This is a genomic window from Paenibacillus sp. WLX2291 (genome assembly GCF_046603665.1).
Classification (GTDB): domain Bacteria; phylum Bacillota; class Bacilli; order Paenibacillales; family Paenibacillaceae; genus Saccharibacillus.
In genome coordinates, this window is record NZ_CP176755.1 from 115343 (window position 1) to 173013 (window position 57671).

The window sequence follows — 57671 nt, forward strand, 5'->3', positions numbered from 1 at the left end:
ATATTCAACAAGCCAAGTCAGAGAAATGTCCGAAATGGAGCTGGATGTATGACGGAAGCCAATCAGGTGCGACTTACGCTGCGGAGTGAGCAGGACGGCACAAGCAGCACAACCGAAATGATCGGTCAGGTGTTCATGAAGGGCAGTAGCCTGTATGTTCGTTACACCGAACCGCCGCAGCCACCTCAGCCGGAAATCCGTACCACAGTGAAAATTAGCAGCGACGAAATCAAGATTATGCGTCATGGCGGTGTCGAAGCCGAGCAGACTTTCCGTTCGGGAGAGCAGCTGTCCGGATTTTATCGATCGCCTTTTACCCGTTTTGCATTGGAAACGGATACCCGAACCATTCACAATGAATTGGACGGAACGATGGGCAGCATTGCTTGGGAATACGATCTATACGCATACGATCAGCTAAGCGGCAGTTTCAAAGTCAACTTACACATCGAGTTGCTATAGCTATCCCGGTACATGACCCTCAATCATACATGCACAACCTGCCGTGAGGCAGACCCAAGGCAAGTCCGATCGCATGATCTGGTAGTGCCCTATACAGGAGGAACGTTAAACAATGACAGCTAATCCATTGGAACAAAGCCGTAATCTGGTCAGAGAGGCCGTACACGCTGCCGTGCTATCCGCAGGTATCGTTAACGCTGAAGACCTGCCCGAGGTTACGCTTGAAGTGCCAAAAGACAAAAATCACGGCGATCTGGCGACTAACATCGCTATGCAGCTGACGCGTATCGCGAAGAAGAACCCGCGTCAAATCGCTGAAAGTATTATCGAGAATCTGGATTTGAGCAAAGGCGGCATTGAACACGCTGAGATCGCTGGTCCCGGATTTATTAACTTTACACTGAACAAAAGCTATCTGTACCCGGTGATCGAAGCTGTCCACACACTGGGCGACAACTACGGTCGCATCGAACTGGGCAAAGGCAAACGCATCGAAGTCGAATTCGTCAGCGCGAACCCGACTGGCAGTTTGCATCTTGGTCATGCCCGCGGCGCTGCATTTGGCGACTCGCTGTGCAATCTGCTCGACTTCGCTGGTTATGATATGACTCGCGAATACTACATTAACGACGCCGGCAATCAGGTATCCAATCTGAGCTTGTCGATCGAAGCGCGTTATTTGCAAGAGCTGGGTCAAGATGTGCCGATGCCAGAAGATGGCTATCATGGCGAAGATATCAAAGGCTTCGCGCGTGAACTCGTTGCTGAGAAAGGTGACAGTCTGCTGTCCCTGTCCTCCAGCGAACGTTCTGACTTTTTTCGTGAGTACGGTCTAAGCAAAGAACTGGACAAAATCAAACGTGATCTGCAAGCGTTCCGTGTTGGGTTTGATATCTGGTATAGCGAGACTTCCTTGTACGAGACCGGACGTGTACTGGATGCGCTGGATGAACTGCGCGAGCGCGGTCAGATTTTTGAAGAGGAAGGCGCGACTTGGCTACGTACGATGGACTATGGCGATGACAAGAACCGTGTCCTGATCAAAAATGACGGCACCTACACGTACCTGACTCCGGATATCGCGTATCACAAAGATAAATACAACCGCGGCTACGACCGTATGATCAACATCTGGGGCGCCGATCACCACGGTTATATTCCACGGATGAAAGCAGCCATGCAAGCGCTGGGCAACGACCCGGAAAAACTGACTGTACTCATTGCGCAGATGGTCAGCCTGTTCCAAAATGGCGAAAAAGTCAAAATGTCCAAGCGTACCGGTAAAGCGGTAACGATGGAAGATCTGATGAGTGAAGTGGGCGTTGATGCGGTTCGTTATTTCTTCGCCATGCGCAGTATCGATTCGCATCTGGACTTTGATATGGATCTGGCAGTGTCTACGTCCAACGAAAATCCAGTCTTCTATGTACAGTACGCGCACGCGCGGATTTGCAGTATTTTCCGCCAAGCCGAGGAGCAAGGAATCGTATTGCCAGAGCTGTCGCAAATCGACTTTAGTCAATTGACGACCGAGCACGAATATGACCTGCTGCAAAAGCTAGGTGAGCTGCCGAACGAGATCGCGATTGCTGCCGAGAACTTTGCACCGCATCGTCTGATCCGTTATGTGTACGAGCTGGCATCGCTGATGCACAGTTACTACAAAGCGGAACGCACCCTGACCGAAGATCAACCGAAAACGCTGGCGCGTCTGGCACTGCTGGGCAGTGTTCGTACCGTTATCGTCAACGTACTTCGTCTGGTTGGTGTATCCGCACCAGATCGGATGTAATGAGATTCTAATCGTCGTAGAATGCCGATTATTGGCGTTCTGCGGCGATTTCATGTCCCTAATGCCCTGTTTTTTGTAAAAAACTTGATTTTTATAGGCAAATGGGTTTAACTTATCTCAGCATTTTGTATAATGTATCGTATAGTCTGACAACGCCTGTCTCCGTGGACATGATGCAGGATCATCCCGGAGTGAAATACACAGCCTGAAACTGGATCTGAGAGGAAGTGTCCGTAAGTGAGCACACCGCAAGAACTGAAGATCAACCCGGACAAAGTGCATGAGATTCCAATGGTGGATCTGGCCTTTGCCGTTCTGAAAAAAATGAATACTCCGTTGTACTACCGCGACCTGATGAAGGAAGTAGCAGAACTGCGCGGTTATACCGAAGAGCAGATTACGGAATACATCGCTCAACTTTACACCGAGCTGAACATCGACGGTCGTTTTGCATGCGTCGGTACGAACTTGTGGGGTCTGAAACGCTGGTATCCACTGGAACGTGCAGAAGATCCAATCGCGAACGCGAAGCGTCCACGCATCATCAATGACGATAATGACGATGATGATATCGAAGACGATGAGTTTAACAATGACGATAGCGCCGACAACGCGGACGAAGACGATGAAGTCGAAGAAGATAACTACGACGACGTGGACGAAAACGATGATGACGACGATATCTATTCTGATGATGACGAAGATAACGAAGATCTGGTCATCGAAGATGAAGACGACGATGAGGAAGAAGACGAAGAAGAAGAGGAATACAACGACGCTGAGGAAGAAGAAGACGAGCGTTAATATTCCAAAAGCCTGCCCGGTGATCCGGACAGGCTTTTTCTTTGGGTATGCAGTTTGATATGCAAGTATAATGTATCGTTTGTGCTGTTTTGCAAAATAGTTACAGCAGCAAATTCGCTGATAACGGTTTCAAATGACACCGCGACAATCTTTCTTCGATATGTCTTGACACGCAATATAGAGACAGAGTAAACTATTGCATGGGCTTATGAATTAAACCTATAAACACACATATATCCAGCGTTTCTCAGCTGAATTAATAAAAGTGCCCCGTCGCTACGGGTGTCACTTTTTTTGTTTTTTATGAGTGATTTCCCCTGTGCATTTTGTATAAACAGCGTGCAAAAACGGCGCATCCGGTCATCTTTTCGAGAGGCTGTCCTGATGATTGCTGTGCTTGCAAGCTGCTCTTTATACATCGTGCGGTGTTTGCATTTCTGGATCATAACTAGGAGGTAATATTGTGACAAAGTATATTTTCGTAACAGGTGGCGTCGTATCGTCCCTCGGCAAAGGGATTACGGCTGCATCGCTGGGCAGACTGCTCAAAAACAGAGGTTTGAAAGTAACGATCCAGAAATTCGATCCTTACATCAACGTGGACCCTGGAACGATGAGTCCATACCAGCACGGTGAAGTATTCGTAACCGACGATGGTGCCGAGACGGATCTCGATCTGGGTCACTATGAGCGTTTCATCGATATCAACCTGTCCAAGAACAGCAATGTAACAACAGGTAAAGTGTACTCCTCCGTAATTAGCAAAGAGCGTCGTGGTGAATATCTGGGCGGAACCGTACAGGTAATCCCGCATATTACGAATGAGATCAAAGAACGCGTGTTCCGCGCAGGTCGCGAATCCAACTCCGATGTCGTTATTACTGAGATCGGTGGTACAGTAGGCGATATCGAGAGTCTGCCATTCCTGGAAGCAATTCGTCAGATCAAAAACGATGTCGGTCGCGATAACGTCATGTATATCCACGTTACCCTGATTCCTTACATCAAAGCTGCCGGTGAAGTAAAAACAAAACCGACCCAACATAGTGTAAAAGAATTGCGCAGTATCGGTATTCAGCCAAACGTGATCGTGTGCCGCACCGAATACGAACTGTCGGAAGATATGAAATCCAAAATCGCTATGTTCTGCGATATTGATGCCAATGCTGTTGTGGAATGCCGCGATGCGTCTTCCTTGTACGAAGTTCCGCTGAACCTGCGTGACGAAGGTTTGGACGAAATCGTTGTGAAGCATCTCAAGCTGGACAGCCCTGCGCCAGATATGAGTGAATGGGAGCAATTGCTCGGTCGCATTCAGAATCTGGAGAAAACAGTTGAAATCGCAATTGTTGGTAAATATGTAGCCTTGCATGATGCGTACTTGAGTGTCGTTGAATCATTGTCCCATGCCGGTTACCACGCTAACGCCGATGTGAAACTGCGCTGGGTAGATGCAGAAGAATTAACAGACGAGAACGTAGCTGACAAGCTGAGCGGTCTCGGCGGTATCCTCGTTCCGGGTGGTTTTGGCGATCGCGGTATCGAAGGCAAAATCAGTGCCATCCGTTATGCGCGTGAGCACAATGTTCCTTACTTCGGTATTTGCCTTGGTATGCAAGTAGCTGTGATTGAATATGCGCGTGCACTTGCAAGCCTGGACGGTGCGAACAGCTCTGAGATTAACCCGGCTACACCGTATCCAGTCATCGACCTGCTGCCAGAGCAGAAGGATATCGAAGATCTGGGCGGTACGATGCGTCTGGGACTGTATCCGTGCAAACTGCAACCAGGTTCCCTGGCAATGGAATGCTATGGTGAAGAGCTGGTATACGAGCGTCACCGTCATCGGTATGAGTTCAACAACCAGTACCGCGAGCAAATTGAGAAAGCCGGCATGAAAATCTCCGGTACCTCTCCTGATGGCAGACTGGTGGAGATCGTGGAAGTCCCTAATCATCCATGGTTCTTGGCAGTACAATTCCATCCGGAATTCATTTCTCGTCCGAACCGTCCACAACCGCTGTTCCGTGAGTTTGTGAAAGCTTCTATCGCTCACCAAGGATAACAGCGTCGGGTTTACGATTATACGTTTAAATTGCATTTTGCGCAACCATCCGTTTCCTGTAGTAGGAAATGGGTGGTTTTTTGCATATAAAGACCGTGTAGTATTCATCATGAATACCGTATCATTGGTACATAAATCATTGTATGCTATAGATGTAGAAACACATCAGACATCGATTGTCGAATATACACAATCTGCCTTGTGATACCTAGCGTTTCACCTGTTTTTCGTCTACTCCATCACCGGCAACGAAATGATCGGATTTTTCGACAAGATGCAGGATTTATACGATAAACAGCGAATCCTATAGATTATGTTATTGTAAGAAATGTCTGGTGACTTCTAACGGATAATGTAAGTTTATTACGTTTCGTTTTGGGCACCGGATAACCACCTGTAGTTCGTCATCGTTCTGAATAGCAGCAGTTATGCAAATCGGAATACGTCAGCATAGAAGAAGGGAAAGGTGACAGATGGAACAGAAGAAGATATTGATTGTGGATGATCAGACTGGTATTCGGATTTTGCTGATGGAGTTGTTCGGTAATGAAGGATACGAGATGTTCCAGGCAGCCAATGGCAAAGCGGCGCTGGAAGTCGTAGAGCAAGATTCCCCCGATCTCGTACTGCTGGATATGAAGATTCCCGGCATGGATGGATTGGAGATTTTGCGTCATATCAAGGCGACTCATCCACATATTTATGTGATTATGATGACCGCCTACGGAGAACTGGACATTATCCAGAAAGCCAAAGAACTTGGTGCATTGAGCCATTTCACCAAGCCATTTGATATCGATGAAATGCGTCAAGCTGTTGATCGCTGTTTGCGCGGTAGCAGCGTAGATCAATAAGGAAAGAACGGGCGGCATTTTGCCGTCTGCTTTGTTATGCAAATCGTTGTTATTTCCATGAAAATCGCCATAGATCTGTGCAAATTGTTTGTTTAGTATTTGAAGTGGGTTGTGTTATAATAAGCACGTATGCAGTAGCGGCTTACACATTATGGGACATACCCAACACTTTTGAGGAGGATGTCATTATGCCATTAGTATCTATGACAGACATGTTGAACAAAGCACTTGAAGGAAAGTATGCTGTTGGTCAATACAACATTAACAACCTGGAGTGGACACAAGCGATTCTGGCGGCAGCGGAAGAAGAAAAATCCCCAGTTATTCTCGGTGTGTCTGAAGGCGCAGCACGTCACATGGGCGGATTCACTACTGTTGTCAAAATGGTAGAAGGTTTGTTGCATGACCTGAAAATCACTGTACCTGTTGCTATTCACCTGGACCACGGTTCTAGCTTTGACAAATGTAAAGAAGCAATCGATGCAGGCTTCACTTCCGTTATGATAGACGGTTCCCACCATCCGATCGACGAGAACATCGAAATGACCAAAAAAGTCGTTGAATACGCACACGCTAAAGGCGTTTCCGTAGAGGCTGAAGTAGGTACAGTTGGTGGTCAAGAAGACGACGTAATCGGCGGCATCATGTACGCTGACCTGCAAGAATGTGTACGCATCGTCAAAGAAACAGGTATCGACACACTGGCACCAGCACTTGGTTCCGTACACGGTCCTTACCACGGCGAGCCTAACCTGGGCTTCAAAGAAATGGAAGAAATTCGTGACGCAGTTAGCCTGCCACTCGTACTGCACGGTGGTACTGGTATTCCGAAACACGATATCGACAAAGCCATTTCTCTGGGTACATCCAAAATCAACGTAAACACTGAAAACCAGATCTCTTTCGCCAAAAAAGTTCGTGAAGTACTGGCTGAAAAACCGGATGCTTACGATCCACGTACATTCATCGCTCCAGGTCGTGAAGCGATCAAACAAACCGTTATCGGCAAAATTCGCGAGTTCGGTACAAGCAACAAAGCATAATTCGCTTTTTGGTTAGGCATAGTGTATATTACAGTATGCAGAAGTTAAAACAGCAGCATTTACCGTAATGATCGTAACTTTTATATACAATATGCGTTTAATTGAATAGGTTGAATTTGGGAAGTACACCGCGCTGACGGTGTCTTTCCATTTTAACCGCTAATTTCACTGTAACATGCAAACACAACCGTCGTTTTATCGGCTGCAAAACACGTAGGGGGATACTAAGCTTTATGGAAAAATTGATGATCAGCGGCGGAAGTCCGTTGCAGGGAACTATCACCATCAGTGGTGCAAAAAACAGTGCCATTGCGCTTATTCCTGCGGCATTGCTCGCCGAATCCGAAGTTGTGCTCGATAACCTGCCGCTTCTGAGTGATGTAGCAGTTTATGCAGAGATTCTGGAAAATCTCGGTGCACAGGTAAAATGGAATGAAGCGGATAACGAAATGCGCATTGATCCAAGCAGCGTCAGATCTATTCCGATGCCTAACGGACCTGTCAAAAAATTAAGAGCATCCTACTATATGATGGGTGCATTACTTGGACGTTTTGGAGAAGCCACGATTGGCTTGCCGGGCGGTTGTAACTTTGAACCCCGGCCGATTGATCAACATATCAAAGGCTTTGAAGCGCTTGGCGCTACTGTAACGAACGAACACGGCGCTATTCATCTGTATGCCAAAGAATTGCGCGGTGCCAAAATCTATCTGGACGTAGCCAGTGTCGGTGCGACCATCAACATTATGCTGGCGGCTGCAAGAGCCAAAGGCCATACGATTATCGAAAATGCGGCTAAAGAGCCTGAGATTATAGATGTAGCAACATTACTGAATGCCATGGGCGCCGTCATCAAAGGTGCTGGTACAGAGACGATCCGTATTGAGGGCGTTTCCGAGATGCATGGCTGCAAACATTCCATTATTCCTGACCGTATTCAGGCAGGTACGTATATGATTGCCGCAGCAGCAACACGCGGTGATGTGATTATTGATAATGTAATTCCGAAGCATCTGGAGGCGGTTACTGCCAAGTTACTGGAGATGGGTGTACATGTAGATGAACTAGACGAAGGCATTCGTGTCCTCGGCAAGTCTTCGTATACACATGTAGACGTCAAAGCACTCACCTATCCAGGCTTTGCAACGGATCTGCAATCACCAATGACCAGTTTGCTCACGCAAGCACAGGGTGTCAGCGTATTAAGCGACTTTGTGTACAGTAGCCGATTCAAGCATGTACCCGAACTCGTACGTATGGGCGCTAAGATTAAAGTGGAAGGTCGTTCCGCTATTATCGAAGGTGGAGAACTGAACGCTGCCAAAGTAAAAGCGATGGATCTGCGCGCCGGCGCTGCACTCGTCATTGCTGGTTTGACCGTACCGGAAGGTGTTACCGAAGTATCAGGCGTCGAGTTTATTGACCGCGGATATGACCATCTGGTAGACAACCTGCGTCATTTGGGCGCGAACGTATGGAGAGAGATGCTGTAAATTTGATGTGCAACCCGCAACAATGAATGTCCCTCTTACCCGGGAGGAGAGCTCTTTTGTATTTTCTGGAATACATACCTCTTGAATATCTCCTCCCCACAACGGGTAATGCTATCCTAAATGAATGGATTTGAAATCTGTCCACTCCCTTTGATTCAACCTTCTGAACATTCCCTATATCTTCTTTATGTTCTTTTAATATACCGACTAAAATTGAATAGGTGGTTATTTTATGGATTTACAAATTGCTGATCTGGAAGAAATGAAGCTAACGGATCTATACAAGTTAGCGAAACAATACCAGATTCCTTATTATGGACAGCTCAAGAAAAAAGAGCTTATTTTTGCTATTTTGCGTGCACAAGCAGAGAAGAGCGGACTGATGTTTATGCACGGCGTACTGGAGATTTTACCAGAAGGCTACGGCTTCCTTCGCCCGATCAACTACCTGCCTAGCGCTGAAGATATTTACATTTCCGCATCCCAGATTCGCAAATTCGATCTGCGTACCGGCGATCTTGTATCCGGCAAATGCAGAGCACCCAAAGAGAACGAACGTTACTTCGGTTTGCTTCAGGTCAATGCAGTGAACGGCACTAGCCCGGAACAGGCGGCAGAACGACTGCACTTCCCAGCTCTTACACCCCTCTATCCACAAAAGAAACTCGTACTGGAAACAGCTCCCAACAAACTATCTACTCGGATTATGGATGTATTGGCTCCTGTCGGATTGGGACAGCGCGGTCTGATCGTAGCACCTCCCAAAGCAGGTAAAACCCTGTTACTCAAAGAAATTGCTAACAGCATTTCGACAAACAACCCGGAAATTGACCTGTTTGTGCTGTTGATCGACGAACGCCCGGAAGAAGTAACCGATATGCAGCGCTCCGTCAAAGGCGAAGTGATTGCTTCCACATTTGACGAATTGCCGGAAAATCATATCAAAGTAGCGGAACTTGTACTGGAACGTGCACTACGTCTAGTTGAGCACAAAAAAGACGTCGTTATCCTGCTGGATAGCATCACCCGTCTTGCGCGCGCTTATAATCTCGTAATCCCGCCATCTGGGCGCACACTCAGTGGTGGTATTGATCCCGCAGCGTTCCATCGTCCGAAGCGCTTTTTCGGTTCGGCACGTAATGTGGAAGAGGGCGGAAGTCTGACTATTCTGGCGACTGCATTGATCGATACCGGTTCAAGGATGGACGATATCATTTATGAAGAGTTCAAAGGAACAGGTAATATGGAACTGCATCTGGATCGCAAATTGTCCGAGCGTCGTATTTTCCCGGCAATCGATATTCGCCGCTCCGGTACACGTCGCGAAGAAGATTTGCTAGCAAAAGAAGAGCTGGATACTATCTGGCATATTCGCAAAAATATGAACGAAACGCCTGACTTTGTTGAAGGCTTCCTCAAAAAGCTGCGCAATTCCAAAACAAACGAGGAATTCCTCGCTTCCTTCGATACGACAGAAGATAACCGCAGCAATGGATCAGGCAACAACTCTAACAAAAAATCATCTACCGGTTCCAGTAGTAGCTCCAATAACAACGGTCGCCGTACGACTCGCTCCACAGCAACATCGGCTACCACCAACTGATTTTCCAATCACAGCTGTACGATTCAGATACCGGTTGCAAAGTGAAGTTGCGTAAAGTATAATAATGTAATGCCGTGCTAGATGGGGAGGTAGCGGTGCCCTGTAACTCGCAATCCGCTATAGCGAGATTGAATTCCTGTCATAGGTATTGTCGATGTGAGGCAGGTATCTGAGCGCAGTGTTGACGGATGGGTCCTTCGCAAGGGACACCTGTGAATCTGGTCAGGTCCGGAAGGAAGCAGCCATAAGCAGTTTCGTTCTTGTGCCGAGGGAGCGCCTATCCCGAGCTGTTGCTCAGAAGAACCGTTTGGATCGCAATTATCGAAGACAGGTGCACGGTATATAATACAGCTTATTCAAAACACCTTTTGCATGTAGCAACAGGTGTTTTTTGTATGTAAAATAAGTCGTTGCTGGTTTTGTTGATGGTGGATTTATAGTATAATTGAAGGTAGGATATTTGCTTTTGACCTACATTTTCAGACAACATGAATCCGGTAGAAATCCAGCCGGAATAAAGCAATCCATAGCGAAAGGAAGGTAAGCAAGTGGAACATATCGCACTTTATCGTGCTTGGCGGCCGCAGTCGTTTCAGGACATGGTAGGACAGCAGCATATCATTCAGACACTGCAAAATGCCATTCGGGAAGAGCGTATATCACATGCGTACCTGTTTAATGGACCAAGAGGAACAGGGAAAACGTCAGCTGCCAAAATACTGGCAAAGGCGATCAACTGTGAAAAAGGCCCTTCTGTTGAACCTTGTAATGAGTGTGAAACTTGCAAACGGATCACGTCGGGCAATATTATGGACGTGTTGGAGATCGACGCTGCATCCAACCGAGGCGTAGAAGAGATCCGTGATTTGCGGGAAAAGGTAAAATATGCGCCTACTGAAGTACGGCGTAAAGTATACATTATTGACGAAGTCCACATGCTCACGACGGAAGCGTTCAATGCGCTGCTGAAAACGCTGGAAGAGCCGCCGGGGCATGTGGTCTTTATACTGGCAACAACCGAGCCGCATCGCTTACCGGCAACGATCATTTCACGCTGTCAGCGTTTTGATTTTCGGCGTGTATCGCTTCAAGAACAGACGCAGCGACTGCAACTCATTGCGGGTCAGGAAGGTTTGGAAGCGGATCAGGATGCGCTCGAATATATCGCTCGATTGTCCGATGGTGGGATGCGTGACGCATTGAGCATACTGGATCAGGTATCTGCTTATACGGAAGGCAAGATCACCTATCCTCAGGTACTACAAATGACCGGAGGTATCGCTTCTGAGCAGTTTGCTGAACTAGCTACTGCTTTGCAGCAGGGGGATGTTGGACAAGTATTGCAGATTGTAGAGTCTTTTATGCAAGCAGGCAAAAGCGCTGACAAGTGTATGGAGAATCTACTTTACTATTTCCGTGATGTGCTTATGATCAAGATGATTCCGCAAGCGGCTGATTTGACGGAACGTATGTTGAATCCGGATAACTTCCGCGAAACGGCATCGGCATTCAGTCGGGAGCAATTGTTTGCGATCATTGATACGCTGAACCACTATCAGACCGAGATGAAGTATGCAACCCAGCCACAAATGCTGTTCGAAGTAGCACTGCTCAAATTGAGCGGCATTGCTGATTCCAGTAGTGCGGCAGCAGTTGGGACATCCTCTTCGCCTGCTTCCACCTCTCCAGCAGACGCTGGCGAGATCCGACAGCTCAAACAACAACTGGCTGCACTGGAACAGAAATTGGAAAAGGCGATCAAAGCTGGTGTTGGCAGTGGAGATGCCGGTGGAGGTGCAGCAGCCAATGCTGGACGCCGTGCCCCAACGCCCCGTATTTCTTCCGCTGCCAAAATCCCGTCGCAAATGAATCATTATGTGGCGAACCGCAGCCATGAGAACTTTACCAAAGTCTCTGGCTCATGGAGCAAAGTGCTACAGCGCGTAAAAGAAGTGAAAGTAACCATTCATGCGTGGTTTGTTAACTGTGAGCCAGTATCCATTCATGAAGACGCCATTCTGGTTGCCTTCAAGCATGACATGCACCGCGAGACGATCGAAAAAGCGGCAAACCGCGAAGTAATCGAATCCGTATTGCAGGAAGTATTGGGAGGTTCGTACCGTCTCATTACGATGATGCAAAAAGATTGGATGGATGCGATTGAAGGAACAAGCGAGCAGCCTGGCGAAGAATTGAAGCTGGAACATGAAGAAGAACAGGGTGACGCTCTGATCGATGAAGCAATCCAGCTGTTTGGCGAAGAACTTGTGGTAATCAAAGAATAATCATACACTACAACCAAATAACATTGAGGAGATGATCGTAATGGGTAACATGAACCAGATGATGAAACAGGTAAAAAAAATGCAGGAACAAATGCTGAAAGCGCAGGAAGAACTGGGCGACAAAACCGTTGAAGGTACATCTGGCGGCGGTGTTGTATCTGTTGAAGTCAACGGTCACAAAAAAGTACTGGCAATCAATATCAAACCAGAAGCAGTAGATCCAGACGATGTTGAAATGCTGCAAGATCTGATCATGGCAGCCGTTAACGATGCAATGACCAAAGCCGAAGAACTCGCGAACCAGGATATGGGCAAATTTACAGGCGGAATGAAGATTCCAGGCCTGTTCTAAAATAACAGATCGGCATTCGCCAAGATGACCGGTCTCAAAGGAGATCGCTGTATTGTATTATCCCGAACCGATTGCCAAGTTGATTGATGCTTTTACACACCTGCCGGGAATTGGACCGAAAACAGCAGGGCGACTGGCATTTCACGTGCTACGTATGAAAGAAGATGACGTGATTGATTTTGCCAAAGCTCTGGTGAATGTGAAACGCAATCTTCACTACTGTTCGGTCTGTGGTAATATTACCGATTCCGACCCTTGCCAGATTTGTCAGGACAAAACTCGTGATGCTTCGGTCATCTGTGTCGTGCAGGAGCCGAAGGATCTAGTGGCAATGGAACGAACAAGGGAATTTAGCGGCTATTATCATGTGCTGCATGGCGCGATTTCTCCGATCGAAGGTATCGGACCGGAAGAAATCAAATTAAAAGAACTGCTGAATCGCCTCAGTGATGAGCGCGTACAGGAGTTAATTCTGGCAACCAACCCGAATATTGAGGGCGAAGCAACCGCCATGTACATTTCCAGATTGGTCAAACCGTTTAACTTGAGAGTTACACGTATTGCCCACGGGCTGCCTGTCGGCGGCGATCTGGAATATGCGGACGAAGTTACCCTCTCCAAAGCATTGGAAGGTCGCCGCGAATTATAATGTTCGCTAAGCGCGAATTGTGATGTAATCTAAGCACGAACTACAATGTAATCTAAGGCAGTGACATATTACAGAACAGTTATAATCTAAGCTTCTTTTATAAAATAGTCTGCATGTAATCCGTGCAGACTATTTTTATTGCGGTTACGATCCCAATCTCGTATGAACTATAATACCAAACATCGCACCAACCCCCCCAGTAGACTTCACCAAGTAAGCGCAAATAAATTATGCTACACAGGAACCGCATCAGCCAATCCGCAAAACTATTACATTACAAAAGGCCCAACCACAAAATCGTAAAATGATCACTTTACCATAGAGATGCTTTAGAGATACTTTCACCATACATATTGTTCTAACTTGGCTCCAATTCTATAGATACATGTACAGAATCACAGAGAGCAATACAAGCGTGGAACTATAACAAGAATCCAACCCATAATACAGTCAGTCTTCTATAGGATTAGTATCATAACAGCAGAAACGATACATATAAAAGTTGTTGACTTGGCATTATTCTCCATGCTATATTTAGCAACGGTCGCTGCTAAAATGAGCAGTGAACGTTGTCGCCTTTTCATCTTCAATATAATCTTGAAAAAAGTGTTGACGACAAAAACGTTCCATGATATATTATAAAAGTTGTCACGAACGAGTGATAATGATGTAAGGAACATCATAGATTTCCAAGTTAATCACTTGAAACGAGAAAAACTCCTTAAAAAAGTGCTTGACGAAAGAAACAAAACGTGATAAGATATAAAAGTTGCTGCGAGAGACATCGCGGCACACGAAAGAGCTTGATCTTTGAAAACTGAACAACGAGTGAGTGAAGAACTTAGGTTCTTCAAACAATAGAGAACAGCAATGTTCTCGCCAGCAAGAAATGAGCAAGTCAAACACTTTTATGGAGAGTTTGATCCTGGCTCAGGACGAACGCTGGCGGCGTGCCTAATACATGCAAGTCGAGCGGAATCGATGAGAAGCTTGCTTCTTTGAGATTTAGCGGCGGACGGGTGAGTAACACGTAGGCAACCTGCCCTTTAGCCTGGGATAACTACCGGAAACGGTAGCTAATACCGGATACGTTCGATGTCCGCATGGACGACGAACGAAAGACGGAGCAATCTGTCACTGAAGGATGGGCCTGCGGCGCATTAGCTAGTTGGTGGGGTAACGGCTCACCAAGGCGACGATGCGTAGCCGACCTGAGAGGGTGATCGGCCACACTGGGACTGAGACACGGCCCAGACTCCTACGGGAGGCAGCAGTAGGGAATCTTCCGCAATGGGCGAAAGCCTGACGGAGCAACGCCGCGTGAGTGATGAAGGTTTTCGGATCGTAAAGCTCTGTTGCCAGGGAAGAACGTTTTCTAGAGTAACTGCTAGAGAAGTGACGGTACCTGAGAAGAAAGCCCCGGCTAACTACGTGCCAGCAGCCGCGGTAATACGTAGGGGGCAAGCGTTGTCCGGAATTATTGGGCGTAAAGCGCGCGCAGGCGGTCATGTAAGTCTGGTGTTTAATCCCGAAGCTCAACTTCGGGTCGCATCGGAAACTGGGTGACTTGAGTGCAGAAGAGGAGAGTGGAATTCCACGTGTAGCGGTGAAATGCGTAGAGATGTGGAGGAACACCAGTGGCGAAGGCGACTCTCTGGGCTGTAACTGACGCTGAGGCGCGAAAGCGTGGGGAGCAAACAGGATTAGATACCCTGGTAGTCCACGCCGTAAACGATGAATGCTAGGTGTTAGGGGTTTCGATACCCTTGGTGCCGAAGTTAACACATTAAGCATTCCGCCTGGGGAGTACGGTCGCAAGACTGAAACTCAAAGGAATTGACGGGGACCCGCACAAGCAGTGGAGTATGTGGTTTAATTCGAAGCAACGCGAAGAACCTTACCAGGTCTTGACATCGGAATGACCGGTACAGAGATGTACCTTTTCTTCGGAACATTCCAGACAGGTGGTGCATGGTTGTCGTCAGCTCGTGTCGTGAGATGTTGGGTTAAGTCCCGCAACGAGCGCAACCCTTATGCTTAGTTGCCAGCACATCATGGTGGGCACTCTAAGCAGACTGCCGGTGACAAACCGGAGGAAGGTGGGGATGACGTCAAATCATCATGCCCCTTATGACCTGGGCTACACACGTACTACAATGGCCGGTACAACGGGAGGCGAAGCCGCGAGGTGGAGCGAATCCTAAAAAGCCGGTCTCAGTTCGGATTGCAGGCTGCAACTCGCCTGCATGAAGTCGGAATTGCTAGTAATCGCGGATCAGCATGCCGCGGTGAATACGTTCCCGGGTCTTGTACACACCGCCCGTCACACCACGAGAGTTTGCAACACCCGAAGTCGGTGGGGTAACCGCAAGGAGCCAGCCGCCGAAGGTGGGGTAGATGATTGGGGTGAAGTCGTAACAAGGTAGCCGTATCGGAAGGTGCGGCTGGATCACCTCCTTTCTATGGAGAATCGTCTTCTGCAACGAAGACATTCAAATTGAAGTCGTTGAGCAATCGACGCGGGTCACAATTGTGATCGATACTCACTTCGTTGTTCAGTTTTGAGAGGTTAATCTCTCGATGTAGATCGCGTCATCGTTTGGTGGTGATGGCGGAGGGGTTCCACACGTACCCATCCCGAACACGACCGTTAAGCCCTCCAGCGCCGATGGTACTTGGACCGCAGGGTCCTGGGAGAGTAGGACGCTGCCAAGCGATGCATCTTCATCATTTTTATTGTGGGCCCTTAGCTCAGTTGGTTAGAGCGCACCTCTGATAAGGGTGAGGTCGGTGGTTCGAGTCCACCAGGGCCCACCATTTTTTATTTCATACCCGATATGGGGCCATAGCTCAGCTGGGAGAGCGCCTGCCTTGCAAGCAGGAGGTCAGCGGTTCGATCCCGCTTGGCTCCACCAATATTATTTTGACAAGTTGATCCTTGAAAACTGGATACCGAAACGAAACATCGCGTTTTAGAAGACTGTTCTTACTGAACACTGTGCAAACAGGATCGGTAACGAAGAGTAATGAATAGGTTCTTCTTTTGATAAGAAGACCACCAACTAGGTTAAGCTAGTAAGAGCACACGGTGGATGCCTAGGCGCTAGGAGCCGACGAAGGACGTGGCGAACAACGATAAGGCCTCGGGGAGCTGTAAGCAAGCTTTGATCCGGGGATGTCCGAATGGGGAAACCTCACTGGATTCATCTCCAGTGACTCACATCTGAATACATAGGATGTGCAGAGGCAGACGAGGGGAACTGAAACATCTAAGTACCCTCAGGAAGAGAAAACAAGAGTGATTCCGTCAGTAGCGGCGAGCGAACGCGGAACAGCCTAAACCAAGAAGCTTGCTTCTTGGGGTTGTGGGACGTCTCTTTGGAGTGACAAAGGAATATGGTAGATGAAGAGGTCTGGAACGGCCCGCCGTAGAAGGTGAAAGCCCTGTAGTTGAAAGTGTGTTCCCTCCGAGACGGATCCCGAGTAGTGCGGGGCACGTGAAACCCCGTATGAATCTGCCAGGACCATCTGGTAAGGCTAAATACTCCCTAGCGACCGATAGTGAAGCAGTACCGTGAGGGAAAGGTGAAAAGGACCCCGGAAGGGGAGTGAAATAGAACCTGAAACCGTGTGCTTACAACAAGTCAGAGCCCGTTTTAGGGGTGATGGCGTGCCTTTTGTAGAATGAACCGGCGAGTTACGTTCCCGTGCAAGGTTAAGGTGTGAGAAGCCGGAGCCGCAGCGAAAGCGAGTCTGAATAGGGCGACTGTAGTACGTGGACGTAGACCCGAAACCGGGTGATCTACCCCTGTCCAGGATGAAGGTACGGTAACACGTACTGGAGGTCCGAACCCACGCACGTTGAAAAGTGCGGGGATGAGGTGGGGGTAGCGGAGAAATTCCAATCGAACCCGGAGATAGCTGGTTCTCCCCGAAATAGCTTTAGGGCTAGCCTCGGAAGATGAGTCGCGGAGGTAGAGCACTGATTGGATGCGGGGCCCGCAAGGGTTACCAAGTTCAGTCAAACTCCGAATGCCGCAGACTTTATTCCGGGAGTCAGACAGTGGGTGCTAAGGTCCATTGTCGAAAGGGAAACAGCCCAGACCATCAGCTAAGGTCCCGAAGTGTGTGTTAAGTGGGAAAGGATGTGGAGTTGCCCAGACAACCAGGATGTTGGCTTAGAAGCAGCCACCATTGAAAGAGTGCGTAATAGCTCACTGGTCGAGTGTGACTCTGCGCCGAAAATGTAACGGGGCTAAACACACCACCGAAGCTATGGCTTGATACATTCGTATCAGGGGTAGGGGAGCGTTGAATGAGGATTGAAGGTGTACCGCAAGGAGCGCTGGACATCATTCAAGTGAGAATGCCGGTATGAGTAACGAAAAGATCAGTGAGAATCTGATCCGCCGAAAACCTAAGGGTTCCTGAGGAAGGCTCGTCCTCTCAGGGTAAGTCGGGACCTAAGGCGAGGCCGAAAGGCGTAGTCGACGGACAACAGGTTGAAATTCCTGTACCACCGAAAGCCGCTATGAGCAACGGGGTGACGCAGGAGGGTAGTGACGCAGGCTGATGGATGCCTGTCTAAGCAGTGAGACTTGTGTGTAGGTAAAATCCGCACACTCCAAGGTCAAGCTGTGATGGGGAGCGAAATATATAGTAGCGAAGGTCATGATCTCACACTGCCAAGAAAAGCCTCTAGCCAGGAAGCAGGTGCCCGTACCGCAAACCGACACAGGTAGGTGAGAAGAGAATTCTAAGGCGCGCGGAAGAACTCTCGTTAAGGAACTCGGCAAAATGACCCCGTAACTTCGGGAGAAGGGGTGCCCCGGTAGTGTGAATAGCACGAGGGGGCCGCAGTGAAAAGGCCCAAGCGACTGTTTAGCAAAAACACAGGTCTGTGCGAAGCCGCAAGGCGAAGTATACGGGCTGACGCCTGCCCGGTGCTGGAAGGTTAAGGGGAGTGGTTAGTCTTCGGGCGAAGCTATGAACCGAAGCCCCAGTAAACGGCGGCCGTAACTATAACGGTCCTAAGGTAGCGAAATTCCTTGTCAGGTAAATTCTGACCCGCACGAATGGCGTAACGATTTGGGCGCTGTCTCAACGAGAGATCCGGTGAAATTTTAATACCTGTGAAGATGCAGGTTACCCGCGACAAGACGGAAAGACCCCATGGAGCTTTACTGCAGCTTGATATTGAACTGGGGTGCGATTTGTACAGGATAGGTGGGAGCCTAGGAAGAGGGAGCGCAAGCTTCCTTGGAGGCGCCGTTGGGATACCACCCTGATCGCATCTGAGTTCTAACCTAGTACCGTGATCCGGTACGGGGACCGTGTCAGGTGGGCAGTTTGACTGGGGCGGTCGCCTCCTAAAATGTAACGGAGGCGCCCTAAGGTTCCCTCAGAATGGTTGGAAATCATTCGAAGAGTGCAAAGGCAAAAGGGAGCTTGACTGCGAGACCTACACGTCGAGCAGGGACGAAAGTCGGGCTTAGTGATCCGGTGGTACCGCATGGAAGGGCCATCGCTCAACGGATAAAAGCTACCCTGGGGATAACAGGCTTATCTCCCCCAAGAGTCCACATCGACGGGGAGGTTTGGCACCTCGATGTCGGCTCATCGCATCCTGGGGCTGAAGTAGGTCCCAAGGGTTGGGCTGTTCGCCCATTAAAGCGGTACGCGAGCTGGGTTCAGAACGTCGTGAGACAGTTCGGTCCCTATCTGTCGTGGGCGTAGGAAATTTGAGAGGAGCTGTCCTTAGTACGAGAGGACCGGGATGGACGCACCGCTGGTGTACCAGTTGTTCCGCCAGGAGCATCGCTGGGTAGCTACGTGCGGACGGGATAAGCGCTGAAAGCATCTAAGCGTGAAGCCCCCCTCAAGATGAGATTTCCCAAGTTTAGTAAGACCCCTTGAAGACGACGAGGTTGATAGGTTGGGGGTGGAAGTGCAGCAATGCATGGAGCTGACCAATACTAATCGGTCGAGGGCTTATCCAAGATTCTAGACACGCGATGAATCGTTTCGGATTCAGTTTTCAGGTGATTAACTTTGAAAATTTTCTTGGAGAGATACCCAAGTGGCTATAAGGGGACCCTCTGCTAAGGGGTTAGACTGCGTAAGCGGTGCGAGGGTTCGAATCCCTCTCTCTCCGCCACTAGAATTTTGAGTTTATTCAGAATTTTAGGGCAAATATTTGTTCTTTAATATCGTGGCGGTGTAGCTCAGCTGGCTAGAGCGTACGGTTCATACCCGTGAGGTCGGGGGTTCGATCCCCTCCGCCGCTACCATACATATCCTGGAGACTTAGCTCAGCTGGGAGAGCATCTGCCTTACAAGCAGAGGGTCGGGGGTTCGATCCCCTCAGTCTCCACCATAATGTGCCGGTGTAGCTCAGTTGGTAGAGCAACTGACTTGTAATCAGTAGGTCGGGGGTTCAAATCCTCTCGCCGGCACCATTTTTTTCTCTGGAACCGTGGTGTAGGGGTTAACATGCCTGCCTGTCACGCAGGAGATCGCGGGTTCAAATCCCGTCGGTTCCGCCATTTTTGATTTAGTACGATGAAATGGCTATACAGTATATTAACTTAATATACAGTATGGCTCGGTAGCTCAGTCGGTAGAGCAGAGGACTGAAAATCCTCGTGTCGGCGGTTCGATTCCGTCCCGAGCCATCTTTTATTGTGGAGGCTTAGCGAAGTGGCCAAACGCAGCAGACTGTAAATCTGTTCTCTCCGAGTTCGGTGGTTCGAATCCATCAGCCTCCACCAGTTTTTTTATAAGAGCCATTAGCTCAGTTGGTAGAGCACCTGACTTTTAATCAGGGTGTCGAAGGTTCGAGTCCTTCATGGCTCATCTAAAAGAAAGCATCTTACCTTGTTGGTAGGATGCTTTTTTGTTTTTATATTATTTTTTATGTTATAGGTTTGTATTATAGATATTAGATAACAAGATAAGTTGTTCTATGCGTATCGCAATAAGATGATATGTAGCCAGAGAATTATTTTATCCAATGGTAAAGATGATTGTTAGAATGGAACTTTGGTTTCTGTATTTTTACCTATTATAATGTAGAAAACTATCAATTTTGATATGAAATGAATTCTGATGAGTTGTGATTGCTGTTTACATGATCTGCATATGAGAAGATGAGGATGAGATAAAGCAACAAGTTACAATGATAGAATCACAGAATGCTAGAATCAAGGATAGAACTACAGATGATGAAACTACAACAAGTGGAATTACAAATAAAATTACAGATAGAACTATAAATTGTTTGAGATTATTGAAATAAGATGGCTAAAAATATAAAGCGAGTCGTGGAATTTGCGGATAGAAGGGAATTTACGTTATGGATGTAAATGAACTACGGCAACGGATTGAGCAGATTACTGGGTTGCGTATTGGAGAGCACCGTTTTAATGAAAGAGAGTGGGATAAGAGGGAGCGTTCTTTTGTAGGGATTGATATGGAACAAACTGAGTTACCATTGATGATTCCAGTGTTGCGTCAGGCTGGTGAAGTAGTTGTATGGGAAGTAGTAACAGATCATCATAGTGCTGTAGCAGATGATGCGGGTTCAGAAGGTATTGTAGTAAGTACAGATACTGCTAACATGAATGCTTCGGACGAAATAAAGCGTATTTACCAGCTGCTTGAGCTTTTGTTGCCTTCAGTAATGGGGTTGCAGCCGATGGCGTTATCTCCTGTTGTGCAGGGGAAGGATCAATCAACAGGCGCGTGAATTGGGACAGTGGTTGGTGAGGCAACTTAGTTTGCGTAATTCGTCGATGGAGATTCCAGATGAATATGTGATCAAGGAACGGCTGAATTCTGTTATGGTTCCTTTTCTGTTGCTTGCCGAGAGTTTGCAGATAGGCACGTTGAATGTTAAGCAATTGGAGAAGCTAGTATCCAGTTATTTTGATCGGGATATGCTATTGATTCCATTGCAAGATAATGAGTGGTTGGTGCTGGCAAAGCATGAATTGATAGAGGATGAAGAAGATGGACGTGATATTGGAGACGAAAATGAGGATACAGAGGAAGATTTGCTGACTGCATTTGCGCTTGGATTGTATGAGTTGGTAGCGAGCGAATGGGTTGGAAGTTTTCATATTAGCGTGACGCTGCCACTAAATCCGCTTCATGGATTGGCGCAGACGGTGGCACAGCTTCGAGAGGCGATTCATCTCGGAAGATTGTTTCAGGTAACTGAGCATATTCATTTGCCAGGGGAGTTACGGTTGGAGAGTCTGCTGTATCGTATTCCAGAAGAAGAACGGCAGCGGTTTGTGGAATCAGCAGATCACCACTCGCATTTGTTTGGTGATGAGGAGACAGTAACGACACTAGAGACATTTTTCAAAATGGATTGCAATGTGAGTGAGACTGCCAAGCAATTGTATATTCATCGGAATACGTTATTGTATCGACTGGACAAGATCAAACAGGATACGCAGCTGGATGTACGGCGTTTTGAAGATGCGGTATTGATGCGGTTGACACTGCTATTGTATAAAGTGACAAAAAGCTGAAATGTTTTTTGTAGGTTTTGTCGATAGAGCTGGCGAGCAGATTAGGGTAAGATAGAAGCAGATAAAGTAACCGGTTTCAAAATAACGTTCAATAAGTCATTTTGTGGGAACCTTCTTGTTAAGTTGTTGCAGACAGACGTCATCACAACAAATTGTGATCTGAATGTATAGAGACAACGTAGAAGGCAAACTTATATAGTTGATTCCACGAAATTAGTAAACCGGGATATCTTTGCTGCTTTTATCTTCATTTGATAGTCGCTCCCATTTGTTGTCGACTTCCTTATACATAATAGACAATAAAGCTGTGAGCGGAATGAATAACAGTACTGTAAAAAGACCACATTATATTTTGGGAGGTTTTTTATTATGGCAGGTGTACGCTTAGAGCATATTTTCAAAAAGTATCCGGGTTCCGATAAAGCAACAGTAGTTGATGTCAATCTGGACATTAAAGATAAAGAGTTTTTGGTACTGGTTGGTCCTTCCGGTTGTGGTAAATCGACAACACTGCGTATGATCGCAGGTTTGGAAGAAATCTCCGAAGGTAAACTGTACATTGGCGATCGCGTCGTGAATGATGTAGCTCCAAAAGACCGCGATATCGCGATGGTATTCCAATCTTACGCTTTGTATCCACATATGGATGTATACTCCAATATGGCGTTTGGTCTGAAACTGCGTAAGGTGAAAAAAGACGAAATCGAAAAACGCGTGCGTGAAGCTGCGAAAATTCTGGATATTGAGCATTTGCTGGATCGTAAGCCAAAAGCGCTGTCCGGTGGTCAACGTCAGCGTGTCGCGCTCGGTCGTGCGATCGTCCGTGATCCACAAGTCTTCCTGATGGATGAGCCGCTGTCCAACTTGGATGCGAAACTGCGTGGTCAGATGCGTGCGGAAATCACAAAACTGGCAAAACGTCTGCAAACGACTGTTATCTACGTAACGCATGATCAGATCGAAGCAATGACGATGGGTGATCGTATCGTTGTTATGAAAGATGGTATCATTCAACAGGCTGCTTCTCCGGAAGAACTGTACAACCATCCTCGTAACATGTTCGTAGCGGGCTTTATTGGTTCCCCGACTATGAACTTTATCCGTGGTACACTGTCTGAGAAAAATGGTGGTACCGTATTCTCTGCTGCTGGTCTGGAACTGAATCTTCCGGGCGGTAAAGCACAAGTACTGAAAGATCAAGGGTATACAGGCAAAGAAGTAATTCTGGGTGTTCGTCCAGAAGATATTCACGAAGAGCCAGTATTCCTGGAAGCTTCGCCGAACAGTGTATTCACTGCAAAAGTTGACGTTTCCGAGAACCTGGGTCACGAAACGTTACTGTACCTGAGCGGTATTAGCTCTGACACCGTTATTGCTCGTGTTGATGGTCGTTCCACTACACGCGATAATGCTACAGTAACTATGGCAATCGATATGAACAAAGTACACATCTTCGATCCAGCTTCTGAAGATAACCTGTTCTACAGTGAGCCTGCAACTGTATAATATGTGCGATTTGCCGAATGGGTGAATCCTCATCATAGTAAGTAAAAAAAGACTGCCGAACCGATCAGGTTCTGGCAGTCTTTTTGGTATGGAGTAAGGTGAGCTGGTATGGAGTAAGGTGAGCTGGTATGGAGTAAGGTGAGCTGGTATGGAGTAAGGTGAGCTGGTATGGAGTAAGGTGAGCTGGTATGGAGTAAGGTGAGCTGGTATGGAGTAAGGTGAGCTGGTATGGAGTAAGGTGAGTAAGGTGAGCTGGTATGGAGTAAGGTGAGCTGGTATGGAGTAAGCGGTGTGCGGTTGCTTACTGCATTAGTGACATATGTGGATTTATGATTAGTATGGGGTATTCTGTTGCCATAATGAACAATATGATGTCATTCAGCGTCCGAAATCCGGCACTCTGATTGATTTCGTTGCCATTTTCCATTACCATGGGTACATTGGCATCAATATGTACAACAATACAAATACACTCCTAACAAGACAAGTGACCTACTCAGGGAAAGGAAGAACAGAATGGCCAAACATGTAAAGGTTTCGGAATTAGTGCAGATGTTCCAGCTTGAGGTTGTATCCGGGGGACTTGGCTTAAAACGAAACATTACCGTAGATGATCTGAACCGTCCCGGTCTGGAGATGGCGGGTTATTTTGAGTATTATCCAACCGAGCGTGTACAAATCCTTGGACGCACAGAACTGGCTTTCTTCAAAATGCTGACGCATGAGGAAAAAGCAGAACGTATGAGCAAGCTATGTAACGAAGAAACTCCTTGTATCGTGGTAACACGAGGACTTGAGATTCCAGAGGAACTGGTGGAAGCCAGTGAAGCGCATGGACTTCCTGTTCTGCGCAGCAATCTTGCCACGACGATTCTCTCCAGTCGCATTACCAACTTCCTGGAGAAAAAATTGGCACCGACTGCAACGATTCATGGCGTACTCGTGGACATTTATGGCGTTGGTATGTTGATTACAGGCAGCAGCGGTATCGGTAAAAGTGAAACTGCACTGGAACTGGTGAAGCGTGGACATCGTCTGATTGCGGATGATGCGGTAGAGATTCGCCAAACGTCCGATAATCAGCTGCACGGTACAGCTCCAGAATTGATCCGCCACCTGCTGGAAATCCGTGGTGTCGGTATTATCAACGTGATGACGCTGTTCGGGGCAGGCGCGATCCGCAACAATAAACGGATTACGCTCGTTGTTCGTCTGGAAGCTTGGCAGCAGGACAAACAATATGACCGCATCGGTCTGGATGAAGAGACGACTAAAATCATCGATACGGATGTGCCTCTGGTGACGATCCCTGTACGTCCGGGACGAAATCTGGCGGTTATTATTGAAGTGGCGGCGATGAATTTCCGTCTGAAGCGGATGGGTTACAATGCAGCTCTCCAATTCACGCATAAGCTGACCGAGACGATTGCTGAAGATCTCGACGAACTGGATTAAGGAGAGGTTACGTTATGGGGACATTGTTGATTAATCCGATTGCTTTTTCGATTGGATCGCTGGAAGTGCACTGGTATGGTCTGATTCTGGGCTTTGGTGCGCTGATGGGTCTGCTATTCGCGATTCGTGAAGGCAAACGGTTCGGGATTCCACAGGAGTTTTTCATGGACTTGCTGCTGTTCGGAGTGCCGTCTGCGATTATCGCTGCGCGTATCTATTATGTGGCTTTTCGCTGGCCGGATTACAAAAATAATTTTGTAGACGTTTTTAAAATTTGGAATGGCGGTATTGCGATCTATGGCGCGCTGATCGGTGCGATCATCTGTGCGGTCATCTATACGCGCTACAAAGGCTACAATTTCTGGCGGATTGCGGATATTTGTGCACCTTCGTTATTGATTGGACAGCTGATTGGTCGCTGGGGGAACTTTGTCAATCAGGAAGCATACGGTGGTCCAGTCGATGAGTCATTCCTGCGTGGTAATCTACATTTGCCAGATTTTATTGTGAATCAGATGAATGTAAACGGCATATACCATCATCCGACATTCCTGTATGAGTCGGTATGGAACATTGTTGGTGTGTTGCTGTTATGTACGCTGCGTCGTCGTCCTTTTGTACGCGCGGGTGAGATCTTTATGTCTTATTTTATCTGGTACGGCATTGGTCGCTTCTTCATCGAGGCGTTGCGTACGGATAGTCTAACATTTGACGGTCCGGCATGGCTCGTATCGTTTGTTAACGGATTGTGGTCACCGATGACGCTGTTTGGATTCCAGCAGGGCGCGATTGAGCCGGGATATGGCAATATTCGTATTTCCCAGCTATTATCGCTGGTGCTGATTATCGTGGCGATTCTGCTGATTATCATTCGTCGTCGTACGGGGATGTCGAGCGCGCGCTATAGCGATCCGATTATCTCGACCAAGCATGGTCATGAATTTGCATCGGACACGGATGCAGCACGCGCGGGTACAGCGGCTGCACCAACCGCAGGCGAACCGCATAAGCCGCTACCTGCGGATGAGCCGGAAAGGGCTCATTCCGAGCGGAAGGAGTAATGAAATATGATTGATACGGTATTGTTTGATCTGGATGGAACGATTGTGGATACAAATGAATTGATTATCTCTTCTTTTATAAGTGTGATGAATCATCCGGATGTATTGCCGCTGACGCGTGAGCAGATTATTCCGCATATGGGCTTAACGCTGGAGCAGCAGCTGCGTACGTTTTCCGGTCAGGATGATGTGACTTCGCTGGTGACTGCTTATCGGGAATATAGCTCGATTCATCATGATGCGATGGTCGCGCCATTTCCTGAAGTGAATATCGTACTATCCCGTTTGCAGGCGGAAGGTCTGAAGCTGGGTGTAGTAACGACAAAGATTCGGGCAACGACGGAAAAGGTATTAAAGCTATTCGAGCTGGATCAGTATATGCAGGTCATTATTACGCTGGACGATGTGGAGCATCCGAAGCCACATGCGCAGCCGATTGAGCGGGCGCTGGAAGCGCTTGGCTCCTCGCCGGAAACGACGTTGATGGTAGGCGATAGCCCTGCCGATCTAAAATCAGCAGAAGCAGCAGGAGTGCGTTCAGCCGGTGTTGCTTGGTCGCTCAAAGGCGAAGAGGAATTGTCCAAATATAAACCGACGTATATTTTGCAACAAATGAGTGATCTGTATGAACTGGTGCTGGGCGATACGGTAGATCGATGAGAAAGCTGAGCATTATCCGGTGGACGGCAAGCGCAATGCGCTGCGCCAGATTTATCGTACGGTCAGCCCGTTTAAGGGAGTACGGAATTTTGTGTTTATCCAGCTCTCCCGGTATTGTCCGGTGCTGGAAATGAAAAATTGGATCTATCGCCATCTGCTCCGTATGGAAGTCGGCAGGGATACCGCTTTTGGACTGATGGTGATGGTGGATGTGTTTTTTCCGGAACGTATCAAGATTGGGCGAAATTCAGTGATTGGGTACAATACGACCATTCTAGCGCATGAGTATCTGATCAAGGAATATCGCCTTGGCGATGTAGTGATCGGGGACGAAGTGATGATTGGCGCGAATTGTACGATTTTGCCGGGTGTTACGATTGGGGATGGTGCGATTGTGGCAGCAGGATCGGTCGTACATAAAGATGTGGCGGCAGGCTCTTTTGTCGGGGGAAACCCACTGCGGGTGCTGTCCGGTCATTCACCGGTTGCTGATGTGTCCAATGATCCGGATTCTTCCATCCATTCCTAAAATGACATAGACAAATCAACAGAACATAGACAGAAGTGAAATAAGCAGCATGACGACAGCAGAGGATGGATCTGATCCTGTGCTGTCTCTGCATGCTGTACTGCATTGACGTGGTACACTGTGCATCAACTCTCTACAGGAACGACAAGCCTGGGAACATAGAGGTATTGATCTGGCTGTACCATTCTATATGTAAGGGGATGCTTTAACATTGAATCAACTCAAGAAGGAGCGGCTGCCTCAGCTCGATTTTTTTCGGGCGCTGGCGATCATTGGCGTACTGCATGTGCATTCTACATCCAATGCGACGATTGAGGCTGTAAATACTTCCATTTATTATGTGTTTAATTTTCTGAATTTGATGTTTAAATACGGGACACCTTCCTTTATTTTTCTGAGCAGTTTTGTACTGTTTTACAACTATTATGATCGTCCGCTGAATAGTAAGCTAATTACAGGCTTTTATAAAAAGCGGATGCTGTACATTTTGTTGCCGTATATTCTGATCTCGGCATTGTATTTCATTTATAAGCTGTATACGCGTGAGCGGTTTGACGAACCAATCGGGACGTTGATTATGGATTATGTGGATGCGATTTTCCACGGTTCCGCTTGGACGCATCTGTATTTTGTATTTATTAGCGTACAGTTCTACATTCTGTTCCCGCTGATGCTCTGGTTGCTGAAAAGTCAGCGCTGGATGGCTCGCTGGGCACTCGTGATTGGGCTAGCCGTGCAATGGGGCTGGGTGCTCTGGAACAAGTACGATCTTCACTATGCAAGTAAGGGCAGTATTGCCTTCTCATATTTTGCCTACTATATGATGGGGGCGTTTGTAGCGATTTATTTCCAACCATTCCGTAAATGGGTGATGACCAGTTGGAAAGATATGAATGGTGGGTTAAGATTAGTTACAGCGGTTCTCTGGATCAGCTGGCTCGTGACTGGATTGATCTATGTACAAATCTGGTATGACGCACGTTTGACGAACGAGTGGCTGGATTCGCTCTGGTACGAGTTCTTCTGGAATGTGTATACGATGCTGTCATCGCTCGTATTGTTCCAGTCGGCATTTATCCTCAACCGGATCGCACCCAAAGGAATACTGGCAGTGTTACGCCGCTTGGGTGAAGTGTCGTTTGCTGTGTATCTGGTGCATCCGTTTATTCTTGCCTTTTATCGGGAGACGCAGGATTGGTTCTCGATGGGTACACTTACGTATTTTGCATGGATCTATGCCGGGCTGATTATTGCGCTGGTTGTGTCTACATTGTTTGTACAGTTTCTGTTCCGGCGCTTCTCCTATTCATGGGTACTGCTGGGCAGCATTCCGTATTCGCTATCTGGACGTCATCGGGAAAAGAAAGCGCAGCGTGATAAAGTGCGTCAGGATACCGATGCGGTACGTCGCACGAATCCGTAAGCTTGAATTGATTCGTGATGAAAGTTAGCGTAAGGATTCATAAGTAGCAGCGCCCGATAATGGCTGTAGCTGACTTGTAAATGAACGATTTACGGTTTATCATCGTTTGGTTGTAATATAGTAGCCCCTGATTTCTATGTAAATGGAAGTTGGGGGTTTTTGCTATGCACATGTATAGGTGGATGATTGTCAAACAGGATTACAGATGCAAAAGAGCGAAAGTAGTGAGAGTGGTAAAAGTAATAAAATGAATGAACAATAGTTGCTAGGTTCAGATAAGTACATACTGTATTTTCCGGGAAATATCAGCCGTTGAATCATCATCATATTGGGGTAATAGAGAGAAGCTATCTTACTTGCTGACGTTGCTGTACCTGTAATTGACGAGGTAGAACAGGTATGGTAATATATCAAATATCCTTTACTTTATTAGCAAAGTAACACTTTAATGTGTTAAAATATATAATTTCAATTAGAGGTGACTGTTTTGTCGAAACCGAAAGGATTTGAAAAGCCGATTGGCGTGCGGGATTATCTGCCGCATGTTGTATCCAAGCTTCGCTATATCGAGCAAAATGTGCTGGATTGCATGTCCCGTTGGGGATACCGGCAAATCATCACGCCAACGCTTGAATATTACGATACGGTAGGTGTAGCAAGTTCTACCTCCGACAGCAAACTATTCAAAATGCTGAATAACCGCGGTACAACGATGGTACTGCGTTCTGATATGACCACACCGATTGCGCGCGTGATGAGTTCGCTGTTGCAGCAGGAAGAAGTGCCGGTGCGTCTTGCGTATCATGCCAATGTATTTCGCTCCATTGAAGAAGAAGCAGGACGAGAAGCGGAATTTTTCCAAACGGGAGCTGAGCTGGTTGGTGTGGATTCGCCAGAAGGAGATGCGGAAGTGATCGCGCTGGCAATCTCGTCATTACAAGCGGCGGGGGTGCAGAATTTTCAAATATCACTCGGTCATGTTGGGTTTCTGAGTGGGATTCTGGAAGAAGCACTGCCGGGACAAAAGGACAAGCAGGAGGCGCTCAAGGAACGTTTGCTGAATCGTGATTTTGTCGGTTTCCGTGAGCAACTGAGTGCATTCCAGCTATCACAGGCGCAAAGTGCTGAACTGGAAGGACTACTGCGATTGCGTGGAGCGCAGGATATTTGTGAACAGGCACTGGAGATTAGCAGCAATCCACAGGCAGCCGATGCGATTCGTCATCTGTGCAAAGTGTGGGAAGTGCTGGAAGCGTACGATATGTCTGAATATGTGATGATCGATCTAACGATGATCGGTAACTTTTCCTATTATACGGGCATGGTATTCGAAGGCTATGCAGCCGAATTGGGATCGCCGGTATGCAGTGGCGGTCGATATGATAATCTGCTGTCCCAGTTCGGACGTCCACTGGCAGCAACCGGATTCGCACTGAAAACGAATCGAATTCTAGATGGTGTACAACTGCCAGTACCAGCCGCACCGCAACCGGTATTGATCGTATACGATGAATTAAGCCGTCATCATGCTTTTGCAAAGGCTAGTGAACTACGCCGACAGGGTACAATTGTGGTGACACGTCATGAAGAAGCAGAAGTAGCAGAAGTAGCGGAAAATGAACAGGAGCCAAGCGACGGATACAGTCAAGTGCTGCGGTTTGCACATGGCAAGCCCGTTCTGACCTGATACCGTTCCAAGTCAAAATGATAACAGGGAGATGTAGACCTGATGAGCCAGATATTAAAAGTAGCCATGCCCAAAGGGCGTATCTATAAAAAAGCCGCTGAGATGTTCCGTGAAGCGGGCATTCCCGTTCCAATCGATGTAGACGATTCGCGCAAGCTGATCGTGGAACTACCGGAAGCAGGGATGGAGTTTATCCTTGCTAAACCGGTCGATGTACCGATCTATGTCGAGCACGGTGTCGCCGATATTGGCATCGTTGGCAAAGACGTGCTGATGGAGGAAAATCGAGACGTATACGAGCTGCTTGATCTGGGCATCGCTCGTTGCCGTATGTCGGTGATCGCATTACCGGATTGGGAGCCGGGCATTCGCCAACGGGTTGCTACCAAATATCCGAATGTGGCATCCCAGTATTTTCGTGAACGTGGACAACAGGTAGAAGTGATCAAGCTGAACGGTTCGATTGAGCTGGCGCCGATGATCGGGCTGGCAGATCGAATCGTCGATATGGTCGAGACCGGACAGACATTGCGCGAGAATGGGTTAGTAGAAATGGAAGAATTGTTCGGTATCACCAGCCGTCTGATCGCCAACCGGGTCAGCTATCGGATGAAAAATGAAGAGATTCAACAACTATGCGATCATTTACAAAAGGTGATTGTACAGCCGTCAACAACATAAGGAACGATATAGAGAAACGCCAATAGATATCTGTTAGTCAACAGAGGCAGGAGTAAAGGAGAGAGCGGTATTGAAAATAGTATCTGCACGTGATTTTGATCTGCGGCGCGAGGTGGAATACGGCTCGCCGGAGCAAAATGCCACAGTCAAACAAATCGTTACTGACATTAAGCAGCAGGGCGATACGGCGTTGCTGGATTATACGAGTCGGTTTGACCGCACGGAATTAACAGCCGACCGGCTACGAGTGACGCCAGATGAATTGCAGGCGGCGTATGCGCTAGTAGAGCCTTCGTTTATTCAAGCGATTACGCAGGCGGCGGATAATATTCGCCAATTTCATCAGAAGCAAAAGCGCAATTCGTGGATGGATCTACAGCCGGATGGCAGTCTGCTTGGTCAGATAATTCGCCCGCTGAAGCGTGTCGGCGTATACGTACCCGGCGGCAAGGCGGCATATCCGTCCTCTGTGCTAATGAATGTAATCCCGGCACAGGTAGCTGGTGTGCCAGAGATTGTGATGGTGACACCGCCTGCAACAGGCGGAACAGAAGGCATTGATCCCTACATTCTGGTGACAGCAGCCGAAGCGGGTGTAACGGAAATCTACCGTGTGGGCGGTGCGCAGGCGATTGCTGCACTTGCTTACGGAACGGAAAGCATTCAGCCGGTTGATAAAATCTGCGGTCCCGGCAATATCTATGTCGCACTGGCAAAACGTGAAGTGTACGGCATTGTCGATATCGACAGCATCGCAGGTCCAAGCGAAATCGTCGTACTGGCGGATGAGCAGTCCAATCCAGCATATATCGCTGCCGATCTGCTATCTCAGGCAGAGCATGACGAGATGGCATCTGCCATTCTGGTAACGCCATCTCAGCGGATTGCAGATGAAGTAGCTGCCGAAGTACAGCGTCAGCTGGAAACTTTACCACGTCGTGAGATTGCGGCAGCATCGGTGAACAATTACGGTGCGATTATCGTTACCACAGATCTGAACGAGGGCATCAGCGTCGTCAACCGACTGGCGCCGGAGCATCTGGAGATTATGGTGGATCAGCCGATGAATATTGTTGGACTGATCGAAAATGCCGGTGCGATCTTCCTCGGTAACTACAGCTCGGAGCCGGTAGGTGACTATTTTGCCGGACCGAATCATATTATTCCGACAAACGGCACGGCACGCTTCTCGTCGCCAGTCGATGTGGATGATTTTATCAAAAAATCGAGCATGATTTCCTATAGCAAGGAAGCGCTGCTGGCAAACGGCAATATTATTATGGAGCTGGCACGTCACGAAGGTCTGGAAGGTCACGCACGAGCAATTCAGATTCGTTTGGAACAAGAAGGATAAGCCGCGGCACCTTGTGCAGGTACAAAGGTAAACCATGTATCCGATAACCAGTTAGAGCAACAGCATCTTCTATGCTGGCGAATGAAGCTTCTTGCCGGTAGTCAGATTGCATACGGAACAGATGTAGAACCAATCGTTAATTTAAACATGCTGGGGGAGTAGCCATATGTCAACGGAAAACCAGAATATACGCCGCGCGGAGGTTAGCCGCAAAACGAATGAAACGAATATTGAGCTTGCTTTTCAGGTGGATGGTACCGGGCAGGCGGAGATTGAGACGGATGTGCCGTTTCTGAATCATATGCTGGATTTGTTCACCAAGCACGGTCATTTTGATCTGACGCTCAAGGCGCAGGGAGACATCGAGATCGACGATCACCATACGGTCGAAGATATCGGTATCTGTCTCGGTCAAACGCTGCGTGAGGCGCTTGGAGACAAGCGTGGTATCAAGCGCTATGCAAATGTATTTATCCCGATGGATGAAGCGCTAGCGCAGGTTGTAATTGATGTGAGCAACCGTCCGCATTTTGAATATCGTGCGGATTATCCTTCTGCGCAGGTAGGCAGTTTTCAGGTGGAGCTGGTACATGAGTTTCTGTGGAAGCTGGCGCTGGAAGCGCGCATTACGCTGCATGTTATCGTGCATTACGGTAAAAATACGCACCATATGATCGAAGCGGTGTTCAAAGCGCTCGGTCGTGCCATTGATGAAGCGACATCCATCGATCCGCGTGTGACAGGAGTGCCTTCGACGAAGGGAGTGCTGTAAGATGGCAATTGCAATTGTAGATTATGGTATCGGCAATCTGCATAGCGTTAGCAAGGCGATTGAGCGTCTTGGCTATGATTACATCATTACCGGTGATCGGGAAGAGATTCTGGCGGCGGATGGTGTGATTTTGCCAGGCGTGGGTGCGTTTGGCGATGCGATGAATCATATTCGCGAAGGCGGCATGGATCATGTCGTGCAGGAGGTTGCTGCTAGCGGCAAGCCGCTGCTGGGCATCTGTCTGGGCATGCAGCTATTGTTCAGCGAGAGTGAGGAGTACGGTATCCATCGCGGGCTGGACATTTTGCCGGGTAGAGTCGTACGCTTTGTGGAAGGACAGTATAAAGTGCCGCATATGGGCTGGAATCAGCTGGAGTACAAGCAGCCGGATCATGCGCTGGTGCGCGATCTGTATGCGGGTCATGCGTATTTTGTCCATTCGTATCATGTGCTGCCGGAGCATCCAGAAGACCTGATTGCCGTAACGGAGTACGGTCATCCAGTGACGGCGATTGTCGGTCGTGACAATGTGTACGGCATGCAGTTCCACCCGGAAAAGAGCGGGGAGCTAGGCAAGCTGCTGCTGCGTAATTTCTTGGCGCTGTGTGTGGGCGAACGCGTTCAATAATGTTGCAATTTGGAATAGAGTAAAAGCGAAGCAGGTATGATCGCTTCATGACAATGCCTGCGACGATATTGTTGCAGATGTGCAACATGATAGAGTATGGCGAGAAAGCAAATCGAAGCGCATCGCACGCTTCATCATGCATCTACTAAGGAGGAAATGCTTTGTCTTCTTTTACTATTTATCCGGCAATTGATATTCGTGGTGGTCGCTGTGTGCGATTGATCCAAGGTGATTATAATCAGGAAACAGTATACAATGACGATCCGACGGCGGTAGCAGCCGGTTTTGCAGAGCAGGGCGCATCATTCGTGCATTTGGTTGATCTGGATGGTGCCAAAGCAGGGCATCCGGTCAATCACGAACTGATCGGTCGCATTGCCAGCCAATTGCAGGTGCCAGTACAGATCGGTGGCGGTCTGCGTACGCTTGCCGATGTAGAGCAATTGCTGAGTCTGGGCGTTCATCGTGTCATTATCGGGACGGCGGCGATTGAAGATCGTGAATTTACCGAATCGGTGCTAGGCACGTATGGTGATCGTGTTGCGATTGGTATTGATGCACGCGACGGATATGTGGCGACACGCGGCTGGCTCGAAACATCGCAAGTCAAAGCAGAGGTGCTGGCAACCGAGCTGGCAGCCAAAGGTGCAGAGACATTTATTTTCACCGATATCTCTCGTGATGGTATGATGCAAGGACCGAACATCGAAGCGATTGCGGCGATTGCGAAGGCTTCTGGTAAACAAGTGATTGCATCTGGTGGTGTAACCGTGTTGGACGATCTGGTCAAGCTGGCGGAACGCCGTGAGGAAGGTATTAGCGGAGCGATTGTCGGTAAGGCGATCTATACAGGCAAAATTAATTTGCAGCAGGCGCTGCGTACGATCGGCTAAATAACCAACCGGAGAGGGGGAAACCACATGCTGGCGAAGCGTATTATTCCGTGTCTGGATGTGAAAGAAGGACGGGTCGTCAAAGGCGTGAATTTTGTCAATTTGCGTGATGCGGGCGATCCGGTAGAGCTAGCGGCGCTGTATGATCGCGAAGGCGCGGATGAACTAGTATTTCTGGATATCTCGGCATCGGTCGAAGGACGCGAAACGATGGTGGATGTGGTGCGCCGGACAGCGGAGGAAATCTCGATTCCGTTTACAGTGGGCGGCGGCATCTCCTCGGTCGAAGATATGAAAAAAATTCTGCGCGCAGGTGCGGACAAAATTGGTATCAATACCGCAGCTGTTCTGAATCCGCAGCTGATCAACGACGGCTCGCAGCGCTTTGGCGCGCAGTGCATCGTTGTCGCTGTGGATGCGCGCTTCAATGAAGATTGGGGCGACTGGGAAGTGTACACGCACGGTGGGCGCAAACCGACCGGCATCAAGGCGCTTGATTGGGTCAAAGAAGCTCAGCAGCGCGGTGCCGGTGAGATTCTGCTTACGAGTATGGATGCGGACGGCACCAAGGATGGCTTCGATCTGCCGCTGACGCGTGCGGTGTGCGAAGCGGTTAGCATTCCAGTGATCGCTTCTGGTGGCGCAGGCTTGCCGGAGCATTTTCAGGAAGTGTTCGAGCAAGCGAATGCGGATGCGGGATTGGCAGCAACCATTTTCCATTACAAGGAGATTTCGATTCCAGCGTTGAAAACGGAATTGAAAGCCGAAGGAGTGGAGATTCGCTAATGACTCACTCCAACAGTTATAATCAATTTCAAAACGAAATCTTGCAGCAATCCCATTCCTGGGACGAACTGAATGCCAATATTCGCTGGGATCGCGACGGACTGGTGCCTGCAATCGTGCAGGATGCCGATAGTCATATGGTACTGATGATGGCGTATATGAACAGCGAATCGCTGCGGCGTTCGCTAGATTCTGGCGACACGTGGTTCTGGAGCCGCTCGCGTCAGGAGTATTGGCACAAGGGCGGTACATCCGGCAATACGCAGCGTATCACGTCGCTCTATTACGATTGCGATGGTGATACACTGCTGGTCAAAGTGCGTGCCAATGGACCGGCTTGTCATACAGGGCGGATTAGCTGCTTTTATAATGAGGTGAATGAAGTGGACAACAAACCAGTATTTGAACATTCCAATGAACAACCACAAACAACAAACGGAGTATCCGCTGACCGTTTTGCCATTCTTGGTGAATTGGAGCAGATGATCGCCGACCGTGATCGTGAACGCCCAGAAGGTGCGTATACGACGTATCTATTTGAAAAAGGGATCGACAAAATCTTGAAAAAAGTCGGCGAGGAAACAGCGGAAACGATCATCGCTGCCAAAAACAGCGATAACGACGAGCTGCGCTACGAAGTGAGCGATCTGATCTACCATCTGCTCGTTCTGTTGCAAGAGCGTAAGCTGCCGCTGGACGATGTGCTGGCTGAGCTGGATCGTCGTCATGAGCGTCCGCGCAAAGACTGAGCGTAGGAAGCAGTACGATACGTGATGTACGGAAGGAGCATGGATCATGCTGATTGATTACCATACGCACAATGTTCGCTGCGGTCATGCCGTGGGCGAGCTGGAGGAATATGTGCAGCGCGGAATAGAGATCGGGCTATCCCATCTGGGCTTGTCCGATCATCTGCCGCTTATTCATGTGAATCCGGCTACCTATTATCCAGAAATGGCAATGCCGATGGATGAGCTGCCGAGATATGTGGAAGAATGTTTGCGGCTCAAGGATAAGTATCGTCAGGACATCCAGATTCGGGTCGGACTGGAAGCCGATTATATCGAAGGATATGAAGAGACGATTCGGAGTATTCTGGAGCGCTATCCGTTTGACTATGTAATCGGTTCGGTTCATTTTCTCGGAGAATGGGATATTTCCGATTATCGGCAGACGCACAATTGGGAAGGTCGCGATGTGCTGGATGTGTACCGTCAGTATTACGATGCAGTGCAAAAGGCAGCAGCGACCGGATTGTACGATATTACCGGTCATCTGGATGTGATCAAGCGCTTCGGTCAAGTACCGCCAGTAGAGCAGGAGGCGGAACGCTGGGCGCTGGAAGATGCGACACTGCGTGCGGTGAAGCAGGCGGATATGGCGATGGAGCTGAATTCGTCTGGTTTATTCAAAGTATGCGCCGAGATATTCCCATCCCGGCGAATCGTAGAGCAGGCGATCGCATTGGGCATTCCGCTCACGCTCGGTTCGGATGCACATGATCCGCTCAAGCTGAGTGATGGACTGGATCAGGCACGCGCGCAATTGCAGGAGCTAGGTGTCGAGCAGGTTGCTGTATTTGAGAATCGGCAACGTTCGCTTGTACCGCTGAACGCGCTGAACGACTGAGTGACATTTATCTGCTTGAAGCAGGCGGTACAATGAACAAGATAACATGGTCGATGGATATTGATAGATATCGAAATTTGTGATGCTGTATCAGTAAAATAAAGGACAAGCGCAGGCATATGCCATGCGCTTGTCCTTTTTGCGATGTATGAGATTCATTTGGTACGCATATACCGTTACAGTTCGACCTTCCAGTTGCCCATCATCTTGGCCACTTCTGGGTCCTGATGATTCAGGAATAAGCTTGCTCCCATATCCAGTGCGGCGATTTGTTGCAGATCATCGGTACTCAATTCAAAATCGAAGATATCGATATTTGCGATAATCCGCTCCTTGCTGACTGACTTAGGAATTACAACGATATGACGCTGCACCAACCAGCGCAATACTACTTGCGCGATAGACTTATTGTACTTGTGACCGATAGCTGCCAGCACTTCATTGCTAAATAAATCATTTCTACCTTCGGCAAATGGTCCCCACGATTGATGCTGGACGCCCTGTGCCTGCATGAACGCCAGATTGTCATCCTGCTGATAAAATGGATGCGTTTCGACCTGATTCACAGCGGGAGCCACCTGATTATGAACGATCAGATCCATTAACCGTTCTGGAGAGAAATTGCTAACGCCGATCGATTTGATCTTGCCAGCATGATACAGCTCCTCCATCGCACGCCATGCGCCATAATAATCACCAAACGGCTGATGGATTAGATACAGATCAATATAGTCCAGTTGCAGCTTGTTCAGCGACTTGGCAAAAGCGAGCTTGGCACGCTCGTAATCCGCATCCTGCACCCATAGCTTGGTCGTAATAAACAATTCCTCACGCGGAATACCGCTGCGCCGAATCGCTCGTCCCACCGCTTCTTCATTCATATAACCGGCAGCTGTATCGATCAGGCGATAGCCCGCCATCAGCGCATCGTATACCGCATTCTCGCATTGCTCTGCATCTGGAATCTGGTATACACCAAAACCGATAATCGGCATCTGTACACCGTTGTTCAACGTTACTGTCTGCATCATGTATTCCTCCTGAGATTATATAATGGGATTGGCAAATGGCGGCATTGGCATGCCTGCACAGAATGTACAATTCAGGGATGTTGTTTGCAGCGCATTTGCTTTACACTAAGCCTAGCGCCTTCGTGTTACACGAAGTCAAGACATTTTGCGATAAAAGATGTTGAAGGAGGATGATGGAGCTATGTATACGGTCAAAGAAGCTGCATTGATGACGGGGCTGACACAGCATGCTGTACGTTTTTATACTGATAAAGAATTGGTGCCTAGCGTCCAGCGGGATGCCAACAATATCCGTCTGTTTGACGAGGATTCGATTAACTGGCTGTATGGTATCAAATGTCTCAAGCAATCCGGTATGCCGATTGAAATGATCAAAGTGTATGTCGATCTCTGTCTGGAAGGCGATTCCACAATTGCGCAGCGCTACGAGATGATGATGAAGTACAAGGAAGCCGCACTGGTTCAACTGGAAGAAGCCAAACAACGCGTCGCCCATCTGGAGCAAAAAGCGATCCAATATCAAGCTATTCTGGAACAGCGAATGCCAGATATGACCAACCCCGGCAATTGGCGCACCATTCGGCAGGATGCCTGAATCTGCATAATATAGCTATACCAAGTCCAGCGCTCAAATTGGACTGCACAACAAAAAAGAACAATACGATGCGCCGCGGTCATTGTCCGCAAACGCATAGATTGTTCTTTTTTACTTCTATTGCGTGAATAGATGTTCCATCTTAAAGGGTACCTAGTTCATTGTGCATCCTATCGCGCATTCCCTAATACACCTAATATAGCCGCGCACGCTCAAGTCAGCATTAGCTAGGATTCGGCGTGGTTGTACCGGAATTGGCACCAGTCGCCGGAGCAGTCTTGGTGATTCTGATGCCATCGACCGTTTCGGTTGTGATGACCGTTTCGGTAGAATCTACGGCATCGGTATGCAATCCGCCTTCTTTTTCCGCTTTGCGAATTTTTCGCATTTCGTTCAACATCAGTAGGAAAATGATGAACAGGAAGCTAGTAATCAGAATCAGGAATCCGCCAATCTCCTGTCCAAAATATTTCAGATCGCCGCCACGGAAACCAAGTCCGCGCAGAAATTTGAAATGCCAAGACAGTGGCAATACATGACTGACATTTTGCAAAATCGGAGGCAGCAGCGCGACAGGAATCTGTGCGCCGCTCAAAATAAACGACGGCAGCAGGATCATCGTGATCCGCCCAGCTGCTCGTGCCGGATTGGAAGCACTCCAACCGACCAGCATACATAGTAATGACAGCGCAATGGTGTACATTAAGAACGGAATCCACAGTTCATACACATTCACTTCAAACCGCAGCCCGCCGATCTGTTTGAGACAGCCCATAACGAGATACATCGAAATGGTCGCAATGACAGAGTACGGAACAACGCGCAGTACTAGACTGAGTGGGCGACGGAGAGCATCCGCCAGCACACCTTGTTCGCGCATCCGAGGAACGATGCCAAGTGTCGCACCACCCAAGATGGACAGGAACACCGTATTCAGAAAACCGATCACGGAACTCATCAGCGTATTGTTGGTCGGGTTGTACAGCAAGCGCGTTTGCAGACTGAGTCCTGTTGTAAAGTTAGCAGCCTGCGCCGAGCTAACACCGAGCGCAACCAGTTTACCAGCGGCGACACTAGAATTTTCTGCATTGATCACTTCAGTTACCCCGTTACGCAGATACGTAGTGGCTGTTGCTAGCGCGGTATCGACATACAAACCAATATTGACTTGACCACCTTGGGCATGTGATTTTTCTAACCCGGCGGGCAAGTAAATGACGCCAAAATAATCTTCATTATACAGGAAGCTGTTCGGCTCCATGTAGTTGTACGTAATGTACTTGATATTAATATACTGATCGGCATCCAGCTTCTCGATGAGCTGCTGGCTATAATCGCTATGATCCATATCGACAACGGCGACCGGTGCTTCATTCAGCTGGTTGTTTTTAAATACATAGCCGAACGCCGAGGAGATGATCAGCGGCGCAATGAGCATGATCCAGATAAATTTGCCGTTCAGGATTAGTTTGATTTCATCAATTAGTGCTTTCATCGGTCGGAACCTCCACCGTCATTCCCGGCAGCAGGTCAGATGTACGCTTCACATCCACACGCACGATAAATGAAGTCGTATCCGCCTGTCCTTTTTCGCGGCTCATCCGTAGAGCAGCGTATTGCGGCGCGGAAGTGATATAACGAACGGTACCCTGTACGTCTTTGCCAAGAGAGATTACATTGGTGCTAACTTTGGCACCGGCTTGGAAGTTCTTGATGTTCTCTTCGCCAACGTACAGATCGTAGTACATTTTGCCAGTTTCGATTACGACTACCGGTGTACCGGCAGATACGTTCTCGCCTGCTTTCGGTACAACGCGAGTGACTTTGCCGTCAGCGGAAGCGGTCAGTACGCGACGACCTTTTTGTACATTCAGATTATCCAGATTGATTTGCAACGCGTCTTGTTGCTTTTTCAGCAGGTCGATATTGTATTTGCCATTGGAGATATCTTCTTGACCTTGCTCGATTTGTTTCAGTCCTTGTTGTGCTTGATCGACTTGAACTTGAGCTGCACTGCGGTCTTCAGAGGTGGCACCGTTTTGCAGCTTTTCGAGTGCTGTTTCTTGCGCTCGCACCTGATTCCCAGCAACCTCGACTTGCTTCTGAGCGCTAACCAGTTGATCCTGTGTGCTTTGCAGTTGCTTTTGGGCGGTATCCAGCGCGTTTTGCGCGGTATCCAGACTTGCTTGTGTTGCCAGACCGTTGTCAAATAGCGACTTGGTACGATCATAGCTAGTTTGGGCATAATCAACGGCTTGTTGCGCGGTAGCGACGCCCGTTTGAGCAGCATTAACACCGTTATTAGCAACTTCGACCGATTTTTTGGCGGAGTCGACGGCGATCTCCTGACTTTGAATATCTTCGGGGCGTGCGCCTGTCAGCACTTTTTGCTGTGCGACTTTGGCAGCTTCGATACTCAGCTGAGCGTTGGCTTTCTGTTCAGCCAGTTTGTGCGATTGGCTGGTCAGTTCGCTTTGTGCCTGAGCGATCTGTACATCGATCTGGGACATTTGTTCTTTGACGTTTTTGATTTGCAGGTTGATGTCCTGTGTATCCAGCGTCATCAGCACCTGTCCTTTTTTAACCTGATCTTCTTCTTTGACCTTAACAGACGTGATCTTACCGGCTTGTCCTTCAAAGGAGCTGTTAACGGTATCAATCGTCAATACGCCTTCCTTTTTGAGGGCAGCCATCGAAACGGCGTCCTTACCGTGCATCATCAGTAGTGTGCCGCCTACGCCGAGCGCGACAATGAGTACGACGATGGGAATGAGTTTTACAATTTTCACTGGGGTTTGCTCTCCTGTCTGTATAAAATCTAAGGTAAAATTTGAAACGTTAGTCACCAAATAGTTCGGCGCCGTACAATTAGACCGAAAAAAAGCCTATTCCGGCTTGGTTTCCTCAATGCCTGTGCGAATTTTGTGCAGTAGACCTTTGAGCAATACACGTTCTTCAGTCGTGAGTTTCGTCATAATGCCGGATACCAGATCGGCGTAAGCGGGCATAATCTTCATCAGCAATGCTTCGCCCTGTTCCGTCAGATGGATCGTCGTCATGCGGCGATCTTCATGAGCACCACGGCGGATCAGTCCATCCTTTTCCAAACCGTTAATCAATCCGGTCATCGTAGAGCGGGTGACACCTGCGGATTTTGCCATTTCGGACGGCAACAACGGATGTTTGCGCAGCAGCAGAGAAGCAAGAATGCGTACCTTGCCCTGAGACAATCCATTTTCAGTCAGTAAAGAAGCCGACTGGTTATACAGATCATGCGATGTGCGGATCAGCAAAAAGGATGTCAGCAGACAATCCATATCCATATTAGGAAACAATGGCGCCAGCTCCTGCAAGCGATCCATCTTATAATCCATATCCGATAATTCTATTTTCGGCATGTGACTCACCTTTCTTTAGTTCTTCATGAAGAGTATTGTACGGCGCCTAACTACTTTTCGTCAAGAAAAAGATATGAAACTTTCAACACATCTTTTGTAAATGGTACATTTTGTGTGATGTATAGCATGTATGTTCCATATCAATTTTCAGTCAGAATTGTCTTTGATATACGAACGTGGCGCGATACAATAGGATAAAAGCAAGTTGTCCCATTCACAGGAGGATATATGAAAGAAAAGATGCGAATTTTCTCGGGTTCTTCAAGCCCAGAGCTGGCAGCTACCATTGCCGAACGTCTCGGACTGTCGCTGGGCAAAATCAAGCTGTCCCAGTTTAAAAGTGGCGAAACGTATGTACACTATGAAGAAACGATTCGGAATATGGACGTATTCCTCGTCCAATCTCTATCTCATCCTATCAATGAGCTGTTCGTTGAGCTGCTCGTTATGATCGACGCTGCCAAGCGGGCATCCGCGCGTACGATCAATATTATTGTTCCGTATTATGGTTATGCCCGTCAGGAGCGTAAATCTGCACCACGCGAACCTATTTCTGCCAAAATGGTTGCTGATGTGCTGACTACAGTTGGTGCTGACCGGGTAATTACTATTGATCTCCATGCTTCAGCAATTCAAGGCTTCTTCAATATACCGGTCGATCATCTGACTGCACTGGATTTGATCAGCGATTATTTGCGTAATCAGTCGATCACGGATGCTGTAGTTGTATCACCGGATGCCGGTCGTGCGTATACTGCGGAAAAGTTGGCGAACCGTCTAGATGTCCCTTTTGCGATGATGATCAAAAAACGTCCTGCGCATAACGAGTCTGTCATCACCCATGTGATCGGCGATGTCGAAGGCAGAACACCGATCATTATCGAAGATTTAATTGATACGGGAACGACGATTGTCAACGTCATTGAGAGTTTGAAGGAACGTGGGGCGAATGACGCAATCGTTTGCGCAACGCATGGTCTGTTCTCAGGTGAGGCGCTGAAGCGATTGGATCATCCAGCGATTCGCGAACTAGTGGTGACAGATTCGATTCAATTGCCGCCCGGTCATCTTGACCGATTGACAGTATTATCGGTTGCCCCGATGCTGGCTCATGCGGTTCGCATTATTATGGAAGGCGGTTCGATCGCCACCATGTTCAGCGACGCGGGTATCTGATATGGCAGATGATCGTTTTTCGCACCCGCCATTTACAAACATTTCCTTTGTCATTATGCCTTTAGCGTGTGCAGAGGATATGGTATACTAACCGCTACTGATTATATTTTGATGAAGTCATGTGCAAGTGTGAAGCAATAAAGGAGGTGCCTTGATTCGGTGAATGAACATACGCGAAATGTGGAAGAGGCGGAACGGAACGTAATTAAGCTCAGACTGGATGCCAATTTCTTCTTTGAGCGGGCTGTGCGCTCATTGGACCGTTATCGTTATGACAAGGCATTGAAATATTTTCAAAAAGCTGTGGAATATGAACCTGAGAATCCGGTGAATCATTGCAATATGGCAGGGATTCTGTCGGAAATGGGGAATTATGCAGCTTCCAATCAAGTGCTAGAACAGATTCTGAATGAAGTCGACCCGATGATGGTCGAGTGTCATTTTTATATGGCGAATAATTATGCCAATATGGAGCAATTTGCCGAAGCGGAGCAGCAGCTGCTGATCTATAGGAGTGAAGATCGCGGCGGTCCTTTTGCAAGTGAAGCGGAGGAATTGATGGAGCTGATTCATCATGAACTGGCTCGCAGTGGACAGCAGCATCAAGTAGCTGTGCAGGAGCAGCAAGTACAGTCTGACCCGGATGAACTGCATGACGAAGCGCGTGATTTGTTAGCAACGGGACAACTGGAGCAGGCATGCGATGTACTGCGGCAGGTGTTAGCGCAGCAGCCGGAACATGATGCCGCTCGTAACAATCTTGCGGTGACATTGCAGCACCTCGGACAATTGTCGCAGGCAGCAGAGCAGATTGAGTATATTTTGGAACGTGATTCTTCCAATCTGCATGCGCTCTGCAATCGGGCAAGTCTGATGCAGCAGCTGGGAGAGTATGATCAGCTGCAAGCGCAGATTGTAACGCTGCGTCAATTGCGTCCGATGCATCAGGAGCATCTGATGAAGCTGGCAATTACGATGGCGATGCTGGGTGAGCATGATATGGCGTATCGGCATTTTCGCCGGTTACTGCATCAACAGCCGCTGCGACAGCATCAGGAGCTGTACCATTATATGGCGGCAGCTGCGTGTTATGTGGGTAAATATGAGCAGGCTGAGCAAATCTGGCGCAATATGCTACGGTTTGCGCCGGAAGCGGACATACCTGCCTTTTACCTGAATCATCTGGATGCATTAAAGGAAGGGCAGTTGGAGCCTTCATATCGGTATACATTGCCGACAGAGCAGCTGCTGCCCGTCGACAAGCTGATTGACGATCTGGAGTCTGTCCGCGCGTCGCTGCCGATGTGGGATGAACGCTGGCAGCATGTTGTGGACGAGTTCCGCCTTTTATCGTCACGCGCTCATGACAGTCAGGTCGATCATGACGTAGAGGCGTTATGGCTAGAATTCCTCAAACGTTCCTATCCCGAACTGCCTCGTCTGCATCATCCCGAAAGCTGGGCAGCTGCACTGGATTATCTCGTTGCGCGTATTCATCGCCAGCCGTTAACCTATGCAGAAGTGGCACAGCGTTATGGCAGTACAATTTCGCTGACTAGCCGCTATGCTAGAAAGATCAGCCGTCTCTGTCAGGTACAACAGAAAATTCATCCTCTGCATGCCGATCCTACTGGGCAAGTCTAAATTGGTAAACAGAGGCACAATACGTTTAACATATCAATGAGCAAACATTTTCAAGGAGGTTTTCGTTACATGTATAAATCAATTATTATCGGAACAGGTCCTGCCGGTCTGACCGCGGCTATTTATTTGGCTCGCGCTAATATGGAGCCATTGATCATTGAAGGGCTGCAACCCGGCGGTCAATTAACGACTACTACCGAAATAGAAAACTTCCCCGGTTTTACCGATGGCATTATGGGACCGGAATTAATGGATAATATGCGCAAGCAGGCAGAACGCTTTGGCGCCAAGTTCAAATCTAGCTGGGTGGAAAAGGTCGATCTGTCCAAGCGTCCGTTCAAAGTAACCGTTGAAGGTCTGGGCGAACTGGAAACCGAATCCGTAATTATTTCCACTGGTGCATCTGCTAGATACCTCGGCATCCCAGGTGAGCAGGACAATATCGGTCGCGGCGTCAGCACGTGTGCAACGTGTGACGGATTCTTTTTCCGTAACAAAAAGCTGATTGTGATCGGCGGCGGCGACTCTGCGATGGAGGAAGCTAGCTTCCTGACTCGTTTTGCAACCGATGTGACGGTAGTCAATCGTCGTGACGAGCTGCGCGCATCCAAAATTATGCAAGATCGTGCACGCGAGAATCCGAAGATCAACTGGGCACTCAACCGTAAGCCGCTGGAAGTAGTAGCTGGCGACAAAGGTCTGCAAGGACTCAAAGTGCTGAATAACGAGACAGGGCAAGAAGAACTGGTGGAAGCGGATGGTGTATTCGTAGCCATCGGTCACACCCCGAATACCGATTTCTTGGGCGGACAGATTAACACTGATGCTCACGGGTATATCGTGGTTACACCGGGCACAACTGAAACGAATATCCCAGGCGTATTCGCTTGTGGCGACGTACAGGATACGCGCTACCGTCAGGCGATCACCGCAGCAGGAAGTGGCTGTATGGCAGCGATGGACTGCGAGAAGTTCTTGGAAGGAACAATGGTGCACGACTGGAGCGAAGCGCTGGATAAATAAGCATTACACCGTAGGAAGGGGAGCCGTCTAAGGCTCCCTTTTTGCTGGGCTTCTTCAAGACAACAGACCCGCGGGTTTCGCTTGACCTGATGGGGGCATTCGCTTATAGTTGGATACGAACGTTTACATTTGGAAGTAAGCATAAGATACGGACAACATAGACACAGATAAACTTAAATTTTGAGTAGAAAAGGTGGCTCGGTCAAATGTCTGAGAATATTTACGTCGGCGTCGATCTTGGCGGCACTGCCATCAAGGTAGGCATTTGCAATCAGGAAGGAGAACTGCTTCACACCTACGAAGGTCCAACCGAAAAGGAAAAGGGCCCGGAGACGGTTATCGACAACATCGTCAAATACGTACGTTATATCGTCGAGCAGTCTCCTTATGAATGGGAACATGTCGTTGGTGTAGGAGCAGGCGTAGCAGGTTTTACCGATCTGCGCTCCGGAGTGATCCTGTTGGCGCCGAATATCGGATTCCGCGATGTACCGATCCGGGCCATCCTTGAAGACCGTTTAGGCAAAAATATTCGTATTGATAACGATGCCAATGTAGCAGCGCTGGGCGAAGCTTGGAGCGGTGCAGGCAAAGGTGTGATGGACTGCGTATGTTATACGCTTGGCACCGGCGTTGGCGGCGGCATTATTATTAACGGCAAAATTTATCAGGGCTTCTCTGGTCTGGCTGGCGAGATCGGTCATATCTCGGTTGTCCCTGATCTGGAAGCGATTCAATGCGGTTGTGGTAAAACGGGCTGTCTGGAAACCGTTTCTTCAGCAACGGGTATTATTCGGATGGCGGTAGAAGCGGTAGAACGCGGCGATCATACCAGCCTGTCGAGTATCGAGAAGATTACGGCGAAGGATATCTTCGATGCAGCGAAAGAAGGCGACGAAGTGAGTATTCGTATCGTCAACCGTGCTGCTTATTATCTAGGCAAATCGATGGCAGCGATTGCGGCGACACTCAATCCGGAACGCTTTATCATCGGTGGTGGCGTATCCAAGGCTGGCGATATTCTGTTCAATCGGATTCGTGAAGTATTCGCTGAACTGACACCGGAACCACTGCAAAAAGGTGTGGAGATCATTCCTGCCAAACTGGGCAATGATGCTGGTATTGTCGGAGCGGCGGGCTTACTGCTACGCTAACCGGCTTTAAGGAAGCTTGTTCTATGCCGATATAGATGATGATCCATACGTGAATGTAAATAGGACGATATGATGCAATGATACAGAGAGGGGACACAAGCATGAGCGTTAGCGAAAATTCAACTCAGGCCACCATGGTCATTATTACGGGAATGTCCGGCGCAGGCAAAACGATTGCCGTGCAGAGTCTGGAGGATCTGGGTTTCTTCTGCGTGGACAACCTGCCTCCTGTACTGATTCCCAAGTTTGCGGAGCTGATCGAACAGTCCAATGGTAAAATTGGCAAAGTCGCATTGGTGATTGACCTGCGCGGCCGCGAATTTTTCGCTGCCCTCTCCGAATCGTTGAGCTATCTCAAAAACCATGAAACGATTCATACCGAGATTCTGTTCCTTGATGCGGTGGATGCTGTACTCGTTCAGCGTTATAAGGAAAGCCGTCGTCGCCATCCACTGGCACCGGACGGCATGCCGCTGGACGGTATTCGTTTGGAACGCAAAATGTTGGAAGAATTGAAAACATCCGCGACACAAACGATTGATACGAGTAACAGCAAGCCAATCAAGCTAAAAGAAACGATCATTTCACGCTTTTCCCATCTGGAGACGAATCGATTGTCGATTAATATCACCTCGTTTGGCTTCAAATATGGGATTCCAATTGACGCGGATCTGATCTTTGACGTACGTTTTTTGCCGAATCCGCATTATATCGACAGTTTACGTCCACATACCGGTCAGGATAGCGATGTGTACGAATATGTGATGAAATGGCCGGAAACGCAGACGTTTCTGACCAAACTGCTCGATATGCTGCATTTTCTGATTCCTCAATACCGGAATGAAGGCAAAAGTCAGGTCATTATCGGCATCGGCTGTACCGGCGGCAAGCATCGCTCGGTCGCCTTGTCGGAATATCTGGGCCGCATGCTGGGAACGAGTGAGACCGAAACCGTCCGTGTCAGTCATCGAGATGCTGATCGTGATCGGCATTAAGGAGTGAAACCTATGTCCATTTCACAGCCGGGTTTGCCGGTGCTGCGCCCACGCATCGTCGTGATGGGTGGAGGCACCGGATTGTCCGTTATGCTACGCGGCTTGAAAGAAAAACCGCTGGATATTACCGCCATCGTGACGGTTGCCGATGATGGAGGAAGTTCCGGTATTTTGCGAGATGAATTAAAAATGCCGCCTCCCGGTGATATCCGCAACGTGCTGACTGCACTAGCAGATGTTGAGCCATTGCTGTCTGATATGCTGAAGTACCGTTTTCAAAAAGGCGAAGGTCTTGCCGGTCACAGTCTGGGCAACCTGATTCTGGCGGCGATGACCGATATTTCCGGTGATTTTGTTACCGCTGTGCGTGAATTGAGCCGCGTATTTGCCGTTCGTGGCGAAGTGCTGCCAGCTGCTGAGCAGGCAGTGGTGCTGCATGCCGAGATGGAAGACGGCGAGATCGTCACCGGTGAATCCAAAATCCCGGAAGCAGGCAAACGGATCAAACGCATTTTCCTTGAACCGGATCACGTGGAGCCGTTGCCAGAAGCGGTCAGAGCGATTCAACGCGCCGACGCGATTCTGATCGGTCCCGGCAGTCTGTATACGAGCCTGCTGCCGAATCTGCTTGTGCCGAAGCTGGCGGATGCGGTTCTCACCTCCAACGCGCTGCGTCTGTTCATCTGTAATGTGATGACACAGCCCGGTGAGACGGACGGCTACTCGGTAAGCGATCATCTGAATGCCATTTACGAACATGTCGGTCACCGATTGTTCGACTATGTACTCGTCAACAACGAACCGATTCCACGTAAAGTACAGAGAAAATACGCAGAAAAGGGCGCCAAGCCCGTTTTATTGGATCAGCAGGTAGTGGAAGACCTAGGCTACAAAGTGGTAGCGGATAAAATGGTCATGTACGGCACCTATCTTCGCCATGACGCGGAGATGCTGAGCCATCATATTTATGAACAAGTGAAAAAACACATTTTAGCGAAAGGGTGAGTCCATTGTCATTTGCGGCACAAACCAAAAAGGAATTAACGATGGTTGAAGCTGATGACTGCTGTGAATATGCAGAGTTGTCCGCGTTGATCCGGATGAACGGTTCCGTGCAGGTATCCAACAAGAAGATCATATTGGATATTTCCACGGAAAATGCCGCAATTGCAAGAAGGATTTATTCCCTGATCAAAAAGCATTTTGCGGTCCATACCGAACTACTTGTACGCAAAAAAATGCGACTAAAAAAGAATAACGTCTATATCGTGCGGATTCCCGCTGGTGTACAGGAGATTCTAAGTCGGCTGAAGATCGTTTCTGAGGGCTTTATGTTTACGCCCGGCATCAACAAAGAGATGGTTAGAAAAAATTGCTGCAAACGCGCATACTTGCGTGGTGCCTTTATGGCAGGCGGTTCGGTGAACAACCCCGAAGGTTCCTCCTATCATCTGGAGATTGCCTCCATGTATGAAGAGCAATGCCAGGCGCTCGTTGATCTGGCGAATGAATTTCAATTGAATGCACGCTGCATTGAACGTAAAAAAGGCTTTATTTTGTACATCAAGGAAGGCGAGAAGATTATCGAATTCCTTAGCATTATCGGTGCCCATCAGGCGCTGTTCAAATTTGAGGATGTGCGCATCATGCGTGATATGCGCAATTCGGTCAATCGGATCGTCAATTGCGAAACCGCCAATCTCAACAAAACGATTGGTGCTGCTGTGCGTCAGATTGATAATATCCGTCTGCTTCAGCGTCATCTCGGTCTAGAACAGCTACCGGACAAGCTACGCGAAGTCGCCGAAATCCGGCTGGCACATCCCGATATGAACCTGAAGGAAGTAGGCGAAATGCTCAAGGGCGGCGTGAGCAAGTCCGGCGTCAATCACCGTCTGCGCAAGATCGACGAGCTAGCCGATAAAGTACGCGGCGAACATCTCGCTTAAAATATCTATTATGCGTAAGGATGCTTTATTTTTTTCTGCTAAAGCGCGTGTTATAATAATGTAGTATGATGAATAAGTGTCAATATACGAGGCATCAGTGTAGTAAACTTATAAATCGCAATGAATACGTATTGTAGGGGGTAATAATCACATGATCAAACACCCGGTAGTGGTTCGTCTGAAAACGGGATTGCACGCAAGACCTGCGGCACTGTTTGTACAGGAAGCAAATAAATATTCTTCCGAGATTTTCGTGGAGAAGGATGACAAAAAAGTAAATGCTAAGAGTATCATGGGTATCATGAGTCTGGCGATCAGTTCCGGTACTGAAGTATACATCAGCGCTGAAGGTGCGGACGCAGAATCAGCTGTAAACGCTTTAGTTGGTCTGGTTAGCAAAGAAGAACTGGAAAACCAATAAAAAGCCCCTCATGATGTCATGAAGGGCGAAGCCGTCACCGATTAAGGTGGCGGTTTTTTGGTATATTCATTTCGTTAATGATCAGCTTATGGTATGTCTACTTCTATTCGAGAAAGATCCCTTTTTTGGCGAAATTCAGTGTCAGCTGGGAAGCGTTCCATGAACTCTGATATCCAAATCCATCACGCAATACCGAAAATGGTACATACATACGGCCTTTGATAATTTGCGCGCTTGGTCCGTTCCATTGATGATTGTTCAGACGAACCGTGATGCCGGACGCACCGGTAATCATATCGATCTGATCATCATTTTGGAGTAGGGTATATGTTTTGACGGCAGCTTCGTAACGTAGCGTAACACCGATGGAGTCACGTAACAGTACGATCGGAATCATCGTATTTCCATTTACAAGCAAACCGTTTTGTGGAAGGCGGGTGCCGTTCCATTCCAGTTTGACCTCACGCGGTGCTGCCGGTGTGGATGTTGTTGGCGGTGCGGTTGTAGTCGATGATGCCGCTGGCGCAGATGTAGATGCGGCATTCGCTGGTTGTACATTGCAGATTGTACATAACAACAGAATACCTGCCATAAGCAAAATGGAGTTTTGTAGATACTTCGTATTCAACATGGTGACGCTCCCCTCTTTCTGGTATCCCTGACATTCCGTCGTTTATCCGAATCACGGCTTTTGACAACAGCACGGGATGATTTGAAATGGTAAAAATGATGGTGTTTGTCGCGACCAACCGGCAAAATAAATGCTTTCTTCTATCATGAACCCCCTGCGAATCGGTTTCAACCCCCGGACATTCAGCCATCAGGCTCTTCTCTTTTATATACCCCAAATGAGGGGCAAGTGTTGCAACATTCCGCAAATGCCCGGCGTTTACTAAGTACAAACGCGAAAGGGTGAGTGACAATGAAAAGAAAACAATCTCTGGCTTCCATATTGCTGGCAGGTGCATTATTGACAGGTGTGGCGTTAAGCGTAGCGTTGCCAACGACTTCCGTATATGCAGCGGAAACGACTCAGACAGCAAGTGCAACAGGCGTAATCAATGTGAGCGGAAACGGCAAAATCACAGTAAAACCGGATATCGCTTATGTATCGATCGGCGTAGAGACAACGGCTGCAACTGCTGCGAAGGCACAGGCTGAAACTGCTCAGAAAATGAGCAAGCTGAATACGCTGTTGAAAAGTCAGTGGTCGATCCCGCAGGCGGATATTCAGACCGTTCAGTTCTATGTACAGCCTAACTACAATTATAACGACAAAGACGGACAAAAGGTTACAGGCTATACCGCATATCATACGCTGCAAGTCAGCTATCGCGATCTGGATAAACTCGGTCAACTGCTGGATGACGCATCCAAAGCCGGTGCCAACAATCTCGGTTCCGTAAGCTTCGGTATTGAGAATCCACAAACGTATCAAGATCAAGTGATGTCCAAAGCTGTAGCAGATGCAGCTTCCAAAGCAAGTGCGATCGCCAAAGCTGCCAACCGTACATTGGGCGAACTGTTATCCATTAGCGAACAAGGTACAAGCACGCCACCAGTTGTACTTGAAAAAGCAATGGCTGCCAAAAGTGAAAGTGATAGCGCCAGTACATCGATTGAACCGGGAACCGTAGAATTGGATGCTACCCTGAACCTGCAATATGCGATGAAATAAGCAGCAGCATCTTGCTATGAATGCCGCGCGTTGACGGCTTATTTCAAATTTGTAAGAACTTATTTGACCGCTGTGATACGAGTACATTGTATCCGCCCATGATATAACGCATGAACCGGCAAAAAAGTTTGAATATATCAAAAATTATGGATGTATACGGAATTAACGTCCACATCGTTTCAGTATACGCCCTGTTTACCAAACCGGGCATATTCCAAAAATGGAAACTTTCTGTTGGCAGAGTAGAAGACTGGCGGCAGGAAGTTTCTTTACATTTTCCTCACTTTTAACATGGATGACGTGACTATGTTGTCATTCGGTTTTAAGCAGTTTGTAAATTACACCGCATGTAACGGGTTTATACTGATACATGTTGTCATGGACTTACAAAACAGGGAGAGATACTTATGGACAAATGTTACAAGGGCAATACGATGCATCTGCAAAAACTGGCAGCTGTTGTACTGGCGAGCAGTCTGGCTGCTGTGGGAACGGTAGCTGTTCTGCCGGGAACTCCTTCGGTCGCTCAGGCGGCAACAACGGGAGCAAGTACTTCCAAATCCGCCATTCATGTACAGGTGGAAGGCAAAGCTGTCAGTACGCAGGGACTGCTGAGCAAAACTGGCAAAACACTGGTGCCATTAAAAGATGCTGCCAAAGCATTCGGTGCATCCGTTACATATGATGCCAAAACACATCAGGTAACTGTAAAAAAAGACAAAGCCTCTGCCACATACGAAGTGTACAGTGAAACAGGCGATAATGGCGTCTTCGTCAGCTTCAATGGCGGAACGATTGGTGACAGCTACGATGGTCAAGTGATCAAAGGCGTATCGTATGTCGAGATCAAAGCATTGTCTGAGCCGTTTGGTTACCGTGCATTGTGGAACAATTCGACTCACACCGTTAATCTGACACAAGCAGGCATCAACAATGTTACCGTTACACCGACAACATGGAATGCCAAAGCAGGCAATGACTATACAAACATCAACATTGTATATCCAGTCGTCTCTGGTCTGGACAATACCGCTGCACAAACGGCAATCAACAAAGCGCTCAAAGCTCATTTTGACGAATTCCTAGCTGCTGTACAAAAGCAAGCCAAAGAGTTCGGAGCACCAACGAACAAAGACATGAGCTACGAGATTGATGGCGGCTACAAAGTGACCTACAACCAGAACGGCGTGATCAGCTTCCTGCTGACAGATTACCAGTTCCTTGGTGGCGCGCACGGTGATGACATTCTCACAGGTATGACGTTCTCGCTCAAAGACGGCAAGCCAGTCAAACTGGATGATCTGCTCAAATCCAACACCAGCTACCGTCAAGATCTGAAAAAGCTGCTTCAAGCCGATATTCGCAAGCATGCTGACGATATGGGTGTTTCGCTGGAACAGTTCAATGATTTGAGCAAAAGCTCTAGCAAATATCTCGACAATTATTACCTGACCGATAGTGGCTTCAACGTATTTTTCCAAAAATACGATATCGCACCGGGTGCTGCGGGCAATCCTGAATTTGAATTCACGTTCAGCCAGCTGTTGAAATCTGACAGCAATCCGCTGAGTTCATATAAATAACTGCATCACATGATTTCCATTGTCCGTCGTTCGTATTCTTTTTCATAACCTTTCGTGCATCTGCCTGCACGATCATAACATCCTGACTTAGCCTGTCACGCATCTTCGCCAGAAGTGCAGACAGGCTCTTTTTTTGGTTTGCGGTTATCGAATGACGTATAACCAGAACGGTATTGTCAGCTTTCTATTAAGTAATGATCAATTTCTGGGCAATAAATAGGGCGATATTTTGATAGCAAGTATGACTTTTTCACTGCGCAACGGCAATTGGATTCAACTGGACGATATGCTGCCATCCGGCACCAATCCGTTGGCAGCATATAAATAAGCCCGCTTCATCGTATACGATCCGCCTTTTGTATGTGATCTCATCCAACCATCGTGCTATCTGCCTGCTTCATCGGAATACCTATATCCGACCTGTGACGCATTTTCACAATCCAAGTACGTAGAGGTTGTTTTTTTCCTTTGCATATTGTCGGATGATGGTACAATATATGCAGCCAAACGGGTACATAATCTTGCTGCACTTCTTGTCATATACACGGGTACTCCGCCTGTTTGATTCTTAACATAAAGGAGATTGTAGGCATGACACCATTTGATGTACGCAACGGATCATTTGTATGGCAGGAGAAGCCGGTGACGATCATTTCTGGAGCAATGCATTATTTTCGGATCGTACCGGAGTACTGGGAAGATCGACTGCTTCGTTTGAAGGCAGCAGGTTTTAATTGTGTCGAAACGTATATTCCGTGGAATCTGCATGAGCCAGCGCCGGGGCAGTATGATTTTACCGGTATGGCAGATGTGGAAGCGTATATAGAGATTGCTGCACGACTGGAACTGTGGGTGATTGTGCGTCCAAGTCCGTACATCTGTGCAGAGTGGGAGTTTGGCGGCTTGCCCTCGTGGCTGCTCGCTGATCCGGCAATGCGGGTACGGTGCAGTTATCCGGGATATTTACAAGCAGTGGATCGGTATTATGATGAATTGATTCCGCGACTCTTGCCGTATCTGTGCACCAAGGGAGGTCCTGTGCTGGCCGTTCAGGTGGAAAACGAATATGGCAGTTATGGTAATGATACTGCCTATCTGGAACATATTCGCGATGCGCTAATTGAGCGCGGAGTAGATGTTCTATTATTCACATCGGATGGACCGGAGCACGAATTACTCACTGCGGGTCATGTGGACGGTACACTGATGACCGTTAATTTTGGTTCCCAGCCAGAGCAGGCATTTCACAAATTGCGTCAGCATCAGCCGGGGCAGCCAGTGATGTGCATGGAATACTGGAACGGGTGGTTTGACCACTGGGGAGAAGAGCATCATATACGGGATGCAGGCAATGTAGGTGACGAATTGCTTCGTATGCTGCAAGATGGGGCATCCGTTAACTTTTATATGTTTCGTGGGGGAACCAATTTTGGCTTTTACAATGGGGCGAATCATATTCAGACGTATGAGCCGACCATTACGAGCTATGACTATAATGCTTTGCTGAGTGAATCCGGGCAGCTTACGGAAAAATATCATATTGTACGTGACGTGCTGCATACGTATCGCGGGCTGACTCCGCCACCGTTACCAGAACCGATCAAGTCCTATGGATACGGTGAGTTGGAGCTGACTGAGAGTGTAGGATTGTTCAGTGTGCTGGATATACTTTGCCCTAATCCGGTGTACTCGCCGTATCCATTGACGATGGAGGAGCTGGGACAGAGCTACGGATTTGTACTGTATACGACAACGGTGTCTGGTCCACTGCCCAATACGGAGCTGCATATTCAACATGTGCGCGATCGGGCGCAGGTGTATATCGATGGACGATATGCCGGAGTCATTGATCGCTCTGATCCAGATGCACAGTCATTACAACTGGATATTGATGCGCAAGGAGCCAGACTGAGCATTCTGGTGGAAAATATGGGGCGCATTAACTACGGTCCCCATCTGCTGGATCGCAAAGGTATTACCGAAGGCGTGCGGCTAGGCAATCAGTTTCTGCATGAATGGGTGATCTATTCGCTGGATGGAAAATTACCAGAGGGAGCGGAATATACTTCGATATCCTCACCCAATACACTAGGTGTCATGCTGGAAGCGGAAGGCGAGAAGCCAGCCTTTTACCGGACGACGTTTGAAGTGTCGCAGCGCCGGGATACATTTGTGGATATGAAAGGCTGGCAAAAAGGCATCGTCTACATCAATGGATTCAATCTGGGACGATACTGGAATAGGGGACCACAGCGAACGCTGTATATTCCCGCACCGCTATTAGTAGAAGGCACCAATGAGTTGATCGTATTGGAGCTACACGGCTCACATCGTCATCGTGTGATGTTAACCGACGAACCGCTATTAGGTTAACCTGATGTATGAACACGACAATATTGAGGTAGAGCAGGATAGAGCGAGTTAGGAATGTTATAGCCTATAGCTAACAACGATAAGCTCATGAGACTGTACGAAATACGAAAAAAGCTGCAATGGCATGATGCCGTTGCAGCTTTTTGTATGTCCATTTAGCGTATTACACGCCTTGTGGAGGAGTTTTCTCAATGACTTTATCGATCAGACCATATTCAGCAGCATCCGCAGCAGTCATGAAATAGTCACGGTCAGTATCGCGTTCGATACGTTCCAGTGGTTGACCAGTACGATCCGCCAGAATTTGGTTCAGCTTATCGCGCATTTTCAGAATGCGACGCGCACGGATCTCGATGTCCGTTGCTTGACCTTGAGCACCACCGAGTGGTTGGTGAATCATGACCTCACTGTTTGGCAACGCGAAACGTTTACCTTTTGCACCTGCATTCAGCAGGAATGCGCCCATACTTGCAGCCATGCCGACACAGATGGTGGACACGTCCGCTTTGATGAATTGCATTGTATCATAAATTGCCATGCCCGCCGTAATCGAACCGCCTGGGCTATTAATGTACAGATGAATATCTTTTTCTGGGTCTTCGGCTTCCAGGAACAGCATTTGTGCAATAATCGCGTTTGCCACCACATCATTCACTTCAGAACCGAGGAATATGATACGGTCTTTCAACAAACGGGAATAGATATCATAGGCGCGTTCACCGCGGCTGCTCTGTTCAACGACCATTGGGATATAACTCACTAGAAACCCTCCTTAAAATTACGATCATCGTAAATGTTATGAATATAGTGGAATCATAGTCCAAACAATATAAATAATCAATTGTTCTTACCACATTATAGGCCAGTTCAAACTTAAAGTCAAAGAAAGTCAAACTATTGACTGCAAAACTGCCTAATTTGCTGGAAAATGGGTTAATGAAGAAAAGGGCAGCGTTGCAATGTGCTCCTTTTTCCATGGAATGACTGCCATCAACCGCATAGCAGTGTTGTTTTACTAGAAGAATATACAAAAATAACCAGCATCAGCTGGTTAGCAATTCTTTCTATCATCATAATACAGGGTTAACAATTGTTTGTTATAACAGGATAGGAACGAAATATGTATAGTGCTTGAGAGAGAATGGCGCGCCCGCCAAGAATCGAACTTGGATCTCAGGCTTCGGAGGCCTACGTCATATCCATTGGACCACGGGCGCAAATAAAACAACAGCAAGAATGATTATAGAATAGATAGGTTTAAAAAGCAAGCAATCACCCTGTGAAAACTGTAACGTAAACCTGCCATAAATAGTTGTGCAGTAGACTTGATTCCGAGTCGGAAATTGGTTAATATAGTAGTGGGACTTAAAAAGTTATGCCGGGACATTTTGAGTCCATACACCCAACCTGGTTGAAATGAACCAGATTACACTGAGCGAGATAAGTTGCAGGAGTGGAAAGCATGCGAAAATTACTTGAAATACAGAAGCAGCTTCTGCCCGATCTCACCGACGTACTCAAAAAGCGATATGCCATTTTGCATCAGGTCATGCTGACGGGATTGGTCGGACGAAGAGCACTTGCATCGTCTCTGGGCATGACGGAGCGCGTACTGCGCGCCGAAACTGATCTGCTCAAGTCCCAG

Annotated in this window: 47 protein-coding genes, 11 tRNA genes, 3 rRNA genes and 1 other RNA gene (1 of these 62 cut by a window edge); 55 read left to right on the forward strand and 7 right to left on the reverse strand. The window is 48.1% G+C overall.

Annotated features, from left to right (window positions below; translation table 11 throughout):
- The first annotated feature begins 48 nt into the window (after positions 1 to 48).
- The 42 genes from ACDE64_RS00465 (at position 49) to hisJ (ending at position 37006) form a co-directional block, all read left to right on the forward strand.
- Positions 49 to 462 carry a DUF1934 domain-containing protein gene (locus ACDE64_RS00465; RefSeq protein WP_411344619.1) on the forward strand — a complete coding sequence of 138 codons (414 nt, stop codon included), beginning with the start codon at positions 49 to 51 and terminating at the stop codon, positions 460 to 462.
- A 112-nt stretch (positions 463 to 574) separates the two neighbouring features.
- Positions 575 to 2254, forward strand: coding sequence for an arginine--tRNA ligase (gene argS, locus ACDE64_RS00470; RefSeq protein WP_411344620.1), 1680 nt, complete (start codon positions 575 to 577; stop codon positions 2252 to 2254).
- Between the two features lie 237 nt (positions 2255 to 2491).
- A complete protein-coding gene (gene rpoE, locus ACDE64_RS00475) occupies positions 2492 to 3058 on the forward strand; it encodes a DNA-directed RNA polymerase subunit delta (RefSeq protein WP_411344621.1) in 567 nt (188 codons plus the stop codon).
- Between the two features lie 463 nt (positions 3059 to 3521).
- Entirely contained in the window at positions 3522 to 5123 is a 1602-nt protein-coding gene (locus ACDE64_RS00480; RefSeq protein WP_411348639.1) for a CTP synthase, read from the forward strand.
- Positions 5124 to 5596: 473 nt separating this feature from the next.
- Complete coding sequence (locus ACDE64_RS00485) at positions 5597 to 5977, forward strand: response regulator (protein ID WP_411344623.1); 381 nt, start codon at positions 5597 to 5599, stop codon at positions 5975 to 5977.
- A 188-nt stretch (positions 5978 to 6165) separates the two neighbouring features.
- Positions 6166 to 7020, forward strand: coding sequence for a class II fructose-1,6-bisphosphate aldolase (gene fba / locus ACDE64_RS00490; RefSeq protein WP_411344624.1), 855 nt, complete (start codon positions 6166 to 6168; stop codon positions 7018 to 7020).
- A 233-nt stretch (positions 7021 to 7253) separates the two neighbouring features.
- Positions 7254 to 8513 carry a UDP-N-acetylglucosamine 1-carboxyvinyltransferase gene (locus ACDE64_RS00495; RefSeq protein WP_411344625.1) on the forward strand — a complete coding sequence of 420 codons (1260 nt, stop codon included), beginning with the start codon at positions 7254 to 7256 and terminating at the stop codon, positions 8511 to 8513.
- A 232-nt stretch (positions 8514 to 8745) separates the two neighbouring features.
- Positions 8746 to 10116 (forward strand): transcription termination factor Rho, encoded by a 1371-nt coding sequence (rho, locus tag ACDE64_RS00500; protein ID WP_411344626.1) that lies wholly within the window; start codon positions 8746 to 8748, stop codon positions 10114 to 10116.
- Positions 10117 to 10188: 72 nt separating this feature from the next.
- Positions 10189 to 10455, forward strand: an RNA gene (gene ffs / locus ACDE64_RS00505) — signal recognition particle sRNA large type.
- A 209-nt stretch (positions 10456 to 10664) separates the two neighbouring features.
- Positions 10665 to 12401 carry a DNA polymerase III subunit gamma/tau gene (gene dnaX, locus ACDE64_RS00510; RefSeq protein ID WP_411348640.1) on the forward strand — a complete coding sequence of 579 codons (1737 nt, stop codon included), beginning with the start codon at positions 10665 to 10667 and terminating at the stop codon, positions 12399 to 12401.
- Positions 12402 to 12441: 40 nt separating this feature from the next.
- Positions 12442 to 12753: a YbaB/EbfC family nucleoid-associated protein gene (locus tag ACDE64_RS00515; protein WP_411344628.1), complete on the forward strand. Its 312-nt coding sequence runs from the start codon at positions 12442 to 12444 to the stop codon at positions 12751 to 12753.
- 52 nt (positions 12754 to 12805) lie between these two features.
- Positions 12806 to 13402, forward strand: a complete 597-nt coding sequence (gene recR / locus ACDE64_RS00520) for a recombination mediator RecR (RefSeq protein ID WP_411344629.1) — start codon at positions 12806 to 12808, stop codon at positions 13400 to 13402.
- A 907-nt stretch (positions 13403 to 14309) separates the two neighbouring features.
- Positions 14310 to 15862 (forward strand): 16S ribosomal RNA (locus ACDE64_RS00525).
- Between the two features lie 138 nt (positions 15863 to 16000).
- Positions 16001 to 16117: ribosomal RNA gene (gene rrf / locus ACDE64_RS00530) — 5S ribosomal RNA — on the forward strand.
- Positions 16118 to 16142: 25 nt separating this feature from the next.
- Positions 16143 to 16219 (forward strand) — tRNA-Ile (locus ACDE64_RS00535).
- Positions 16220 to 16241: 22 nt separating this feature from the next.
- Positions 16242 to 16317, forward strand: a tRNA-Ala gene (locus ACDE64_RS00540).
- Between the two features lie 150 nt (positions 16318 to 16467).
- Positions 16468 to 19401 (forward strand): 23S ribosomal RNA (locus ACDE64_RS00545).
- Together the 16S, 23S and 5S rRNA genes with 10 tRNA genes alongside form the textbook arrangement of a ribosomal RNA operon.
- A 66-nt stretch (positions 19402 to 19467) precedes the next feature.
- Positions 19468 to 19559: transfer RNA gene (locus ACDE64_RS00550), tRNA-Ser, on the forward strand.
- A 56-nt stretch (positions 19560 to 19615) separates the two neighbouring features.
- A tRNA-Met gene (locus ACDE64_RS00555) sits at positions 19616 to 19692 on the forward strand.
- Between the two features lie 10 nt (positions 19693 to 19702).
- A tRNA-Val gene (locus ACDE64_RS00560) sits at positions 19703 to 19778 on the forward strand.
- 6 nt (positions 19779 to 19784) lie between these two features.
- Positions 19785 to 19860: transfer RNA gene (locus tag ACDE64_RS00565), tRNA-Thr, on the forward strand.
- Positions 19861 to 19871: 11 nt separating this feature from the next.
- Positions 19872 to 19947, forward strand: a tRNA-Asp gene (locus ACDE64_RS00570).
- Between the two features lie 56 nt (positions 19948 to 20003).
- Positions 20004 to 20076: transfer RNA gene (locus ACDE64_RS00575), tRNA-Phe, on the forward strand.
- An 11-nt stretch (positions 20077 to 20087) separates the two neighbouring features.
- Positions 20088 to 20172 (forward strand) — tRNA-Tyr (locus tag ACDE64_RS00580).
- A gap of 12 nt (positions 20173 to 20184) precedes the next feature.
- Positions 20185 to 20257, forward strand: a tRNA-Lys gene (locus tag ACDE64_RS00585).
- A 499-nt stretch (positions 20258 to 20756) separates the two neighbouring features.
- A complete protein-coding gene (locus ACDE64_RS00590; RefSeq protein WP_411348641.1) occupies positions 20757 to 21149 on the forward strand; it encodes a hypothetical protein in 393 nt (130 codons plus the stop codon).
- A 16-nt stretch (positions 21150 to 21165) separates the two neighbouring features.
- The gene (locus ACDE64_RS00595) at positions 21166 to 21942 is read left to right on the forward strand and encodes a PucR family transcriptional regulator (protein WP_411348642.1); all 777 of its coding nucleotides are present in this window, start codon (positions 21166 to 21168) and stop codon (positions 21940 to 21942) included.
- A gap of 369 nt (positions 21943 to 22311) precedes the next feature.
- Complete coding sequence (locus ACDE64_RS00600) at positions 22312 to 23448, forward strand: ABC transporter ATP-binding protein (RefSeq protein ID WP_411344631.1); 1137 nt, start codon at positions 22312 to 22314, stop codon at positions 23446 to 23448.
- 516 nt (positions 23449 to 23964) lie between these two features.
- Positions 23965 to 24903 carry an HPr(Ser) kinase/phosphatase gene (gene hprK / locus ACDE64_RS00605; protein WP_411344632.1) on the forward strand — a complete coding sequence of 313 codons (939 nt, stop codon included), beginning with the start codon at positions 23965 to 23967 and terminating at the stop codon, positions 24901 to 24903.
- A gap of 14 nt (positions 24904 to 24917) precedes the next feature.
- Positions 24918 to 25964 (forward strand): prolipoprotein diacylglyceryl transferase, encoded by a 1047-nt coding sequence (gene lgt, locus ACDE64_RS00610; protein WP_411348643.1) that lies wholly within the window; start codon positions 24918 to 24920, stop codon positions 25962 to 25964.
- Positions 25965 to 25970: 6 nt separating this feature from the next.
- Entirely contained in the window at positions 25971 to 26624 is a 654-nt protein-coding gene (gene ppaX, locus ACDE64_RS00615; protein ID WP_411348644.1) for a pyrophosphatase PpaX, read from the forward strand.
- Between the two features lie 19 nt (positions 26625 to 26643).
- Entirely contained in the window at positions 26644 to 27153 is a 510-nt protein-coding gene (locus ACDE64_RS00620; RefSeq protein ID WP_411348645.1) for an acyltransferase, read from the forward strand.
- A gap of 211 nt (positions 27154 to 27364) precedes the next feature.
- A complete protein-coding gene (locus ACDE64_RS00625; protein ID WP_411348646.1) occupies positions 27365 to 28576 on the forward strand; it encodes an acyltransferase in 1212 nt (403 codons plus the stop codon).
- A 487-nt stretch (positions 28577 to 29063) separates the two neighbouring features.
- Positions 29064 to 30263, forward strand: coding sequence for an ATP phosphoribosyltransferase regulatory subunit (locus tag ACDE64_RS00630; RefSeq protein WP_411348647.1), 1200 nt, complete (start codon positions 29064 to 29066; stop codon positions 30261 to 30263).
- 42 nt (positions 30264 to 30305) lie between these two features.
- Complete coding sequence (gene hisG / locus ACDE64_RS00635; protein WP_411348648.1) at positions 30306 to 30944, forward strand: ATP phosphoribosyltransferase; 639 nt, start codon at positions 30306 to 30308, stop codon at positions 30942 to 30944.
- A 70-nt stretch (positions 30945 to 31014) separates the two neighbouring features.
- On the forward strand, positions 31015 to 32298 hold the full coding sequence (gene hisD, locus ACDE64_RS00640) for a histidinol dehydrogenase (RefSeq protein ID WP_411348649.1): 1284 nt from the start codon (positions 31015 to 31017) through the stop codon (positions 32296 to 32298).
- Positions 32299 to 32464: 166 nt separating this feature from the next.
- Positions 32465 to 33070 carry an imidazoleglycerol-phosphate dehydratase HisB gene (hisB, locus tag ACDE64_RS00645; RefSeq protein ID WP_411344640.1) on the forward strand — a complete coding sequence of 202 codons (606 nt, stop codon included), beginning with the start codon at positions 32465 to 32467 and terminating at the stop codon, positions 33068 to 33070.
- A gap of 1 nt (position 33071) precedes the next feature.
- On the forward strand, positions 33072 to 33698 hold the full coding sequence (gene hisH / locus ACDE64_RS00650) for an imidazole glycerol phosphate synthase subunit HisH (protein ID WP_411344641.1): 627 nt from the start codon (positions 33072 to 33074) through the stop codon (positions 33696 to 33698).
- A 161-nt stretch (positions 33699 to 33859) separates the two neighbouring features.
- Entirely contained in the window at positions 33860 to 34591 is a 732-nt protein-coding gene (gene hisA, locus ACDE64_RS00655; RefSeq protein ID WP_411348650.1) for a 1-(5-phosphoribosyl)-5-[(5-phosphoribosylamino)methylideneamino]imidazole-4-carboxamide isomerase, read from the forward strand.
- Positions 34592 to 34618: 27 nt separating this feature from the next.
- Positions 34619 to 35377 (forward strand): imidazole glycerol phosphate synthase subunit HisF, encoded by a 759-nt coding sequence (gene hisF, locus ACDE64_RS00660; protein ID WP_411344643.1) that lies wholly within the window; start codon positions 34619 to 34621, stop codon positions 35375 to 35377.
- On the forward strand, positions 35377 to 36126 hold the full coding sequence (hisIE, locus tag ACDE64_RS00665) for a bifunctional phosphoribosyl-AMP cyclohydrolase/phosphoribosyl-ATP diphosphatase HisIE (protein ID WP_411348651.1): 750 nt from the start codon (positions 35377 to 35379) through the stop codon (positions 36124 to 36126). Before hisF ends, hisIE begins: the two co-directional genes overlap by 1 nt.
- Positions 36127 to 36172: 46 nt before the next feature.
- Entirely contained in the window at positions 36173 to 37006 is an 834-nt protein-coding gene (gene hisJ / locus ACDE64_RS00670) for a histidinol-phosphatase HisJ (RefSeq protein WP_411348652.1), read from the forward strand.
- A 176-nt stretch (positions 37007 to 37182) separates the two neighbouring features.
- Here the strand turns inward: hisJ and ACDE64_RS00675 are convergent, their stop codons facing one another.
- The gene (locus ACDE64_RS00675) at positions 37183 to 38034 is read right to left on the reverse strand and encodes an aldo/keto reductase (RefSeq protein WP_411350197.1); all 852 of its coding nucleotides are present in this window, start codon (positions 38032 to 38034) and stop codon (positions 37183 to 37185) included.
- Between the two features lie 184 nt (positions 38035 to 38218).
- Between ACDE64_RS00675 and ACDE64_RS00680 the strand changes: the two genes are divergently transcribed.
- The gene (locus tag ACDE64_RS00680) at positions 38219 to 38632 is read left to right on the forward strand and encodes a MerR family transcriptional regulator (RefSeq protein ID WP_411344646.1); all 414 of its coding nucleotides are present in this window, start codon (positions 38219 to 38221) and stop codon (positions 38630 to 38632) included.
- A 223-nt stretch (positions 38633 to 38855) separates the two neighbouring features.
- Here the strand turns inward: ACDE64_RS00680 and ACDE64_RS00685 are convergent, their stop codons facing one another.
- The 3 genes from ACDE64_RS00685 to ACDE64_RS00695 form a co-directional block, all read right to left on the reverse strand.
- Positions 38856 to 40127, reverse strand: coding sequence for an ABC transporter permease (locus ACDE64_RS00685; RefSeq protein WP_411348653.1), 1272 nt, complete (start codon positions 40125 to 40127; stop codon positions 38856 to 38858).
- On the reverse strand, positions 40111 to 41421 hold the full coding sequence (locus ACDE64_RS00690; RefSeq protein WP_411348654.1) for an HlyD family secretion protein: 1311 nt from the start codon (positions 41419 to 41421) through the stop codon (positions 40111 to 40113). The genes ACDE64_RS00685 and ACDE64_RS00690 overlap by 17 nt, the downstream gene beginning before the upstream one ends.
- Before the next feature lie 96 nt (positions 41422 to 41517).
- The gene (locus tag ACDE64_RS00695; protein WP_411344649.1) at positions 41518 to 42030 is read right to left on the reverse strand and encodes a MarR family winged helix-turn-helix transcriptional regulator; all 513 of its coding nucleotides are present in this window, start codon (positions 42028 to 42030) and stop codon (positions 41518 to 41520) included.
- Between the two features lie 228 nt (positions 42031 to 42258).
- Between ACDE64_RS00695 and ACDE64_RS00700 the strand changes: the two genes are divergently transcribed.
- The 8 genes from ACDE64_RS00700 to ACDE64_RS00735 all read left to right on the forward strand — a co-directional run bounded on the left by ACDE64_RS00700 (position 42259) and on the right by ACDE64_RS00735 (position 50392).
- Positions 42259 to 43206, forward strand: coding sequence for a ribose-phosphate diphosphokinase (locus tag ACDE64_RS00700; RefSeq protein ID WP_411344650.1), 948 nt, complete (start codon positions 42259 to 42261; stop codon positions 43204 to 43206).
- Positions 43207 to 43365: 159 nt separating this feature from the next.
- Entirely contained in the window at positions 43366 to 44850 is a 1485-nt protein-coding gene (locus ACDE64_RS00705; protein WP_411348655.1) for a tetratricopeptide repeat protein, read from the forward strand.
- 69 nt (positions 44851 to 44919) lie between these two features.
- Entirely contained in the window at positions 44920 to 45873 is a 954-nt protein-coding gene (trxB, locus tag ACDE64_RS00710; protein ID WP_411348656.1) for a thioredoxin-disulfide reductase, read from the forward strand.
- Between the two features lie 206 nt (positions 45874 to 46079).
- Positions 46080 to 47027: an ROK family glucokinase gene (locus tag ACDE64_RS00715; RefSeq protein ID WP_411344653.1), complete on the forward strand. Its 948-nt coding sequence runs from the start codon at positions 46080 to 46082 to the stop codon at positions 47025 to 47027.
- Positions 47028 to 47128: 101 nt separating this feature from the next.
- Positions 47129 to 48022, forward strand: coding sequence for an RNase adapter RapZ (gene rapZ, locus ACDE64_RS00720; protein ID WP_411344654.1), 894 nt, complete (start codon positions 47129 to 47131; stop codon positions 48020 to 48022).
- Positions 48023 to 48034: 12 nt separating this feature from the next.
- Positions 48035 to 49027 carry a gluconeogenesis factor YvcK family protein gene (locus ACDE64_RS00725; protein ID WP_411344655.1) on the forward strand — a complete coding sequence of 331 codons (993 nt, stop codon included), beginning with the start codon at positions 48035 to 48037 and terminating at the stop codon, positions 49025 to 49027.
- Between the two features lie 5 nt (positions 49028 to 49032).
- The gene (gene whiA / locus ACDE64_RS00730; RefSeq protein ID WP_411344656.1) at positions 49033 to 49971 is read left to right on the forward strand and encodes a DNA-binding protein WhiA; all 939 of its coding nucleotides are present in this window, start codon (positions 49033 to 49035) and stop codon (positions 49969 to 49971) included.
- 151 nt (positions 49972 to 50122) lie between these two features.
- A complete protein-coding gene (locus ACDE64_RS00735) occupies positions 50123 to 50392 on the forward strand; it encodes an HPr family phosphocarrier protein (protein WP_188778021.1) in 270 nt (89 codons plus the stop codon).
- A 103-nt stretch (positions 50393 to 50495) separates the two neighbouring features.
- Here the strand turns inward: ACDE64_RS00735 and ACDE64_RS00740 are convergent, their stop codons facing one another.
- Entirely contained in the window at positions 50496 to 51023 is a 528-nt protein-coding gene (locus ACDE64_RS00740; RefSeq protein WP_411348657.1) for a stalk domain-containing protein, read from the reverse strand.
- Between the two features lie 291 nt (positions 51024 to 51314).
- Here ACDE64_RS00740 and ACDE64_RS00745 point away from each other — a divergent pair, with 291 nt between their 5' ends.
- The 3 genes from ACDE64_RS00745 (at position 51315) to ACDE64_RS00755 (ending at position 56026) form a co-directional block, all read left to right on the forward strand.
- A complete protein-coding gene (locus tag ACDE64_RS00745) occupies positions 51315 to 52070 on the forward strand; it encodes an SIMPL domain-containing protein (RefSeq protein WP_411348658.1) in 756 nt (251 codons plus the stop codon).
- A gap of 407 nt (positions 52071 to 52477) precedes the next feature.
- On the forward strand, positions 52478 to 53653 hold the full coding sequence (locus ACDE64_RS00750; protein WP_411348659.1) for a PdaC/SigV domain-containing protein: 1176 nt from the start codon (positions 52478 to 52480) through the stop codon (positions 53651 to 53653).
- 591 nt (positions 53654 to 54244) lie between these two features.
- The gene (locus ACDE64_RS00755; RefSeq protein ID WP_411348660.1) at positions 54245 to 56026 is read left to right on the forward strand and encodes a beta-galactosidase; all 1782 of its coding nucleotides are present in this window, start codon (positions 54245 to 54247) and stop codon (positions 56024 to 56026) included.
- Between the two features lie 163 nt (positions 56027 to 56189).
- Here ACDE64_RS00755 and clpP read toward each other — a convergent pair whose 3' ends face one another.
- Together clpP and ACDE64_RS00765 are read right to left on the reverse strand one after the other, a co-directional pair.
- A complete protein-coding gene (gene clpP, locus ACDE64_RS00760; protein ID WP_411344662.1) occupies positions 56190 to 56786 on the reverse strand; it encodes an ATP-dependent Clp endopeptidase proteolytic subunit ClpP in 597 nt (198 codons plus the stop codon).
- A gap of 382 nt (positions 56787 to 57168) precedes the next feature.
- Positions 57169 to 57243, reverse strand: a tRNA-Arg gene (locus tag ACDE64_RS00765).
- Positions 57244 to 57488: 245 nt separating this feature from the next.
- Between ACDE64_RS00765 and ACDE64_RS00770 the strand changes: the two genes are divergently transcribed.
- Positions 57489 to 57671: the 5' end (the start) of a sugar-binding transcriptional regulator gene (locus ACDE64_RS00770; protein ID WP_411344663.1), read on the forward strand. The gene runs 846 nt beyond the window's last position; 183 of the gene's 1029 nt are visible here — the first part of the coding sequence; its start codon is at positions 57489 to 57491; its stop codon lies off the right edge, out of view.

Coding starts and splice junctions, on each gene's coding strand:
- ACDE64_RS00600 (WP_411344631.1), top strand. CDS start 22,312: ATGGCAGGTGTACGCTTAGAGCATATTTTCAAAAAGTATCCGGGTTCC.
- ACDE64_RS00695 (WP_411344649.1), bottom strand. CDS start 42,030: ATGCCGAAAATAGAATTATCGGATATGGATTATAAGATGGATCGCTTG.
- hisH (WP_411344641.1), top strand. CDS start 33,072: ATGGCAATTGCAATTGTAGATTATGGTATCGGCAATCTGCATAGCGTT.
- hisF (WP_411344643.1), top strand. CDS start 34,619: ATGCTGGCGAAGCGTATTATTCCGTGTCTGGATGTGAAAGAAGGACGG.
- ACDE64_RS00740 (WP_411348657.1), bottom strand. CDS start 51,023: ATGTTGAATACGAAGTATCTACAAAACTCCATTTTGCTTATGGCAGGT.
- rapZ (WP_411344654.1), top strand. CDS start 47,129: ATGAGCGTTAGCGAAAATTCAACTCAGGCCACCATGGTCATTATTACG.
- ACDE64_RS00495 (WP_411344625.1), top strand. CDS start 7,254: ATGGAAAAATTGATGATCAGCGGCGGAAGTCCGTTGCAGGGAACTATC.
- rho (WP_411344626.1), top strand. CDS start 8,746: ATGGATTTACAAATTGCTGATCTGGAAGAAATGAAGCTAACGGATCTA.
- ACDE64_RS00725 (WP_411344655.1), top strand. CDS start 48,035: ATGTCCATTTCACAGCCGGGTTTGCCGGTGCTGCGCCCACGCATCGTC.
- ACDE64_RS00715 (WP_411344653.1), top strand. CDS start 46,080: ATGTCTGAGAATATTTACGTCGGCGTCGATCTTGGCGGCACTGCCATC.
- hisG (WP_411348648.1), top strand. CDS start 30,306: ATGAGCCAGATATTAAAAGTAGCCATGCCCAAAGGGCGTATCTATAAA.
- ACDE64_RS00515 (WP_411344628.1), top strand. CDS start 12,442: ATGGGTAACATGAACCAGATGATGAAACAGGTAAAAAAAATGCAGGAA.
- ACDE64_RS00750 (WP_411348659.1), top strand. CDS start 52,478: ATGGACAAATGTTACAAGGGCAATACGATGCATCTGCAAAAACTGGCA.
- ACDE64_RS00485 (WP_411344623.1), top strand. CDS start 5,597: ATGGAACAGAAGAAGATATTGATTGTGGATGATCAGACTGGTATTCGG.
- fba (WP_411344624.1), top strand. CDS start 6,166: ATGCCATTAGTATCTATGACAGACATGTTGAACAAAGCACTTGAAGGA.
- trxB (WP_411348656.1), top strand. CDS start 44,920: ATGTATAAATCAATTATTATCGGAACAGGTCCTGCCGGTCTGACCGCG.
- ACDE64_RS00465 (WP_411344619.1), top strand. CDS start 49: ATGACGGAAGCCAATCAGGTGCGACTTACGCTGCGGAGTGAGCAGGAC.
- lgt (WP_411348643.1), top strand. CDS start 24,918: ATGGGGACATTGTTGATTAATCCGATTGCTTTTTCGATTGGATCGCTG.
- ACDE64_RS00685 (WP_411348653.1), bottom strand. CDS start 40,127: ATGAAAGCACTAATTGATGAAATCAAACTAATCCTGAACGGCAAATTT.
- ACDE64_RS00745 (WP_411348658.1), top strand. CDS start 51,315: ATGAAAAGAAAACAATCTCTGGCTTCCATATTGCTGGCAGGTGCATTA.
- ACDE64_RS00735 (WP_188778021.1), top strand. CDS start 50,123: ATGATCAAACACCCGGTAGTGGTTCGTCTGAAAACGGGATTGCACGCA.
- hprK (WP_411344632.1), top strand. CDS start 23,965: ATGGCCAAACATGTAAAGGTTTCGGAATTAGTGCAGATGTTCCAGCTT.
- ACDE64_RS00700 (WP_411344650.1), top strand. CDS start 42,259: ATGAAAGAAAAGATGCGAATTTTCTCGGGTTCTTCAAGCCCAGAGCTG.
- ACDE64_RS00590 (WP_411348641.1), top strand. CDS start 20,757: ATGGATGTAAATGAACTACGGCAACGGATTGAGCAGATTACTGGGTTG.
- ACDE64_RS00675 (WP_411350197.1), bottom strand. CDS start 38,034: ATGCAGACAGTAACGTTGAACAACGGTGTACAGATGCCGATTATCGGT.
- ACDE64_RS00755 (WP_411348660.1), top strand. CDS start 54,245: ATGACACCATTTGATGTACGCAACGGATCATTTGTATGGCAGGAGAAG.
- hisJ (WP_411348652.1), top strand. CDS start 36,173: ATGCTGATTGATTACCATACGCACAATGTTCGCTGCGGTCATGCCGTG.
- ACDE64_RS00680 (WP_411344646.1), top strand. CDS start 38,219: ATGTATACGGTCAAAGAAGCTGCATTGATGACGGGGCTGACACAGCAT.
- ppaX (WP_411348644.1), top strand. CDS start 25,971: ATGATTGATACGGTATTGTTTGATCTGGATGGAACGATTGTGGATACA.
- argS (WP_411344620.1), top strand. CDS start 575: ATGACAGCTAATCCATTGGAACAAAGCCGTAATCTGGTCAGAGAGGCC.
- hisB (WP_411344640.1), top strand. CDS start 32,465: ATGTCAACGGAAAACCAGAATATACGCCGCGCGGAGGTTAGCCGCAAA.
- hisIE (WP_411348651.1), top strand. CDS start 35,377: ATGACTCACTCCAACAGTTATAATCAATTTCAAAACGAAATCTTGCAG.